Below are 57,671 nucleotides of genomic sequence, written 5' to 3'. Positions count from 1 at the left end.
CACACCCGCCATCAGCGGCACCGCGACCGGCGTCGGGGAGTTCCACTACCCGTACGTGCAGGACATCCGGGTCGGCGTCGCCGGACTCGCCGCGCCCCAGGTCAAGGTGGACGGCTGGACGGACTGGACGGTCAGCCCGCACTGGAGCGACGGCACCCGCACCCTGCGCGCCACCATCGGCCACGGCCTGCCGTTCGCGTACTTCCAGGCCACCGGCGGCAACGCGTCGATCGGGACCGCCGGCACCCCGGATGTCTGGTCCAACAGCGGCGCCACCATCGGCTTCCGGGTCAACGGCCACGACTACGTCGGGTACGCCCCGAGCGGCGCGAGCTGGACCGTCGCGTCCGGCCGGATCACGTCCACGCTGGCCGGTCGGGGCTACTTCTCCATCGCCCTCCTGCCGCCGACGTCGAGCGCGTCGGAGCGCGCCAGCCTGGCCGCGACCTACGGCCAGTACGCGCACGCCCACGTGACCGGCACCCAGGTGTCGTACTCGTACAACCCGGCGACAAGTGGGCTCACCACCACGTACGCGTTCACCACCACCGCCCGGGAGGGCACCGCCACGCAGACGGTGGTCAGCCTCTACCCGCACCAGTGGAAGTCGCTCAGCGGGTCCACCGCGATCACCCCGACCTACCCGTCGGCGCGCGGCCGGATGAAGGTGCTGACCGGCGTCAACCAGTTCCGCACCGCGATGAAATTCCAGGGCGTCCTGCCGGAGTTGCCGGCCGTCGGCGACGGCAGCGGAAGTGACCTGGCGACGCTCACCAGCCAGCTGGCGGCTGTTCGCGGCAACCCGATGGACCAACGCGGCAACGACACCTACTGGACCGGCAAGGGGCTCGGTCGGGCCGCCCGGATCGCCGAGATCGCCGACCAGGTGAACGACACCGCCACGCGGGACAGCGCGCTGAACGCGATCCGCAGCACGCTCACCGACTGGTTCACCGCGTCCAGCGGCAAGACCAGCCGGGTCTTCTACTACGACAACAACTGGGGCACCCTGATCGGCTACCCCGCGTCGTACGGCTCCGACCAGGAACTCAACGACCACCACTTCCACTACGGCTACTTCATCGCCGCCGCGGCGACCCTCGCGAAGTTCGACCCGGCGTGGGCCGCCACCAGCCGTTACGGCGGCATGGTGGACCTGCTGATCCGCGACGCCAACAACTACCGCCGCGACGACACCCGCTTCCCGTACCTGCGGGACTTCGACATCTACGCGGGCCACGACTGGGCGTCCGGGCACGGCTCGTTCGGCTCGGGCAACAACCAGGAGTCCTCGTCGGAGGGGATGAACTTCGCCAACGCCCTGATCCAGTGGGGGCAGACGACTGGCGACACCGCCGTCCGCGACGCCGGCGTCTTCCTCTACACCACCCAGGCCGCGGCGATCCAGGAGTACTGGTTCGACGTCAGCGACCAGAACTTCCCCGCCGCCTTCGGGCACTCCACCGTCGGCATGGTCTGGGGCAGCGGTGGCGCGTACGCCACCTGGTTCAGCGCCGAACCGGAGATGATCCAGGGCATCAACCTGCTGCCGGTCACCGGCGGACACCTGTACCTGGGCAACAACCCGGCGTACGTGCGGACCAACTACGCCGAACTGGTCCGCAACAACGGCGGGCAGCCGACGGTGTGGCAGGACATCCTCTGGCAGTTCCAGGCCCTCGGTGACCCCGACGCGGCGCTGGCGAACCTGCGCGCGAACCCCGGCTACACGCCGGAGGAGGGCGAGAGCCGAGCGCACACCTTCCACTGGATCCGCAACCTCGCGGCGCTGGGCACCGTCGACACGACGGTGACCGGCAACCATCCGCTGTCGGCGGTCTTCTCCCGCAACGGCGCCCGCACCTACGTGGCGTCGAACCCGACCGCCAACCCGATCACCGTGACGTTCTCCAACGGCACCACGCTGAGTGTGGGCGCCGGTAAGACGGCCACCACCGGGGCGAACACCTGGAGTGGCGGCAACGCGGCCGGCGGCGTACCCCCGACGACGCCGACGGATCCCCCACCGACGACCACTCCGCCGCCGACGACGACCGCGCCGCCGTCCACCGGCGGACCGACGCGGTACCTGCTGCCCGGCGGTGGGTTGGGCGCCGCCGGTAGCGCGGCCACGACGACCGTCGCGGCGGCCAACGGCAACCACGACGGTACGCCCACCAACGCGCAGGTCTTCACGGCGACGGGCCTCAACCTCGCCTACTCCGGTGGGCAGACGGCGTTCGACCTGTTCGTGGACGCGGGCACGGCGGTCGGCAACGGCGTGCAGGTGCGGGTCTCCTACGACCTCACCGGCAACGGCAGTTGGGACCGGGTGGAGACGTGGCGCTACTTCGCCACCGACCCCGTCTCGGGCTACGAGCACTACACCCAGGGTGCCGGCCTGGCGTCGGCCACCGGCACGCTGGGCGCGTTGAGCAACGGCAGGGTCCGGGTGGAGGTGTGGTCGGCGATCGGCAACAACCCCAGCACCATCGGCCTCGGCAACCAGTCGGTGCTGCGGCTGCCGTACTCCTGACCGACCCGCCGCGCACGACGGCCGGTGTGGAGGATGGTTCTCCACACCGGCCGTCGTGTGCGATCAGAGGGTCAGGAGGCGGTGCAGGTGGGCGTCATGCCGGTCCCGCTGCCCGTTCCCTGGAAGCCGAACTCGGCGACCTGGCCCGCGGTGAGCCGGCCGTTGTAGTCCACGTTGGCGAATCGCACCGTGCCGCTGGAGCCGCTGGCCGTCGCGCTCCAGGTGCTGGTGACGCTGGCACCACTGGGGAGCGTGACGCTGACGTTCCACCCGTTCGTGCCGGCAGAGCCGGCGGTCACCTTCACGTTGGCCACGAACCCGCCGTTCCACGAGTTCAGCGACACCGACGCGGAACACCCGCCCGTGGTCGGCGGCGGGGTGGTGGGCGGCGGGGTCGTCGGCGGCGGGGTGGTGGGGATGCCCGGGCCGGCGTTGAGGGCGTTCAGGACATTGGTGTACGCGGCCTTCTTGTTGCCGTTGCAGTCGAACAGCAGCGCGTTGTCCGAACCACGCCACGAGTCGCAGTCGCGCACACCCCACACCGTGATGCCGGTGCAACGGGACACGTTCATGCAGGCCCGGGTGACGGCGCCGAAGATGTTCGCCTGGTTGCCACCGGTCATCACGTCCAACTCGGTGATCTGCACGTCCACGCCGAGGTCGGCGAAGCGCTGCAGGTTGGCCTGGTAGTCAGACGCCAACGACGTGCCCAGGTGCGACTGGAAGCCCACACAGTCGATCGGCACACCACGGGACTTGAAGTCCCGCACCATGTTGTAGATCCCCGTCGACTTCGCGTTGATCCCGTCGGTGTTGTAGTCGTTGTAACACAACTTCGCACCCGGATCCGCCGCCCGCGCCGCCCGGAACGCCGCCTCGATCCAGTCATTACCCGTCCGCTGCAGGTTCGAGTCACGCCGCCCACCCGAACCACCGTCGGCGAACGCCTCGTTCACCACATCCCAGGCATAGATCTTCCCGCGGAAGTGCGTCGCCACCTGCGTGACATGGTTGATCATCGCGCTGCGCAACGCGCTGCCCGACATGCCCTGCGCCCAACCCGGTTCCTGCTGGTGCCACAGCAACGCGTGACCCCGCACGCTCATGCCGTTGGCCTGCGCGTGGCTGACCAGACGGTCACCGCCGCTGTAACTGAACCGACCCTGCTGCGGCTCGGTGGCGTCCCACTTCATCTCGTTCTCGGCCACGACACTGTTGAACTCACGGTTCAAGATCGTCGTGTACGTGCTGTTGGACAGCTTGCCCGTCGCGACGGCGGCACCGAAGTAGCGGCCCTTCTCGGCCGCCGAGGCCCCGAGGGTCGTGCCGGCACTGGCCCCGGTGGTCATTGCCATCGTCATGCCGGTGGCGAGAGCGCCGGCGACCGCGACGGTCACCGCCGCTCGCAGGACTCTTCTGTGATTCATGCGGATTCCTTGTCTGTGGTGGTTCAGCGATGGGGGCGCAGCACCCGAAGCTGCGCCCACGACGTCGGAGAGCCGCATCGGCGATGCCCGGCGACCGATGCCCTCGTACGACGGCGGTGGTGTCCCAGGGTCGGCGAGACCGTGACAGCGAGCCCGGTAGCCGTCACGGCACCACTGCTGGGAATCCTGGCGCGACGTCCGGCATGCCCTGGGCGGACGTCGCGTTCCGAGGTGCGGCCGGCCGACTCGCCCGGTGAGCCACAGCCGTGGCCGCCCTCATCCATCGACTGTGAGCGATAACATGTCGTTCGTCAAGTCGTAACGAGTCGCGTCGCCACCGGGCGCTTCCACCTGCGGTCACGGGTGGGTGCCGGAGCCGTGCGACCACGACTCCGGCACCGCGCGTCACTGGAACGAGGCGTCGTCGACGAGCAGGCTGTCGGTGCCCGCCGCCGTCTCGACGTAGAACGTGGCGCCGGTGAGCGTGCCGCTCCACGACGGGGTCGCCGTGCCGGTGAGCAGCGTCCAGCCGTTCGCGTTGACAGCTGTCGCCGGGGTCAGCTGGAGGTAACTGGTCGTACCGTTGGCGGTCAGCGCCAGTGTCGCCTTCGCGGACGGTGTGCCGCTCTGCGCGCGTACCCAGACGTTCGTGGTGTAGCTCTTGCCGTTGGTGAGCTTCGCTGTCACGTCCTGACTGGGGCCGTTCCACGCCGAGGTACGCCCGGTGATCGACAGGGAGCCGGCGCCACCCCGGACGACCGACGTGTTGCGGGAGATCGTTCCGCTGCCGTTCACACCCCACCCGGTCGTGCCGTTCTCCACGTCGCCGTTGGTGAGGACGTTCCCGCCGCCACCGGTGCTGCCGTTGAACTGCCACCAGTTGACGTTGAACAGGTTGCCGCTGCCACCGGCGAAGCGCAGGTACAGGTCACGGGTGCCGGTCGCGCCGCTGACCGCGCAGGTGGTGCTGGTCCAGGTCTGCCAACCACCGGTGCCACCGACGGTGCAGGTGCCCACCGTCGGGCCGCTGGCGCTGTCCAGGCGTACCTCGATCCGACCACCGCTGGTCGCCGACGCGACCCGGGCGGTGAACGAGGTCGCCCCCGCGCCGAACGCGACGCCCTTGACCTTGATGTAGTCGCCGTTCTCGATCCAGCCGACGTTCATCCCGCCCTCGCTGGACACCTCGGTCTCGATGCCCGAGCCCCACGCGATCGTCTCCGCCTCCTGCCGCACGTACGGATTCAGCGTCCCCACCTGCGGCGCGCCGGTGGTGGTCATATTGATCGTCGGGATCGTGCCGTTGGAGTTGTAGGTGAACTTCTCCACCGCCACCGACCGCGTGTAACCACTGCCGCCCGGCAGCGCCCCGTTGTGGTAGAAGAAGTACGACCCGCCCTGGAAATCGATCACCCCGGCGTGGTTGGTGAAGCTGGCGCCCTGCCGAGGCATGATCGTCCCGCGGTACGTCCACGGCCCGGTCGGACCGGTGGCGGTGGAGTACGCGATGAACTCCGAGCAGCACTCCGCCGCGAACACGTTGTAGTACAACCCGTTGCGCTTGAACACCCACGGGCCCTCCTCGTAGAGGGTCGGGCGGCTGGCGTTCCCGTTACGGGTGCCGAAGCCCGCCGTGGTGAGCGGGATCCGGGTCGCACTACCCGAGTACGAGATCATGTCGGCGTTCAACCGCACGTACCAGAGCCCCGGGTTGCCCCAGTAGAGGTACGCCTGCCCGTCGTCGTCGATGAAGACCGACGGGTCGATCTCGTTGTTGCCGACCAGGGGTCGGCCGAGCGCGTCGCGGAACGGACCGGTCGGGCTGTCGCCCACCGCCACGCCGATGACCATCTGCCCGTTCGAGCGCTGCCGCACCGGCACGTACCAGTAGAACTTGCCGTTGCGCGCGATGACCTGACCGGCCCACGCGTTGGCGTCCGCCCAGGAGAACGTGGCCAGGTTCAACGGCGAGCCGTGGTCGGTCCAGTTCACCATGTCGGCCGACGACCACACCCGCCATTCCTTCATGGTGAAGTACGTCGAGCCGTCCTCGTCGTGCCCGGTGTAGAGGTACACCCGGCCGTTGTGCACCAACGGTGCCGGATCGGCGGTGTAGATGTGTTGGACGATCGGATTGTCCGCCCGGGCGGCGCTGGCCGGAAGCAGGGCGAGGACGCAGACGAGGCTCGCCAGCCAGGCGGCGGCCCGCCTGACCCGGCTGCCGGCCCGGGTTGTGGTTCTCTCGTTCACCTTCACGATTGGCTCCCACAGAGAGTGCGCGGTGCGCGGGTTCTGGGTCGACGAGTCACCGCTGCCGGCTGCCGGTCGAGCGGGCGTCGCCGCGCATACCGAACAACACGGCCGACAGCCGTGTTAGCGCTAACAGCTCTTGCCTGACTCCCCCTCCCCCGATCTGACCTCGATTTTCTGGCGGTGCGAGATGACCGTCGTAACCACATCGCAGCATTGATGTATCGACGCTGACATCCACGATTTACGATGCACCGTACTGAGCGGCGAGCCGGGCGTCAACGGAGGGCGAGCACGTTCTCGTGACGCTGTGTCATGACCGTGCGATCAAGGAGACCGGCGCGTCGGGTCCGGAACCGTCCGCGATCCCCACCTCGACCGCGCCATCGGGACGCCGAGGCGCGACGCGACCGCACGGACACCCGCCGTGCCGCCGAACCGGCGATCCGGGGGGTTGCGGGCATGTTAACGACCAACTATGTTAGCGATCACATTGATGTGCCGCGATGACGTACCGGGTCGGGCACCGGGCGCCCACGGCTCCAACTTCCTGCGGCACGCGAGCCGACTGCTGCGCGTCGACACGCTCAGTGGCAGTTCGAGCGCCGCCGACCGGCAGGACGCCACCTTCCGGATCACCACCACGCAGCACACCCTTGGAGGTCCCCATGCCACCCCCGCCGCTCAGCCGCCGCCGCCTGCTGCAGGCCGCCGGAGCCACCGTGGCCCTCTCCGCAGCCGGTGCCGCCGTCGCTCCGCGTGGCGCGTCCGCGGCCGTCGTCCCACCGGTCCGACCCGACCTCGGAGTCTCGGCGTATCCGTTCGACCTCGGGCAGGTGCGGCTCAACTCCAGCCGCTGGATGGACAACCAGACGCGCACGCTCAACTACCTGCGGTTCGTCGACGTCGACCGGATGCTCTACAACTTCCGCGCCAACCACCGGCTGTCCACCAACGGCGCCGCCACCAACGGAGGCTGGGACGCGCCGAACTTCCCGTTCCGGACCCACATGCAGGGGCACTTCCTGACCGCGTGGTCGTACGCGTACGCGGTGCTCGGCGACACCACCTGCCGGGACAAGGCGAACTACATGGTGGCCGAGCTGGCCAAGTGCCAGGCCAACAACGGAGCCGCCGGCTTCGGCGCCGGATACCTGTCCGGTTTCCCGGAGTCCGACTTCACGGCGCTCGAAGCCCGCACGTTGTCCAACGGCAACGTGCCCTACTACTGCATCCACAAGACCCTCGCCGGGCTGCTCGACGTCTGGCGGTACACCGGCAACACGCAGGCCCGTACGGTGCTGCTGGCGCTCGCCGGCTGGGTCGACACCCGGACGAGTCGGCTGAGCTCCAGTCAGATGCAGTCCATGCTCGGCACCGAGTTCGGTGGGATGAACGACGTCCTCACCGACATCTACCAGCAGACCGGCGACTCCCGTTGGCTCACCACCGCCCAGCGGTTCGACCACGCCGCCGTCTTCAACCCGCTGGCCAACAACTCCGACCAGCTGTCCGGGCTGCACGCCAACACGCAGGTGCCGAAGTGGATCGGCGCGGCCCGGGAGTTCAAGGCCACCGGCACCACCCGCTACCGGGACATCGCCAGCAACGCGTGGAACATGACGGTCAACGCGCACACCTACGTCATCGGCGGCAACAGCCAGGCCGAGCACTTCCGGGCGCCCAACGCGATCGCCGGGTACCTCAGCAACGACACCTGCGAGCAGTGCAACACGTACAACATGCTCAAGCTGACCCGGGAGCTGTGGCTGCTCGACCCGAACCGGACCGACTACTTCGACTTCTACGAGCGGGCCCTGATCAACCACCTGATCGGTGGGCAGAACCCGGCCGACAGCCACGGCCACATCACCTACTTCACCCCATTGCGGCCGGGCGGGCGTCGCGGTGTGGGACCGGCGTGGGGCGGCGGCACCTGGAGCACCGACTACAACTCGTTCTGGTGCTGCCAGGGCACCGGCCTGGAGATCAACACCAGGTTGATGGAGTCGATCTACTTCTACAACGGGACCACACTGACCGTGAACCTGTTCACGCCGTCGGTCCTGAACTGGTCGCAGCGGGGCATCACGGTCACCCAGAGCACCACCTACCCGGTCGGCGACACCACCACCCTGACCCTGTCCGGGACGATGAGCGGCTCGTGGAGCATCCGGGTGCGGATCCCGGCCTGGACGACCGGCGCGACGATCGCCGTGAACGGCACGGCGCAGAACGTCGCCACCACACCGGGCAGCTACGCGACGGTCACCCGCACCTGGGCCGCCGGGGACACCGTCACCGTACGGCTGCCGATGCAGGTCGTCATGCGCGCCGCCAACGACAACAGCTCGGTGGCCGCCGTGACGTACGGACCGACGGTGCTGGCCGGCAACTACGGCAACACCACGTTGAGCGCCCTGCCGTCGCTCACCGTCTCCTCGATCACGCGCACCAGCACCAGCTCGCTCGCGTTCACGGCCAGCGCGAACGGGTCCACCGTGAACCTCGCACCCTTCCACGACGCCCACGGCTACAACTACACGGTCTACTGGAGCACCACCGGCGGCGGCAACACCGGCGGCAGCTACCGCCTGGTCAACGTCGGGACCGGGCTGGTCCTCGGCATCCAGAACATGTCCACCGCCGACGGTGGCCTGGCCGTGCAGTGGGGCGACAGCGGCACCGCGGACCACAACTGGGTGATGGTGACCGACGGCAACGCGGTCCGATTCCGCAATGTCAACAGCGGCAAGGTCCTCGGCGTGGAGAACATGTCCACCGCCGACAACGCTCGCGTCCTGCAGTGGGCGGACAACGGCACCGCCGACCACCGGTGGATCCTGGTGGACAACGGCGACGGCACCTACAAGATTCGCAACGTCAACAGCAACAAGCTGCTCGGCATCCTGAACGGGTCGACCGCCTGGGGCGCGCAGGCCGTCCAGGACTCCGACAACGGCAGCGCGGACAACCGGTGGAGGCTCGTCCGCAACGCCTGACATCCACCCCGCTCGACGTCTCACCGGCGCGGCCGATCCGGTCGGTCGCGCCGGTGACGCCGGGCAGGAGATCGATGACGGTCGTACAGTGGGACAGGTCCTGGCCCCAGTGAACGTGGCGGACGTGTCGGCTGCCGCCGCCTCTCCGCCCGGAAGGAGCACAGTGAACCGCCCCCTCCGCACCACGCTCGGCGGCGCGCTCGTCGTGGCCCTGCTGACCTCCGTCGCCGTCACCCCCGCGCAGGCGCACCCCGGCGGCCGACCGCCCACCGTCCTCGCCCTGCCCGACGGCTTCGCGCCAGAGGGCATCGCCACCGCCGGCCGGTACGCCTACTTCGGCTCCCGTGCGACCGGCGCCATCCAGCGCGTCGACCTGGTCACCGGCCGGAGCACCCCGATCGGCGCGGCCACCGGCACCCCGTCGCTGGGCCTGAAGATCGACACACGCGGCCGGCTGCTCGTCGCCGGCGGCACGGCCGGCGACGCCCGCGTGCTCGACACCCGCACCGGCGACGTGCTGGCCAGCTACCAGTTCGCCACCACGCCCACGTTCGTCAACGACGTGATCCTGAGCCGCGACGCCGCCTACTTCACCGACTCCAACCGCCCGGTGCTCTACCGGCTGCCGCTCGGTCGCGGCGGCGCGCTGCCCCCCGCCGACGGTTTCACCACCATCCCGCTGACCGGTGCGTACGAGCAGGTCGGCACCGGCGTGAACCTCAACGGCATCACCACCACACCGGACGGTCGGGCCCTGATCGTCGTCCAGTCGAACACCGGCACGCTGTACCGGGTCGACCCGCTGACCGGCGTGAGCACCACAGTGAACGTGCCGGGCCACACCTTCACCAACGGCGACGGTCTGCTGCTGCTCGGCCGCACCCTCTACGTCGTCCAGAACAGCCTCAACCAGATCGCGGTCGTCACGCTCAACCACTCCGGCACCGCCGGCACGCTCAGCGCCGTCATCACCGACCCGAACTTCGACGTGCCCACCACCGTCGCCGCGGCGTTGGGCCGGCTCTACCTGCCCAACGGCCGCTTCACCACACCACCGACCCCGACCACCCCGTACACCGTCGTCGCGGTCCGCACACGCTGACCAGACCTCCGGGGGTACGCGCGGCGCGCGTGCCCCCGGGGTGTCCGCGCCCGGGTCAGCCATCGTTCCGCCACGAGTACGATCACTGCCACCGTGGCGACGACCGTCGCCTGCCCCACCCGGAGTGCGCGTGGCCGATCGTCCATCCCGATTCACGCGTCGTGCCGCGGCCGTCTGCCTGCTGCTCGTCGCCGCCGGGCTGCCCGGCCGGCCGCCGGAGACAACCACCACGGACACCGCGCGACCCACCGTCCTGCGGATGCTCCAACTGAACCTCTGCAACAGCGGTCGGGCCGGCTGCTACACCGGTCGGTCGATGGCCGTCGCCGCCGAGGTGATCGACACCGAGGCACCCGACCTGGTCACCCTGAACGAGATCTGTCAGGGTGACGTCCCCGCCCTGCGGCGCGTGTTCGAGGCCGTCCACCCCGGTCGGAGCGTGGTGTCCGCGTTCCAACCCGCCGGGGACCGGCCCAGCGGGGCCGACACCCGGTGCCGCAACGGTCAGCCGTACGGCGTCGGGCTGCTGGCCCGCGTCAGGACACCGGACACCCCGGGCGGCGTGCACCGCGGGATCCACCCGACGCAGGACCTCGCCGACCCCGAGGAACGCGCCTGGCTCTGCGTGGACGTCGACCGCAGGCTGCTCGCCTGCACCACACACCTGGCCAACACCAGCTACCGGGTGGCGCTCGCCCAGTGTGGGCATCTGCTCGACACGGTCCTGCCCACCATCCGTGGGAACAGCGGATCCGTGCTCGCCGGCGACCTCAACCTCCGAGCCGGCGGTGACCCCGACGTGCGGTCCTGCACCCCGCCCGAGCACCAGCGGGTGGACGACGGCGCGCTCCAACACATCGTGGCGACGGCTGGCGTGACCATCTGTTGTCGCAGGTCGGTGCCCATGCGCGAAGCGACCGATCACCCCGGTCTGCTGGCCACCCTCGTCATCGACGACCGACCGCCGACCTGAGATCCGCCGACGTCGGCGTCAGCGGGGCGGCGTGTCCCGGCGGGACGGGAACGGGTTGCCCGGCTGACCGAGGGTGGAGCGGGCGCGCAGCCCGACCGGGTCCGGGGCGGGCGTCGGGGCCGCCGGCTCCGCGACCCGCCGTCCGGCCAGATACGCCGAGGCGGCCCGGTCGTCGTCGGTCGGGGCCGCGAGCAGCGCGTAGAGCAGCCCGACCACCCCGAAGATCACCGCCAGCATGATCGGCACCAGCAGGGTGCTCACACCGGCCCCGGTCACCTCGCGGTTCGCACCTTCGTGGCGGTGCACCGACAGGGCGCTCATCCCGGTGAAGTGCATCCCGTTCACGGCGATGCCCATCACCAATGCCGAGGCGAAGACCGCCGCGCCCTTGCGAACCGTCATCGCGAGCCACAGCGCGACGGTGGCCGCCACGACGGCGATGGCCACGGAGAGCGCGACCCGGAGGGTGTCGTACCCGAGAGTGCCGTTGAGCCGCATCGCCGCCATGCCGGTGTAGTGCATGGCCGCCACGCCCGCCCCGGTGAAGACGCCACCGGCGATCAGCCGCACGGCGTTCAACCGGCCGGTGCCGACGATGGCCAGACCGATACCGACAGCCACCACCGCGATGACCGTGCTGGCCACGGTCAGCGGCACGTCGTAGCGGATCCGGGTGTTGTCCACGGCGAACCCGAGCATCGCCATGAAGTGCATCGCCCAGATGGCGGTGCCGCCCAGCGCCCACGCCGACAGCAGACCCCACCACGCCCGCTGGCCGCTCGTCCGTGCCGTACGGATGCGCCCGGCGCAGACCAGACCGAGGACGGAACCGAGCACGGACAGCGCGTAGCTCAACGCGGGTGTGATCCACCCGTACTCAAAGTGATTGATGTCCCCCACCGCGGCCTTCTCCCCATTCGTTACCAGCGCGTCAACAAAGCGCTCGGGCAATGATCAGGGGTGCCGTGATCAGGCGCAATAGCACCCTCGGCCGTATTCGGGGGGTGGCGCGACAGTAACCGTCCGATGCGTCGGTTGGACGCCGCCGGTAACTGATCGTGACGGTCAGGCCGAGGTGTGGTACGCCAGGACGCCCCTGTTGATGGCCGCTATAGCCTGCCGCGCGGTGGAGCGCAACTCCGGCGACGCACCGCCGGAGTCGGCAAGTTGACCAAGAAGGTCGACCACCTGCCGCGCCCACCTGACGAAGTCACCGGCGGGCATCTCACCGTCGATCTCGTGGCCGCTGCCGAGCACCTTGGCCAGCACCTCGCCCCGGGCCCACCGGTAGACGGGCCAGGCGAAGCCCAGATCCGGCTCCCGGGTCGCGGCCAACCCCCGCGTCGCCTCGTCGGCCTCGATCTCCCCCCACAGCTTCAGCGTCTCGTCCACCGCGTCGGCCACCGGCCCACGGGGCAGCGACGCCCGCTCGTCGACGTCGCGGCGTGCCTCGAAGACCACCACCGACACCGCAGCGGCCAACTCGGCCGGCGACAGACCGTTCCACACGCCCCGCCGCAGACACTCGGCGACCAGCAGGTCGGCCTCGGTCCAGATCCGGCCGAGCATCCGCCCGGCGTCGGTGACCGCACCGTCGCGGGCCAGGTAACCACGGTCGGTCAACAGCGCCACGATCCGGTCGAAGGTCCGGGCGAGCGAACCCGTCCGCCCGGACACCCGCTCGCGCAACTCCTCGGTGTCGCGCTCCAGCCGGCGACGCCGCTCCGCCCAACGGGCGTGCTCCTCCCGTTCCGGGCAGGCGTGGCAGGGGTGGTGCCGCAACTCGGTGCGGAGCTGGGTCAGCCGGTGGTCCTCGCCGGTCACCTGGCGGGAACGGCCACCCCGTCGGCCGCTGTGCCGGTCCAGGCCGGTGCCGCTCACCTCGGCGGCGAGATCCCGTCGGGCGGCCGGCGAACGGTGGTTGAAGTGCTTGGGCACCCGGATTCGCGCCAGGACCTCGGCGGGGGTGGTGAAGTCGCCGGGGCTGACCCGCCCCGCCCAGCGGTCCTGGGTGAGCACCAGCGGCCGGGGCTCACCGAACCCGCCGGTCGCCGGGTCCAGCACGACGGCCAACCCGGCGCGCCGGCCCGACGGCACCCGGATCACGTCGCCGACGCGCAGCCGCTCCAACGACGCCACCGCGGCGGCCTTGCGCTGGGTCTGCCCCTGCCGGGCGATGGCCTTCTCCCGGTCGGCGATCGCCACCCGCAACGCGAAGTACTCGTCGAAGTCGCCGTGGTGGCAGGCGGCCTCCGCGCCGTACGCCTCGATCGTCTCGGTGTTGCGCTGCACCTGCCGCGCCAGGCCGACCACCGACCGGTCCGCCTGGAACTGGGCGAACGAGGACTCCAGCAGGGCCCGGGCCGGCTCCGCGCCGACGGTGCCGACCAGGTTCACCGCCATGTTGTACGAGGGTCGGAAGCTGGACCGCAGCGGGTAGGTGCGGGTCGACGCGAGCCCCGCCACGTGCCGGGGGTCGGTCTCCGGGGACCACACCACGACGGCGTGCCCCTCCACGTCGATGCCGCGACGGCCGGCGCGGCCGGTGAGCTGGGTGTACTCCCCCGGCGTCAGGTCGACGTGCGCCTCGCCGTTGTACTTCACGAGGCGTTCCAGCACCACGCAGCGAGCCGGCATGTTGATGCCCAGCGCCAAGGTCTCCGTGGCGAAGACCGCCTTGACCAGGCCCCGGACGAACAACTCCTCGACGATCTCCTTGAACACCGGCAGCATGCCGGCGTGGTGGGCGGCCAGCCCACGCTCCAGGCCGTCGAGCCACTCCCAGTAGCCCAGGACGGTCAGGTCCTCGCCCGGGATGGCGGTGACCCGGGACTCGACGACCCGGCGGATCTCGGCCCGCTCCTCCGGCGACGTCAACCGCAGCCCGGCGGCGAGGCACTGCTGCACCGCGGCGGCGCAACCGGCCCGGCTGAAGATGAACAGGATCGCCGGCAGCAGACCCTCCCGGTCCAGCCGGTCGACGATGTCCGGGCGCAACGGGCCCCGCCAGCGCGGGCCACGACGGCCGGCGCCCGGTCCCGCGCTGCGGCCCTCGCCCAGCTCCAGCCGCCGCGCGGTCTCCCGGGTGTAGCGCAGCAGCTCCGGGTGCACGTCGTGCTTGCGGGCGGCGTCGGCGTCGTGGAACAGGTCGAACATCCGCTTGCCGACCAGCATGTGCTGCCACAACGGCACCGGCCGGTGTTCGCTGACCACCACCGCCGTCTCGCCGCGTACGGTGACCAGCCAGTCGGCGAACTCCTCGGCGTTGGAGACGGTCGCCGACAGCGAGACCAGGGTGACCGAGGCGGGCAGGTGGATGATCACCTCTTCCCACACCCCACCACGGAACCGGTCGGCCAGGTAGTGCACCTCGTCCATCACCACGTACGCGAGGCCCTTGAGGGTGCTGGAGCCCGCGTAGAGCATGTTGCGCAGCACCTCGGTGGTCATCACCACCACCGGCGCGTCACCGTTGATCGCGTTGTCCCCGGTGAGCAGACCGACCTGCTCGGCGCCGTACCGGGCGACCAGGTCGTGGTACTTCTGATTGGACAGCGCCTTGATCGGCGTGGTGTAGAAGCACTTGCGCCGGGCCGCCGGGGTCGCCGCGTCCGCGTCCGCCGGATCGCCGGGCCGGCCGCGCAACGCCAGGTGGACGGCGAACTCACCGACGACGGTCTTTCCGGCGCCGGTGGGGGCGCAGACCAGCACTCCGCTGCCCCGCTCCAGCGACTGGCACGCCTCCCGCTGGAAGTCGTCGAGGTCGAACCCCAGGTCGAGGGCGAACTCGTCCAGCGCTGGAAACTGTGAGGCCTGCGCGGCCCGGCGACGGGCCTCCGCGTACCGCTCGGCGGGACTCGACATGGGACCAAGATTAGTGCGTGCCGGGACACGACACCCCACAAGGCCGTCCGGAGGTGCCGTCGGGGGCGGTCGGTAGGGTGCACGGCGTGCCGGACCATGCCGAACCGCCCCAGACTCGTCCCCCGGGCACCGCCGAGGCCGCCGCCCCCCGGGCGTCCCGACGGCCCGTGAAGGCGGTGCTCTTCGACTTCCACGGCACCCTGGCCCAGGTGGAGGAACCCCGGCGGTGGGTCCTGGAGGCCGCCAGCGCGTGCGGGGTCACCCTGGACCAGGTCCGCGCCACCTCGCTGGCCGACCGGCTGCTGACGGCCGGGCGTGCCGGCGGGCCGCTGCCGGCGCGGGTCCCACCCCGGCTGGCCGAGTTGTGGGCCGACCGGGACCTCTACCAACACGCCCACCGGGGCGCGTACACCGGGCTGGCCGAGACCGTCGACGCCGGCATCGAAGGCTTCGCCGACGCGCTCTACGAGCGGCTGCTGACCGCCGACGGCTGGCTGCCGTACGCGGACACCGCACCCACGCTGACCGCGTTGCGCGACGCCGGGGTGCCGGTCGCCGTGGTCAGCAACATCGGCTTCGACCTGCGGCCGCACTTCGACACGTGGGGGTTGACCGACCTGGTCGGCGCCTTCGTGCTCTCCTACGAGGTGGGGCGCTGCAAGCCCGACCCGGCGATCTTCTGGCGTGCCTGCGGAATGCTCGGCGTCGACCCGGAGCAGACGCTGATGGTCGGCGACACGCCCGCGGACGCGGGAGCGGTGGCCGCCGGCTGTTCGGTGCTGGTGCTACCGGCCGCCGAGCCGGGTCGCGAGAACGGGCTGGGCGCGGTGCTCGACCTCGCCCTGCCCGCCTGACCCACGGTTTCCGTGCCGTCAGCCGGGAATGTGGATCACCGGTAGCTCGCCGTCGCCGTACCGGTCTTCCCCGGTGAGGATCGAGGCGTCGTGTTCGAGGACGGCCAGCGCCGTGGTGGCCAGATCGGCGCGGCCCGTCACCGTGCGCCAGAAGCTGAGTTCGTGCCAGGAGTGCCCCTCTGTCGAGAGCACCGCACAGGCGTCCAGGTCCAGCAGCCGGTGCAGGGTCGCTCGTTCCTTCGGGTCGCTGACGATCGCCAGGGCCTCCGCGGCGGTCACGGCGGTGACGCCGAACCTGTTGCGGTCCTGGATGACCTCGTGCAGCGGCTCCCCGACGTGCACCGACCCCGCCAGGTACGCCAGCAGCGCCGACCGGTCCAGCACGAGCCGCACCGGGCGGTCGTCCTCGGGGCTCACGCGGCCGGTTGTTCGAGCGTCCCGGCGGCGGCGTCCAGCGCGTGTTGGCGGACCCGCTCGCGAAGGGCGCTGCGGCGCTCCGGCGACCAGTCGGCCTCCACGGCGGCCCGGCGGGCGCGCGCCTCGGCCACGCCCTGCTCGGTGATCGGGATGCCCTGGTGGGCCAGCTCCGCGTCCAGGGCGTCCAGCCGCATCCGGTCACGGACGGCCTGGGTGATGTAGGCGCTGGCGTTGGACTCCCGCTCCAGGCGCTCGGCCACGTCAGGTGGCACGGAGATCGACAACTTCCGCATCGCGCTAGTCATACCAGGGACCGTACGCCGGTAGCACCACGTTGGCGACCAGGTACGGCCGTGGCGGCGACGAACGTCCCTCTCCACGAGCCGAACGACAGAGGTCGCGTTCGAGCAGGTGGACACCGCCGCGAGGTAGCCGGAGCCGAACGCCTACCGTCGTGCCCGTGACCGAGATCCTGCTGCCCGCGCCACCGCCGACCGACACGCCACCAGCCCGACGCGGTGGCGTCGTCGCCGTGGGGCTGGTGCTCGGCGGGGCGCTGTCGGTGCAGTTCGGCTCCGCCGTGGCGGCATTGCTCTTCCCGCGTACCGGCGTGGCCGGCGCGGTCACCTTGCGGCTGACGATCTCGGCGGTGCTGCTGCTCGTGGTGTGCCGACCCCGACTGCGCGGACACGACCGGTCGGCCTGGCTGGCGGTGGGCGCGTTCGGGCTGGCGCTGGCCGGTATGAACTCGCTCTTCTACCAGGCCATCGAACGCATCCCGCTGGGCCCGGCGGTGACGCTGGAGGTCCTCGGCCCCCTCGCACTGTCGGTGTTCAGCGCCCGACGACTCGCCAGTTGGGCGTGGGCGGGCCTGGCCCTGGCCGGGGTGGCGCTGCTCGGGCAGGGTGGCTTCGACCGGCTCAACCCGGCCGGGGTGGCCTTCGCGTTCGGCGCCGGCGCCATGTGGGCCGCGTACATCGTGCTCAGCGCCCGGGTCGGCGGCCGCTTCCCGGGCGCGGACGGGCTGGCCCTGTCGCTGACCCTCGCCGCGCTGATCACGCTGCCACTGGGCATCGTCGACGGCGGCGCGGCGCTGCTCGACCCGCCGGTGCTGGCGCTCGGTGCCGCCCTCGCGGTGCTCGCCTCCGGGCTGCCCTACACCCTGGAACTGCTGGCGCTACGGCGGATGCCCACCGCCACCTTCGCGGTGCTGATGAGCCTCGGCCCGGCCGTCGCCACCCTCGCCGGCTGGCTGGTGCTGCGGCAGGAGCTGACAGTGCTGGAGTGCGTCGCCATCGCGCTGGTCATCGCCGCCAGCATCGGAGCGGTACGGGTCAACGCAGCAGCCGCACGGCGCCCGGGACGGCGCTGATCGTCACCGGCAGACCCAGGGACCGTTCCCCGTCGGCGTACGTGGTGATGCCCTCGGCGGCCAACTCCACGGTGCGGGCGCGGTAGCTGTGCACGAGCGGGTGGCTGACGTGGGTGCCCTGGTAGATGCGCGGCTTGACCCGGATCAGGGTCCGTCGGTCGACAGGACCCGCCACCACCACGTCGAGCAACCCGTCGGTCGGGTCCGCGTCGGGGCAGATCCGCATCCCGCCGCCGTACGTGGGGCAGTTCCCCACCGCCACCAGCACCGCGTCCATCTCGTGCGGCACCCCGTCGAGGCGCATCGTGTAGCGGCGCGGGCGCAGCCGGGCCAGCTCGACGACGATCGCCAGGTCGTACCGGCGCGGGCCGCGTGGCCAGCGCATCCGGTTGGCGCGCTCGTTGACGATCGCGTCGAAGCCGGCGGCGAGAACCGCCCCGTACCAGCGCTCGGTGCCGTCCACCCCGGTCATCCGGGCCAGGTCGACGGTGTGGCGGCGGCCGTCGCGCAGCGCTGACGCGATCACGTCCGCCGCCGCGACCGGATCGGCCGGGAAACCGGTGTCCAGCGCGAAGTCGTTGCCGGTGCCGGCGGGGATCGGCCCGAAGGGCACGTCGGTGCCGGCGACCGCCTGCAGGGCCTGGTGCACGGTGCCGTCCCCACCGATCGCCACCAGCGCTCCCGCGCCGTCCGCGACCGCCGCTCGGCACGCCGCCTCCGCCTCGCCCGGCCCGGACGCCGGCACCAACCGGACCGGCCGACCGGCAGCGGCCAGGCCGTCCAGCAGCCGGGGCAGCAGGGCCCGGTAGCGGCCCCGGCCGGCGGTCGGGTTCGTGAGTACGGCCACCGGGCCACCGGGGAGCGGGGCGCGGTCGACCGGGCCCGGCAGGTGATCGTCTGCGGTCACGGGCAGCACCGTACCGGTCGGACACCCGCCGTTCACCAGGGGCGGGCGCCGTCACCACCAGTCCTCCCGCGCACGCTCGGCGTGACGCGGCGACGCCGCCCCCGAAAGACGGGGACGGCGTCGGCTGACCGGTCGGCGCGCGGCCGTCAGGTCATGTCGTCGTAGCGACGCTCGATCGGTGCCGGCTTGACGATCGGCTCGGGAACGCCGATCGGCTCCGCCGCGTCGACCCGCTGCCCGGCCACGACCGGGTCCGCGTCGAACTCCAACGGCGACACCTCGTCGTCGTCGATGCCGGCGTAGATCTCCTTGCCCCGACCCTTCCGCCTGTCGTTGATGAACGCGACCCCGACCGCACCGAAGTAGAGCGCGGACAGGCAGATCGCCAACGCGGTCATCCCGAACGGGTCCGGGGTGGGGGTGACCACGGCGGAGAAGGCGAAGAACACGAAGATGGCCACCCGCCACCAGCTGAGCAGTCGCTTCGCGCTGGCGATGCCGACGAAGTTGAGCATCAGCACGATCAGCGGGAACTCGAACGCCACACCGAACAACAGGATCAGGTTGGTGACGAAGGAGATGTACCTGGTGACTTCCAGCGTGGTGGAGATGTCATCGCCGGACACGTTCATCAGGAACTCGAGGCCCTTGGCGGTGACGAAGAACGCCAGCACCGCACCGGCGGCGAAGAGCGGCGCCGCCAGGGCCGTGAAGGCGTACGCGTACCGCCGCTCGTGCCGGTGCAGACCAGGCGCGATGAACGCCCAGAGCTGGTAGAGCCAGACCGGCGCCGCGATGATCAGGCCCACCCACAGGCCGATCTTCAGGTTCAGCAGGAACAGGTCCGCAGGACCGAGCTGAACGAACAGGCACTTGCCGGTTTCCGGGTCGACCGACCCCGGCAGGTCGCAGTACGGCTTCGACAGCAGCAACCGGACCCGCTCGGCCAGCCAGATGCCGAAGCCGAAGCCGATCATGATCGCCAGCGACGCACGGAACAGACGGTTGCGCAGCTCGCGGACATGCTCGATGAGCGTCATCGAGCCGTCGGCGGCCCGCTCGAACGTGCTCGGGCCGCGCTTGCGCAGGGCGAAGGCCACGACAGTGGTGCCCTTCGGTCAGTTGTCGCGGACGCGGTGCACCGGGTCGGCGACCGGCTGCTGCGGCGGCGCCTGCTGGTACGGCGGCTGCTGCGGCTGCCCGGCGTACGGCGCCTGCTGCCCGGCGTGCGGCGGCAGCGGCTGGTAGCCGGCCTGCGCGTCGGCCTTCTCGGCGAGGTCGCGGTCGTCGTCCTGCAGGCTCTTGGTCTCGGCCTTGATGATCCGCAGCGACCGACCCAGCGAACGGGCCGCGTCGGGGAGCCGCTTCGCACCGAAGAGCAGGATCAGCACAACCACGAGAACAGCGATGTGCCACGGCTTGAGGGCACCCATGAGAAGCTCCAGTCGGTCTGTGTCCGAGGGGGTGGTACGCAGCCCATCGTACGTGCGGATCGGCTGCCCGCCACCCGCCGGGTGGTGGTGGTTTGGCCGGGAGGGTGAAGTCTTGACCAACCCGGGATGATCCGTCAACAGCCGCCGGACGAGGGGTCGGTCAGCCGCGCTTGGCCTTGATCACCGCGAGCCGTCGGGACGCGGTGTCGAGCTGACGCTGGACTCCCTCGGCCCGCTGCTGCAGCGTCTCGGCGGTGTCGCGCAGCGCCTCGGCCTCGGCGGCCCGCCGCTGCAACGCCACAGCCGCACGACGCAGCTGGGGCAACCGGCCCAGCACCGGGCGCACGGCCAGCGCGAGCGCCACGAGAGGGAGCAGCACCAGCGCGAGCACGATCCAGATCAGCACGGCGGTCAGCCTACTGGGTGTGCCCGGCCACCGCCCGGTCACCCGACGGCGCGTCGTCCCGGTCGACCTCTGGTCGCCGGGGCGCCGTGGCGGGCGCGGGAACGGCGTACGCGTCCAGGGCCGCGGCGGCCGTCGCCCGGACCTGTTCGGCCAGCTCGACCGGGGCGACCACGGTGACCTCCGGGCCGAGACCCAGCACGAACCGGCGAGCCCACAGCAGGTCGGTGACCCGCAGGGAGACCAGCCACTGGTCGCCGTCGCCGGCCTCCACCCGCTCGCACGGATAATATTCGGTGATCCACCGCTCGCCGCGACCGATGCGCAGCGTGATCAGCGGCAGGTCGGGCGACGGGCGGAACACCCCTTCGGTGAGATCGTGCGGCACGGCCTGCGGCGGCACCGTGGCCGGCTCGTCCAGCTCGGTGATGGCGTCGATCCGGTCGGCGCGGAACAGCCGGACCGCCTCCGCGCGCCGACACCACGCCTCCACGTACGCCCGACCACCGACCATCAGCACCCGCAGCGGGTCGATGACGCGGTCGGTGGTCTCGTCCCGGGCGGCGGTGTAGTAGGTGATCCGCAGCGCCTTCCCGCCCTCCACGGCGGCACGAAGCGCCTCGACCCGCCGGGTGTCCCCGGGCAGCCGGACCGCCACCGGCGCGCCCACCAGGTCCCCCGCGTCCTCGATCTTCGCCAGGGCCCGTTCGACGGCCTCCCGATTGGCGACGCCGGGCGTCTCGGCGAGCATCCGCAACGCCACCACCAACGCGAGGGCCTCGTCCGGGGTGAGCCGCAGCGGCCGGTCGATGCCGGCGTCGTAGGTGATCGTCACCCGGTCACCGTCGAACGCCATGTCGATGAGGTCACCGGGGCCGTAGCCGGGCAACCCACACACCCAGAGCAGCTCCAGGTCCTCCCGGAGCTGCCGCTCGGTCACACCGAGGTCGCCCGCCGCCTCGGCGATCTCGATGCCCGGCCGGGCCAGCAGGTAGGGCACCAGGTTGAGCAGTCGGGCCAACCGGTCCGCCGAGGCGCGGGAGCCGCCCCGGGCGGTCGGGCGGGTCATCGGGCACCTCCGCTCACGGCCAGCTCGTCGTGTCGGACGGCGATCTCCTTGAGTCGTTGGATGACGGCCTCGCGGACCTCCGGCGGGTCGAGCACCCGCACGTCCGGGCCGTAACCGACGAGGTGGCCGGCCAGCCCGTCCGGATCCGCGTACGGCAAGACCAACCGGTCGCCGTCCGGGCCGGTGGTCACCTCCACCGCCCAGCGGCGCAGCCCGGCGGCCCGACCGGACGCGGCCAGGACGGTGGCCCGGCCGGTGCGCTCCACCGGACCCGACCAACGGGCCACGTGGCTGATCAGGTCGACGTTGGCCGGCGGCTCGTACGCGCCGGGCGCGCCGGTCACCCGGACCGCGCCGACGACCCGGGACAGCCGGAAGCAGCGGGTCGCCTCCCGGTCCTGGTCGTGGCCGACCACGTACCACCGGCCGCGCCAGCAGACCACGCCCCACGGTTGCAACCGCCGACGGGTCGGCGCGTCCCGGTCGGGCACCCGGTAGTCGAACCCGACCTCGCGGCGATCCCGTGCGGCGGCGGTCAACGGCGCGAACGCCGGGTCGACGGTCACCATCGGCTCCAGGCCGAGGGTGGCCTGCGGGTCCACGTCCACCCCGGCGGCGCGCAGCTTGGCCAGCCCGGACGACGCCGCGGCGGCCAACCCGGCGTGCTGCCACAGCCGTGCGGCGATGCCCACGGCGGCAGCCTCGTCGGGCTCCAGGAGGATGTCGGGCAGCGCGTACTCGCGGTGGGCGATCCGGTAACCGGGCTCGGCGTCGAAGGCGCTCGCCGTGCCGGTCTCCAGCGGCACACCCAGTTCGCGCAGCTCGGCCTTGTCCCGTTCGAACTTGCGCTGGAACGCTTCGTGGTCGCGCGCGTCGTCCGGATCATGCTCGTAACCGGGCACGGTCGCGGCGATCTGCGCGGCGGTCAGGAACCGTCGCGTGGACAGGAGGCAGATCACCAGGTTGACCAGGCGTTCGGTGCGGGTCCGCGACACGCGGTAGACGCTAGCAGCCGACGCGCCAACGACGTGCACCCGCGCGGGCGTGCCGCACACTTGTTCGGATCGGCGCTCCCCCGGCGCGTCGCCGTCTCCGGTCATAGGGTGAGCCTCATGTCGCAGGCGGAGGCACGGCCCGAGAGCGAGAGCGTCGGCACGGTGATCGTCGCGGGCGCCGCCAACCTCGCCATCGCGATCGCCAAGCTGATCGCCGGGGTGATCTCCGGCTCGGCCGCGATGCTCTCCGAGGCCGCGCACTCGGTCGCCGACACCACCACCGAGGTGCTGCTCTACCAGGCGCTGCGCCGCGGCTCCCGGCCGGCGGACCAGCGGCACCCCTTCGGGTACGGCAAGGAGAGCTACGTCTGGGCGTTCTTCGCGGCGATGTTCACCTTCGTCGCCGGCGCCGGTTTCGCCGTCACCCACGGCGTCACCACGATCCTGGTGCACGAACACAGCGGCGACTACCTCATCTCGTACATCGTGCTCGGGGTGTCGTTCGTCATCGAGTCGATCTCCCTGACCCGTGCCGTGCGCCAGGTTCGCCGTGAGTCCCGACGCTGGCAGACCACGCCCCGACGGTTCCTGCGACTGACCGCCGACACCACCGTCAAGGCCGTCTTCCTGGAGGACAGCGCGGCCCTGATCGGTCTGCTGCTGGCCGGGCTCGGCGTCGGCCTGTCGCACGCCACCGGCGACGAGGTGTGGGACGGCATCGCGTCGATCCTGATCGGGCTGCTGCTGCTGGCGGTCGCCGGGATCCTCGCCGCCAACAACCTGTCGCTGCTGGTCGGCCGGGCGGTTCCGGAGCGACTGCGCCAGGAGATCGAGCAGGAACTGGCCGGGCTTCCCGAGGTCGAGCGCATCGACACCCTGCTGACCATGCAGCTCGGCCCGGACGACATCCTGGTCGCCGCGAAGGTCGACTTCCGCGACGAGGCGACCGGCGCGGAGATCGAGGCCACCGCCGACGAGGCCGAGCGGCGGCTCACCGGCCGGTACCGGGAGATCCGCTTCGTCTTCCTCGATCCCACCCGTTCGCTGCCGGGGGCCTCCGGCACCGCCCGGCACACCCAGGCCACGCCGAGCCCGGACGCCGGCGGCGACCCCGAACCGACCTGATCCGCGCCACCAGCGCACCCGGACGCGGGCCGTCGGGCCCGCGCGGCTAGCGTGCCCGTCATGGTGCGATGGCGTACGGGGACGGTGGCGACGCTGCGACGGCAGTGGACCGGGGCGGTGGAACTCGACGTCGACCTGCCCGACGGCACACGCATGCGGGCGCTGGCCTACCCCGAGCTGGTCGGCACGCCCGAGCCCGGCGACCGGGTGCTGCTCAACGCCGGCGCGCTGCTGATGGGGCTGGGCACCGGCGGGTACGCCCTGGTGGTGGCCCTGCCGGACCGGCTGCCGCCAGACCCCGCGTCGGTCGGCGACACCCGGGATGCCGGGCACCTGGTGAAGGCCCGTTACACGCCGCTTCAACCGATCCTGCTGGGCGTGGACGAGGAGGCGTCACCGCACCGCGACGTGCTGGCCGACGCGGACGACCTGGGCGGCCTGCCGGTGGTCACCGCCGACCTGCACTCGGCGCTACCGGCGATCCTGGCCGGCATCCGGGCCGACGCCCCGCAGGCGCGGGTGGCGTACCTGCTCACCGACGGTGGGGCGCTGCCCGCTTGGTTCTCCCGCACCCTCGCCGGACTGCGCGAGGAACTGGCCGGCACGATCACGGTCGGGCAGTCCTTCGGCGGCGACCTGGAAGCCACCACACTGCACGGCGGTCTGCTCGCCGCCCGGCACGTGCTGGGCGCCGACGTGGCCATCGTGGCCCAGGGGCCCGGCAACCTGGGCACCGGCACCCGGTGGGGCTTCTCCGGCGTCGCGGTCGGTGAGGCGGTCAACGCGATCGCCACGCTGGGCGGCCGGGCGGTCGGGTCGTTGCGCATCTCCGACGCCGATCCCCGACCTCGGCACCGGGGTGTGTCGCACCACAGCCTGACCGCGTACGGCCGGGTGGCGCTCGCCCCGGCGGACCTGGTGGTGCCCGAGGACCTGGATCCGGCACTCGCCGCCGAGGTGGACGCGTCGCTGGCGCCCCTGATGACCCGGCACCGGATCGTGCGGGTGCCCACCGCGGGTCTGGACGCCGCGTTGCGGTCCAGCGCCGTGCCGCTGTCCACGATGGGTCGCGGTCTCGACGCCGACAACGCGTACTTCCTGGCAGCGGCCGCCGCCGGCCGCCACGCGGTAACCCAGCTCCCCTGACCCACACCGAGTTGATCAAGAGGTTCGCGTCGGAAACCGGGCTCGGCTCGACGCAAACCTCTTGATCGACTCGGCGCGCACGTCCCGGTTAGGCCAGGAAGATCAGGGCTAGCCAGCCGCCCACGATAAGGGCCAGGGCCAGGGCCAGCACCCACGTCGGCACGGTGTACTCACCGCGCCGGTTACGGTCGATCTCGGCGCGGATCTTCTCCCGCCGGCGTTCGACCCAGCTCTGCCGCTCGCCGCGTTCGGAGCGGTCGGAAGGTCCAGAAGTCGTCATGGCGCGCTCAGCTTAACCGCACGGTGCGCCGGGGCGACCGGCCCCGTCGGCTCACGCCGCCGCCGGGGCCGGCGCACCGGTCACATGCTGGCGATCAGCCGCTCCACCCGCTCGTCGTACGCCCGGAACGGGTCCTTGCAGAGCACCGTGCGTTGCGCCTGGTCGTTGAGCTTCAGGTGCACCCAGTCGACGGTGAAGTCGCGGCGCTTCTCCTGCGCGTGCCGGATGAACTCGCCGCGCAGCCGGGCCCGCGTGGTCTGCGGCGGGGTCTCCTTCGCCTCGAAGATCTCCGGGTCGGTGGCCACCCGATCGACCTCGCCGCGGCGCTCCAACAACCCGTAGAGGCCACGCCCGCGACGCACGTCGTGGTACGCCAGATCCATCTGCGCCACCCGGGGGTGCGACAACGGCAGGTCGTGCTTGCGCTGGTAGCGCTCGATCAGCCGCAGCTTGCTGACCCAGTCGATCTCCCGGGAGACCGGTTCGAGGTCACCGGTCTCCACCGCGTTGAGCACCCGACCCCACAGCTCGACGACCCGCTTGGCGGCCTGGTCACCACCCCGGCGCTCGACGAACTCGGTGGCCTTGGCCAGGTATTCCTGCTGGATGTCCAGGGCGCTGACCTCCTTGCCGTTGGCCAGTCGCACCTTGCGCCGGCCGGTGATGTCGTGCGACACCTCCCGGATCGCCCGGATCGGGTTCTCCAGGGACAGGTCGCGCATCACCACCCCGGCTTCGATCATCCGCAGCACGATGTCGGCGGTGCCGACCTTGAGCAGCGTGGTGACCTCGTTCATGTTGGAGTCACCGACGATCACGTGCAGCCGCCGGTAGCGCTCGGCGTCGGCATGCGGCTCGTCGCGGGTGTTGATGATCGGTCGGCTGCGGGTGGTCGCCGAGGAGACACCCTCCCAGATGTGCTCGGCCCGCTGCGACAGGCAGTAGACCGCGCCGCGCGGGGTCTGTAGGACCTTGCCGGCCCCACAGATCAACTGCCTGGTGACCAGGAACGGGATGAGCACGTCGGCGAGCCGGCCGAACTCGCCGTGTCGGGAGACCAGGTAGTTCTCGTGGCAGCCGTACGAGTTGCCGGCCGAGTCGGTGTTGTTCTTGAACAGGTAGATCTCACCCGCGATGCCCTCGTCGTGCAGTCGCTTCTCCGCGTCGACGAGCAGGCCCTCCAGGATCCGCTCGCCGGCCCGGTCGTGGGCGACCAGGTCGGTCACCGAGTCGCACTCCGGTGTCGCGTACTCCGGGTGCGACCCGACGTCCAGGTAGAGACGGGCCCCGTTACGCAGGAAGACGTTGCTCGACCGACCCCAGGAAACCACGCGCCGGAACAGATAGCGCGCGACCTCGTCCGGGGACAGCCGCCGCTGCCCGCGATAGGTGCAGGTGACGCCGTACTCGGTCTCGAGGCCGAAGATTCGCCGCTCCATGGTGTGACATTAGCCGCCCGGAGGCCCGGTTCGTCACTGTCACACCACAGGTCGTGCTTCGGGCGCGGTCACATACCGGTTGAGTGCGACATTCCGTCCGGTCCGAGGCTCGCCACGAACCGCTGGCAGTTGTCGTACTCCGGCAGCAGACCTTGCTCGCGGGCCTGGGCGAGGGTCGGCGCCGCCTCGTCGCGCGCGGACAGCAGCGGCACGTCGGCGGGCCACTCGATGCCCAACTCCTCGTCCAGCGGGTGCACCGCGTGCTCACCGGTCGGGTTGTACGTGGCCGAGCAGAGGTAGCTCAGCGTCGCGTCGTCGGTCAACGCGCAGAAGCCGTGCCCGAGCCCCTCGCTGAGGTAGACCGCCCGGCGGTCGGTGTCGTCCAGTCGGACGCCCTCCCAACGGCCGAAGGTCGGCGAACCGACCCGCAGGTCCACGATCACGTCGAGGACCGCTCCGCGCACGCAGGTGACGTACTTCGCCTGCCCGGGCGGGACGTCGGCGAAGTGGATGCCGCGCACCACGCCTCGCGCCGAGACCGACATGTTGGCCTGGGCCAACAGCAGGGGGTGCCCGACCGCCTCGGCGAGCTTGTCGAAGCGGTACCACTCCATGAACATGCCCCGCGGGTCGCCGTGCTGCTGGGGACTGATCTCCCAGGCGCCCCCGATGCTCAGCTCCCGGATCTTCACCACGCGCCCCCGTGCTGGCCGTTCGGCTCGGCCAGCAGGCCGAGCAGGTAGTCACCGTAGCCACTCTTGGTCAACGGCGTGGCGAGCGCCCGCAGCTGGTCGTCGTCGATGAGGCCGGCCCGCCAGGCCACCTCCTCGACGCAGCCGATCTTCAGCCCCTGCCGCTCCTCGACGACCCGGACGAACTCGGCCGCCTGCATCATCGAGGTGAACGTGCCGGTGTCCAGCCAGGCGGTCCCGCGGTCCAGGACGGTCACCGACAGCTCGCCGGTCTCCCGGTACACCTCGTTGACCGCCGTGATCTCCAGCTCGCCGCGGGCGCTCGGGGTCAGCTTGCGGGCGATGTCCACGACCCGGTTGTCGTAGAAGTACAGGCCGGGAACCGCGTAGCGGGACTTCGGCCGGGCCGGCTTCTCCTCGATCGAGAGCACCCGACCGGTGTCGTCGAAGTCGACCACGCCGTACTCCTGCGGGTTGGCCACCTGGTAGGCGAAGACCCGCCCGCCGACCGGGTCGCCGTGCGCGGCGAGCTGCCGGCCCAGGCCGACACCGTGGAAGATGTTGTCGCCGAGGACCAGCGCCACCGATTCGGTGCCGATGAAGTCGGCACCGAGGATGAACGCCTGCGCGATGCCCTCCGGGCGCTCCTGGGCGGCGTACTCCAGTCGCAGCCCGAACTGGCTGCCGTCGCCGAGCAGCCGGCGGAACTGGTCCTGGTCGTCCGGAGTCGTGATCACCAGGATCTCCCGGACCCCGGACATCACCAGGGTGGAGAGCGGGTAATAGACCATCGGCTTGTCGAAGACCGGCATCAGCTGCTTCGAGACCGCCCGGGTGATCGGCCAGAGCCGGGAGCCGGTGCCGCCGGCAAGTAGGATTCCACGCACCGGGAGAGCCTAGCGGCACAAACGCCGAACGCGCGGGGGGGTCAGGCCCCACCCGGAGCACGTGACTTCGCGTAGACTCCCCGACCCGTGAGGATCCTCGTCACCGGCGGAGCCGGATTCATCGGGTCGGAGTACGTTCGCCTGTTGCTGGGCAAGCCCCTCGGCAGTGCCGACGGCGTGCCGCCACTGGAGCCGACGGTCGTGACCGTGCTCGACAAACTGACCTACTCGGGCAACCTGGCCAACCTCGACCCCGTCCGCGACGACCCGCGGCTGCGGTTCGTGCAGGGCGACATCTGCGACCCCACCGTGGTCGACGAGGTCGTCGCCGACCACGACGTGATCGTGCACTTCGCCGCCGAATCACACGTCGACCGCTCCATCGCCGGCGCCGCGCCGTTCGTCACCACCAACGTGCTGGGCACCCAGACGCTGCTCGACGCCGCCCTGCGCCACCACACCAGCCGGTTCGTGCACGTCTCCACCGACGAGGTCTACGGCTCCATCGACGAGGGCTCCTGGACCGAAACCTGGCCGCTGGCCCCGAACTCGCCGTACTCGGCGTCGAAGGCCGGCTCCGACCTGCTCGCCCTGGCCTACCACCGCACCCACGGCATGGACGTCGTCGTCACCCGCTGCTCCAACAACTACGGCCCGTACCAGTACCCCGAGAAGGTCATCCCGCTGTTCGTCAGCAACCTCCTCGACGGCGCCACCGTCCCCCTCTACGGCGACGGCGGCAACATCCGCGACTGGCTACACGTCCACGACCACTGCCGCGGCATCGCCCTGGTCCAGCAGAAAGGCCGCCCCGGCGAGGTCTACAACATCGGCGGCGGCACCGAACTGACCAACAAGGAACTCACCGGCCGACTCCTGGACGCCTGCGGCGCCGGCTGGGACCGCGTCGTCCCCGTCACCGACCGCAAGGGCCACGACCGCCGCTACTCCCTCGACATCACCAAGATCCACGAGGAACTCGGCTACACCCCCAGCATCACCCTCGACCAGGGTCTCGCCGACACCGTCGCCTGGTACCGCGACAACCGCGCCTGGTGGGAGCCGTTGAAGGCGGCCCCGACCGCATGAGCCGCGTTCTCGTCACGGGTGCCGGCGGCATGCTCGGGCAGGACCTGGTCGCCGTCCTGGCGGCCCGGCCCGACCTCAAGGTGACCGCCGCCACCCGCGCCGACCTCGACATCACCGACCCCACCGCCGCCCGCCACGCGGTGACCGGCCACGACGTCGTGATCAACGCGGCGGCCTGGACCAACGTCGACGGCGCCGAGACCAACGAGGCCGCGGCGACCGCCGTCAACGGCGGGGGCGTGGCCAACCTGGCCGCGGCGTGCGCCGCCGACGGGATTCGGCTGATCCAGGTCTCCACCGACTACGTCCTCGCGGGCAACGCGGACACCCCCTACCCGGAGGACGCCCCCACCGCGCCGGTCAACGCCTACGGACGCGGCAAGCTGGTCGGCGAGGAGGCCGTCGCGCGACTGCTGCCCGACACCGGGTACGTCGTGCGCACCGCCTGGCTCTACGGCGCGCACGGCCCGAACTTCGTGGCCACCATGCTCCGGCTCGCCACCCAGCACGAACACCTCGACGTGGTCGACGACCAACACGGCCAGCCCACCTGGTCGTACACGCTCGCCGAGCGCTTGGTCGCGCTCGCCGACGCGGCACTGGCCGGACAGGCGACGCCGGGCGTCTACCACGGCACCTGCGCCGGGCAGACGACGTGGTACGGGCTGGCCCGCGCCGCGTTCGCGCTGGCCGGGCTGGATCCGGACCGGATCCGACCCACCACGAGTGACCGGTATCCGCGTCCCGCCACCCGGCCTGCGTACAGTGTGCTAGGGCACAGCCGCTGGGCGGCCGCGGGTCTGCCGCCGCTTCCCGACTGGCACAGCGCCCTGGTTGACGCGTTCCACTCCCCCGCTCCACCCGCCCCGTGGAAGGTCGCATGAAGCTCACCCTCGTCACCGGCCTGACCGGCCTGCTGCTCCTCGGCACCATCGTCGAGCTGCTGCGCCGCCGTCAGCTACGCGAGAAGTACGGCATGCTCTGGCTCGCCGTTCTGGTTGTCGTGATCCCGCTGTCCCTGTTCCCCCGGCTGCTCGACAACGTCGCTGAGCTCCTCGGCGTCGCCTCCGGTGTCAGCCTGGTGCTCTTCCTTGGCATCGTCTTCCTGCTGCTCGTGTGCGTGCACCTGAGCTGGGAGGTCAGCGCCCTCGAAGAAGAGACCCGCACCCTGGCCGAAGACTTCGCCCTGCTCCGCGCACAGATCGACGCGGACCGGGCCGCCCGAGACGAACTGGTGTCCAACGATGGTTAACGGCAAGCGCACCTTGATCATCATCCCGGCGCTCAACGAGTCGGGCTCCATCGCCGACGTCGTCGGCGAGGTCCGCGGGGAGCTGCCCGGCGTCGACGTCCTCGTCGTCGACGACGGCTCCACCGACCGCACCGCGGCCGTCGCCGTGGCCGCCGGCGCCCGCGTCGCCAAACTGCCGTACAACCTCGGCGTCGGCGGCGCCATGCGCCTCGGTTACCGCTACGCCCGCGACAACGACTACGACGTCGCCATCCAGATCGACGCCGATGGTCAGCACGACCCGCGGTACGTCCCGAAGCTCGTCGACCTGCTCGACGACAACGACCTGGTCATCGGCGCCCGGTTCGCCGGCGAGGGCGACTACAACGTCCGCGGCCCCCGCCGCTGGGCGATGGTCATGCTCTCCGCCGTGCTGTCCAAGGTCGCCCGCACCAAACTCACCGACACCACCTCCGGCTTCCGGGCCGCCAACCGGCGGGTCATCGAGATGTTCGCCGGCTGGTACCCGGCCGAGTACCTCGGCGACACGGTGGAGACCCTGGTGCACACCGCCCGACGCGGATACCGCATCAAGCAGGTGCCCGTCGCCATGCGCAAGCGGATGGCCGGTACGCCCAGCCACTCCCCCGCCCGGGCGATGATCTACCTCGGTCGCGCATTCGCCGTCCTCACGCTGGCGCTCATTCGCCGGTGATCAGTCGCCTGCTACGCCTGATCCCGCCCGGCACCATCGCTGTTGGTGCCGGGCTGGGTCTTCTTGGCCTCGCCTCCTACGTCCACCTCGCCGTCGCCGGCCACAGTCTCAGCGGGGCCGACTACAACCGCCTGTCGGTGCTCTGGTCGATCGTGTTCACCCTCGGCATCGGCATCTTCATGCCGATCGAGCAGGAGGTCGCCCGAGTCGTCGCCGCCCGGCACAGCCAAGGGCTCCCCCCCGGGCCGGTGCTCGCCCGGGGCGTCACCGTCGCCGCCGCGATGCTCGCCGTGCTGGTGCTGGCCGTCACCGCCGGCCGCCAACTCCTCGCCGACCATCTCTTCCACGGCGACGGCACCATGGTCACCGTGCTCGTCGGCGCGCTCGCCGCGATGGCCGTCGCCTACACCACCCGCGGCGTCCTCTCCGGCCTGCAGCTCTTTCCCTGGTACGGCACCCAGCTCGGCATCGACGGCGGGCTGCGCATCGTCATGGTCGCCCTACTCGGGCTCGCCGGCGTGACCTCCCCCATCTGGTACGGCGTCGTGCTCGTCGTCGCCCCGCTGGCCAGCGTCCTGCTCACCCTGCCGCCAGTGCTGCGCGCCATCGGCGGCGGCCCACCGGTCGCCTGGGCCACCCTCCTGCGCGGCCTCGGGCTGCTCACCGCATCCAGCCTGCTCTCCCAGGTCGTGGTGAACGTCGGCGTGATCAACCTGCAGTTGCTCGCCCCCTCCGACACCGCGGCCGCCGGAGCGTTGCTCTCCGCTCTCGTGCTGGTCCGCATCCCGCTGTTCGTCTTCGGTTCGATGCAGGCCTCACTGCTGCCCGGCCTGGCCACCACCGCCACCACCGGCGACCAGGCCGGCTTCTACAGCCTGCTGCGCCGGGCGGTGGGCATCGTCACCGCGCTCGGCCTCACCGGGGCCGTCGGTGCCGTGCTGCTCGGGCCGTGGCTGGTCGGCGTGCTCTTCGACGCCCCCGGCGTCCTCGGCCACGGCGACTTCGCCTGGCTGGCCGCCGCCACGCTCGCCTACCTCTGGGCGATGGTGCTCGGCCAGGCCCTACTCGCCCTCGACCGGCACCGCGCCCAGGCCCTCGCCTGGACCGTCGGCGTCGCCGCCCTGATCATCGTGACGCTGCTCCCGGCCCCGGTGATCCTCCGGGTCGAGCTGGCCTACACCATCGGCTCCGTCATCGTGGCCGCCACCATGGCAGTGCTGCTACGCGGCGGCATTCGCCGACCCCCCGCCCGACCCTTCACCGACGCCGCCACCCCCGCCGTATCCGGAGGCATCCGATGACCCGCCCACAGGTGACCGCGGTCATGCTCGCCTACGGCGCCGAGCCGTACCTGGTCGACGCCGCTCAAGCCATCCTGGCCAGCACCGACATCGACATCGACCTGGTCGTCGTCGACAACGGTTGCACCGGCGATGGCATCGACATCGTCAAGGGCTTCCCGCAGGTGCGGGTCGTCCGCCCCGAACAGAACACCGGCTACTCCGGCGGCTGCCGGGTCGGCGCCGCCGAGGCCACCGGTGACTGGCTCGCCTTCGTCAACTCCGATGCCATCGTCGCCCCGGACGCCCTCGCCAAGACCGTAGCCGTCGCCGCCGAACCGGGCGTCGGCGCCGCGATGGCCTCCATCCGGCTCGCCGACACACCCGAGCTGATCAACACCTCCGGCAACCCGCTGCACTTCACCGGGCTGTCCTGGGCGGGCGGCAACGGCGAACCCGCCACCGCCCACGCCGTACGCACCAGCGTGCCCTCGCTCAGCGGCTGCTGCTTCGTGATCAGCCGCCAGCGGTGGCAGGAGCTCGACGGCTTCGCCGCCGAATACTTCGCCTACCACGAGGACACCGAACTCAGCCTGCGGCTCTGGCAACGCGGCCTGCGGCTGGAGTACGTCCCGGACGCCGTGGTGCGCCACCACTACGAGTTCTCCCGCAACGACCTGAAGCTCTACCTGGTGGAACGCAACCGGCTGGTCACCCTGCTCACCGCGTACCAGACCAGGACGCTGGTGGTGCTCGCACCGATGCTGCTGCTCACCGAGGCCGCCATGCTCGCCGCCGCGCTGGCCGGCGGCTGGACCAAGCAGAAGACCCGCGGCTGGGGTTGGCTGTGGCGCAACCGATCCTGGGTCGGTGCCCGCCGCCGTCAACTCCAGACCGAACGCACCGTGCCCGACGGAGTGATCGCCGAGCTGATGACCGCCCGGGTCGCCCCTTCCAACGTCGACTCGCCCCCCGGCATGGGCGTCTTCAACGCGGTCGCCGCCGGCTACTGGGCCCTCGCCCGACCGTTGCTTCAGCGCCGCTGACGCGACCGGCGCAGGGACAGCGCCGCCGACGTGGACAGACGACACAAAGCGCCGGGACCGCCTCGCGGTCCCGGCGCTTTGTCGTGACACACAATCAGCTGTCGGCCTGCCCCGGACGATCCTCCAGATCGGCCGAACCCGCCGAACTGGTCGGTTTACCCGCCTCGGCGGTCGGCACAGTCGGCGTGTCCCGCTCGTCGGTCGCCGCCGGCGCCTCCTTGCCGTCCAACAGCGCGGTCAGCGCGGCCCCGGTGATCCGCCGGAACGTCCGACCGACCCGCTGACGGTCCAGCACCGCCACCTCAAGCTGGTTCGCCGCGATCGTCCGCGCCGCACCACCCTCGCCGCCGGCGCTGCCGAGCGCCTGCACCGCGACCTTCACCGCCTCACCGAGGGACATGTCCGCCCGGTGGTTGGCCTTCAGCACACCGGTGATGGCCTCGGCCTGGCCGCCCATCGCCATCCGCCCCGGCTCGTCGTTGACGGAGCCGTCGTACGTGAGCCGGTACAACTCGTCGTCGTCGGCCGTGGCCCCGACCTCGGCCACGCAGATCTCCACCTCGAACGGCTTCGACTGCTCGGTGAAGATCGCGCCCAGGGTCTGCGCGAAGGCGTTGGCCAACGCCCTCCCGGTCACGTCCCGGCGGTCGTAGCTCAACCCGTTCAGGTCGGCCATCCGCACACCGGCCCGACGCAGGTTCTCGAACTCGTTGTAACGGCCGACAGCGGCGAAGCCGATCCGGTCGTAGATCTCACTGACCTTGTGCAGGGCGCTGGAGAGGTTCTCCGCGACGAAGAGCACCCCGCCGGAGTAGCTCAGGACCACCGCGCTGCGCCCCCGGGCGATGCCCTTTCGGGCCAGCTCGGAACGGTCGCGCATGATCTGTTCGGGCGAGGCGTAGAACTGCATTGCCACGGCGGCGGTTCTCCTTACGGCGCTGTGCTGACGACTGCTGGCTGGTGGGGGTGGACGGGGCTCAACCGCCCGGGTTCTCCATCCGACCGGAGACCACGCTCTCGGCGATCGCCGCCGTCTCGGCGTCGGTGAGCCGGTAGGTGCCCTCGGCGGTCGCGGTCATCACCACCGGGTAGATCCGCCTGGTCAGGTCCGGACCGCCCGTCGCGGTGTCGTCGTCGGCCGCGTCGTAGAGCGCCTCGACCGCGAGCCGGGTCGCGTCGGCGACGGAAATCCCGGCCCGGAACCGCTTCTTCAACGCGGACTTGGCGAACAGCGACCCGGAGCCGATCGCGTCGTAGCCGGTCTCCTCGTACGGGCCACCGGTGACGTCGAAGCTGAAGATCCGACCGGCCCGCGCCGGGTCGGCGGCGGCCAGGTCGAAGCCGGCGAAGAGCGGCACCACGGCGAGCCCCTGCATGGCCGCGCCCAGGTTGCCCCGGATCATCGAGGCCAACCGATTGGCCTTACCGTCCAGCGAGAGCATCGCGCCCTCGATCTTCTCGTAGTGCTCCAGCTCGACCTGGAACAGCCGCATCAGCTCGATCCCGATGCCTGCGGTGCCCGCGATGCCGACCAGGGAGTACGCGTCGGCCGGATGCACCTTCTCGATGTCGCGCTGGGCGATCAGGTTGCCCATGGTCGCCCGCCGGTCGCCGGCCATCACCACACCCTCGGCGGCCGTGATGGCCACGATGGTGGTCGCGTGCGGCGCCAGGTCGGCGGCCATGCCCGGCGGCAGCGCTCGCCGACCGGGCAGCATCTCGGGGGCCACCCGACTCAGGAACGTCGTGAAGGAGGACGTCCCCGCGTTGGTGAACACATCTGGTAGACGCCCGGATGGATCAAAGCCCGCTGCCACGTGGTTCCTCTCAGGTACGTGATCGCCCTGGCCAGCCTCGTGGGACTGTCACGGAACTGGCCAAGACCACCGTTGCAGTTGAAGCAGAGTATCCCGCGCACCCATCCGGTGCGATGATCGTGGTCCAGATGTTGTGGGTCCGCGCCCCCACAGATCGCGCAGACCCCGCCCTGCTCGGCCAGGAGCTCCTGAAACTCCTTCTCCCCCACGCCGTACCGCCGCCGCAAGTGGTATTCGCGAGTCCCGCCGTGCAGGCGAAGCTTGCTCTCCTTGCCCTTCGCGTTGTGACAAGGTTTGCAGTATCGGCCGTAGCCTCCACGGCCGGAGCGATTCCGTGGAAAGTCATCGAGGGGTTTCGTGACATCGCAGTCCGGGCACCGCCGATGGCCTTCCGGGGCGGCGGGCAGCTGCCGCACGTCCCTGCCCTGCTGCTCCTTCACGCGCTTGGCGTAGCTCGCCTTGGATCGAACATTGAAGCAGGGCTTGCAGTAGCTGCCCCGACCGTCCGGTCGCTTACTGCTAACGCAGAATTGATCAAGGGGCAGCCACTCACCGCAGTCGCGGCAGCGTCGGTGGCCATCCCGGTCACCCAAGGGCATGTCCGTTTTACCCAGCTATGCCCTACTCACCCCCTTTCTGCACATAGCCCCTCACGAACTCTTCTGCATTCTCTTCGAGGACGGAGTCGATCTCGTCGAGGAGGTCGTCGACGTCCTCGGTGATCTCGGCGTGCCGCTCGGCCACCTCGGGGTTGGCCTCGGTGGTGACGTCCTCGATTTCCTCGCCCTGACGGGACTTGCCGGACTGCGACTGCCCGCCGCTGTCATGAGTGGCCACAGCTGCCTCCTCCACGATCGTCTGCGATGAACTTACCTCGCGCGGGCGACGAAAAGCCCGCCGCGCGCCGGCTTACGGCACACGGCGGGCGGCAAATCTCGAATCAGCCCCCGGTCAACGTCTCCAGCAGGTCCTTGGCGCTGGCGCACCGGTCGAACAGCGCACCCACGTGTGCCCGCGTGCCCCGCTCCGGCTCCATCATCGGCACCCGGACCAACGACTCCCGGCCCACGTCGAAGATCACCGAGTCCCAGCTCGCGGCGACCACCTCGGAGGCGTACTGGGCCAGGCAGCGGCCGCGGAAGTAGGCCCGGGTGTCCTCCGGGGGCTCGGTCATCGCGGTGCGGGTCTCGTCGTCGGTGAGTAGCGTCTTCATCGCCCCCCGGCTGACCAGGCGGTGGTAGAGGCCCTTCTCCGGTCGGACGTCGGAATATTGCAGGTCGACCAGTTGGAGCTTGTGCGAGCCCCAACCGAGCTTCTCCCGCTCCCGGTAGCCCTCCAGCAGCCGCAGCTTGGCCACCCAGTCCAACTCGTCGGCGCAGAGCATGGGGTCGCGACCCAGCCGGTCCAGGACGCTCTCCCAGCGGTCGAGCACGTCGACGGTCTGCTCGTCAGCGTCGGTGCCGTACCGGTCGTCGACAAAGGACCGGACCCGCTCCAGATAGGCCCACTGGAGGTCGAGGGCGGTCAGCCGACGGCCGTCGCGCAGGCGCATGCGGTGCGTCAGGGTCGGGTCGTGGCTGACCGCGCGTAGCTCGCTGACCGGGTCGGCGATGCCGAGGTCAGCCCCGAGCGCCTTCTCCTCGATCATGGTGAGGATCAGCGCGGTGGTGCCGACCTTGAGGTAGGTGGAGATCTCGGAGAGGTTGGCGTCGCCGATGATGACGTGCAGCCGACGGTATTTGTCGGCGTCGGCGTGCGGCTCGTCGCGGGTGTTGATGATCGGACGCTTGAGGGTGGTCTCCAAGCCGACCTCGACCTCGAAGAAGTCGGCGCGCTGGGAGATCTGGAACCCGCTCTGGCCGCCGTCCTGACCGATGCCGACGCGCCCGGCGCCGCAGACGATCTGCCGGGTGACGAAGAAGGGCGTCAGGTACGCCACGATGTCGGCGAACGGCGTCTGGCGGCGCATCAGGTAGTTCTCGTGGGCACCGTAGCTGGCGCCCTTGTTGTCGGTGTTGTTCTTGTAGAGGTGGATCGGCTGACTGCCGGGGATGGTGGCGGCGCGGCGGGACGCCTCGGCCATCACCCGCTCGCCGGCCTTGTCCCACCGCACCACGTCTCGGGGTGTGGTGACCTCGGGGGTGGAATATTCGGGGTGCGCGTGGTCGACGTAGAGCCGGGCGCCGTTGGTGAGTATCACGTTGGCCAGGCCGAGGTCCTCGTCGGCGAGCGCCTCGGCGGGGTCGTAGGCGGCACCCGAGTAGGTGAAGCCTCTCGCGTCGCGCAGCGGCGACTCTTCCTCGTAGTCCCACCGGGCCCGCCCGCCCCGGTTGAGTTCGGGGCGCGCCCCATAGGCGTTGACCACCTGCGATGAGGTGACCATCGGGTTGGCTCCGGCCTGACCGGGCACGGAGATGCCGTATTCGACCTCGGTGCCCATGATCCGACGTACCGTCATGCGACCACTCGCTTCGCTCGCCCACGGAGCCGGCGTGCCCGCCGCTCACACCATCGAGACTAGTCTGCGCGATGGCGCACCGCGCGACCCTGTGGGTCGGCGCGGCGCGGCTGGGGCGTGCGTCAAAGTCCTCGATCGAGCCGAGGCGGAGTCCGGGCGGCGGTCCGGCGACGCGGAGATGGGCGTGGATACCACACCGTATCCACGCCCATCTCCGACGCCGCAGGCCGTCGCCAGGCCCGCCGCAGGCCGGTCAGGGGCCTTGGCAGACGTCCTAGGGCTTGAGCGGCACCACGGTGAGGCCGTCGCGCAGGGCCGGGTCGGCGGTGAGCGCGCCGTCGATGGCCTTCTGGGCGGCCGGGTCGGCGACGATGAGGCGTAGCGGGCGGGGTACGCGGCGCAGGATCTCGGCGGTCCGGGCGGGCTCGTCGTAGATCCGGAAGTAGATGCCGGGTTCGGTCTGGCCGCTGGTCCCCTGCATGGCGGACAGGAAGATCGACTCCCGGTAGCCCTGCAGGCCCTGCTTGTCGAGGACCAGGGTGACGGTGCCGGGGATCGCCGGGTAGTTCCGGTAGGCGATGTTGGTGACCGACGCGGTGCGGGAGACCGCCCGCACGTCCCGGCCGGCCCAGTCCTTGGCCCAGGTGCCGTTGCCGCCGTTGCGGTGGAAGTAGCCGCCGGTCCAGCCGATCAGGCCGGTGCCGGCCAGCAGCGCGAGCGTGACGAGGGCCGCGGTGCCGACGGCGGGGATGGCGCCGACGACGGGGCGGCGGCGCGGTTCACTGTCGGTGCTCGGGTCGGCTGGCACCGGGAGCAGACGGGCGAGCGCGGCCGCGCCGATGGTGAGCACGACGAGGACCAGGTGGGCGGTCTTGCCGAAGTAGTAGGCGGGCTGGGTGCCGTTGGCGATGTTGACGGCGGCCATGCTGGCGGAGAAGAACAGCGCGACGGCCAGGGCCACGAGGTAGCGCCGCCAGGTGGTGTCGGCGAGGTTGGTCCGGACCAGAACGGCGGCGAGCACGAGCGCGCCGAGCCCGAGCATGGTGTTGTAGGTCTCGACCGGTGGTGTGCCGCCGGGGGCGGCGAGCGCCTCGCTCTGGCCGGCGACGAGGACGCCGATCACGGCGACCAGCGGGGCCAGGGCGGCGGTGAGGACGGCGACGATGGCGACGGTGCCGGCGCGGGTACGCAGTCGGCGCCGGTCGGCGATCAGCCAGCAGAGCACCATGGCGCCGGTCGGGAAGAGGAAGAGGTAGTAGCTGAAGCCGATGCCGATCAGCAGCGCCCCGACGAGGATCAGTTGTTCGCGGAGCCGATGCAGGGGGCGGACGACGAGGGCGACGAGGACCACGGCCAGGCTGAGCCCGAACGCCTCGCTGGGGTAGCCGGCGACCAGCAGCCGGGGCAGTTCGGCGCCGAGGACGAGCGCTGTCACAGCGATGATGAGGACAAGTCGGCGCAGCGGGTGCAGGGGGCCGGCGACGTGCTGGGCGGCCCAGACCAGCGTGAGCACCAGCAGCCCGAAGGTGGCGAGGCACCAGAGCACGTAGTGGTCCATGAGTCGCGCCCCGGTGGGTGGATCGCCGGCGCTGCGCAGGAAGCCGTCGAGCAGCGCGCTGGTGAAGTGCCAGCCCTGCGGGTAGTGCACGAGGCCGGAGAAGATCTGCTCGCGGGCGGCGTCGGGGTCGACGAAGAGGTATCCGCCGAGGCGGCCGATCACGTCGAACAGTGCCGGGTGGCGGCCGTTGTCCTCGCCGACCATCGCGAGGCTGAGTCGTTGACCGAAGGTGTCGGCCCGCAGGTAGGGGGTGGCGAGGTAGCCGGCGGCGAGGGCCGCGGCGGCGAGGGAGACCAGGTCGGACCAGCCGGGGCGGGGCAGTCGGGGGGCGCGCCGGGACAGCACGGCGGCCACCGTCAGCACGGTGAACGCCAGGCCGGTGACCGGGACCGGGTGCAGGCCCCAGGGCCAGACGCTGAAGAGAAGGCCGACGGCGCAGGTGAGGCCGCCGAGCAGCGCCAGGGCGAGCATGATCCGGTCGAGCAGGGCCCGACCGGAGCGCAGCAGACTGGCGGTTGCGAGCAGGACGATCGGGGGCAGCAGCCACGCGGCGTGGACGGCGGTCGCGGCGACGGGGACGAGCCAGCTGGCGAGCACCGCACCGAGGATCAGGCCGATGCCGGGGCGTCGGGCGGGCGGCGTGGTGGTTACCGGTTCCGGATCTTCCGTGCGGCCTTGCACTGCTGGTAGTTGCGCGGTGATGTCGGCACGCACGGTTGTCCTCGTTCGGTAGATCGGCGAAGTCGCCGCAGTCTAGCCGTAAGGGGTGTCGGCGAGGGCGCCGCCAGTCGGGTGGTGGCGGACACGGACAGCGGCGGCACCGGACGGGATCCGGTGCCGCCGCTGGACGGTCAGAGGTACTGGCCGGTGTTGCTGGCGGTCTCGATGGACCGACCGGCCTCGGTGCCCTTGCCACCGGAGACGAGCGTGCGGATGTAGACGATCCGCTCGCCCTTCTTGCCGGAGATGCGGGCCCAGTCGTCGGGGTTGGTGGTGTTGGGAAGGTCCTCGTTCTCGCGGAACTCGTCGACGCAGGCGTCGAGCAGGTGCTGCAGTCGCAGCCCCTTGCGACCGGAGGTGAGGAACTCCTTGATGGCCATCTTCTTGCTCCGGTCGACGATGTTCTGGATCATCGCGCCGGAGTTGAAGTCCTTGAAGTAGAGGACTTCCTTGTCACCGTTGGCGTAGGTGACCTCGAGGAAGCGGTTCTCCTCGGTTTCGGAGTACATCCGCAGCACCACGGCGTCGATCATGGCCGCGACGGTGGCCTGGGGGTCGGCCCCGTGCTCGGTCAGGTCGTCCGGGTGCAGAGGCAGCCCGGAGAGGATGTACTTCGAGAAGATGTCCTTGGCCGCTTCGGCGTCCGGTCGCTCGATCTTGATCTTCACGTCGAGCCGACCGGGGCGCAGGATCGCCGGGTCGATCATGTCTTCCCGGTTGGAGGCGCCGATGACGATGACGTTCTCCAGCCCCTCCACGCCGTCGATCTCGCTGAGCAGCTGCGGGACGATGGTGTTCTCCACGTCGGAGGAGACACCGGAGCCGCGGGTCCGGAAGATCGAGTCCATCTCGTCGAAGAACACGATCACCGGCGTGCCCTCGCCGGCCTTCTCCCGTGCCCGCTGGAAGATCAGCCGGATGTGCCGCTCGGTCTCGCCGACGTACTTGTTGAGCAGCTCGGGGCCCTTGATGTTGAGGAAGAAGCTGGTGTGCTTCTCCTTGCCCTGCCGCTCGGCGATCTTCTTGGCCAGCGAGTTGGCCACCGCCTTGGCGATGAGCGTCTTGCCACAGCCGGGCGGGCCGTACAGCAGGATGCCCTTGGGCGGGCGGAGCTGGTGCTCACGGAACAGGTCCGCGTGCAGGAAGGGCAACTCCACCGCGTCGCGGATCTGCTCGATCTGCGACTGGAGGCCACCGATGTCGCCGTAGTCGACGTCGGGCACTTCCTCCAGGACCAGCTCCTCGACCTCGCTCTTCGGGATCCGCTCGTACGCGTACGCCGAGCGGGGCTCGATCATGAGCGAGTCGCCGGCTCGGATCGCCGAGCCGATGAGTGTCTCGGCGAGGTGCACGATGCGTTCCTCGTCGGAGTGGGAGACCACCAGCGCCCGGTCACCCGGCCCGCCGTTTGGCCCCTCCAGGATCTCCTTGAGCATCACGACCTCACCGACCCGCTCATAGCCGAACGCGTCGACGATGTTGAGCGCGTCGTTGAGCAGGACCTCCTGGCCACGGCGCAGGTCGCCCACCTCGAGTGAGGGCGAAACCGCGACCCGTAGCTTGCGGCCGCCGGTGAAGACGTCCACCGTGCCGTCGTCGTGCTTGGCGAGGAAGACGCCGTAACCACTCGGCGGTTGCGCGAGGCGGTCGATCTCCTCCTTGAGCGTGACGATCTGCGTGCGAGCCTCCTTGAGGGTGCTCACCAGCCGGTCGTTGTTCTCGGTCAGCCGCGCCAACTGTGCCTGGGTGGCCGCCAGCCGCTCTTCGAGCTGCCGGACGTGTCGGGGGCTTTCGGTCAACTTACGCCGCACCAGAGCGAGTTCCTCCTGAAGGAACGCGACCTGCGTGGAGAGATCGTGGGCTTCCTTCTCCCACCGTGCGGCGCGCGAGTCCGCGTCGTCGCTGCGTGCTGCCACGTCCCACCTCCCCGGGGGGCTTGAACGTTCTGCCCTAACACTAGCCGCTATGAGGCCGATTCGGTCCCACGCAACACCCTCGTCACCGAACCTTGATCGCCAAGGGTGGCCTGACGGGCCGTTACCGGCGTTCGGGTACCGTCGGGGCGTAGGACGGGAGAACATGGGGGGTGCACCGGTGGCCGAGGTCGCGACCGATCAGCTGCAGGTCTGGGTGGACCAGGATCTCTGCACAGGCGACGGTCTCTGCGTGCAGTACGCGCCGGAGGTCTTCGAGTTCGACGTCGACGGCCTGGCATACGTCAAGCGCGCCGACGGTGAACTGCTGTTGGCGCCGGGCAGCCGGGTCGACGTGCCCGCCCACCTGCGGCTCGAAGTGATCGACTCCGCGAAGGAGTGCCCGGGCGACTGCATCCACGTGGTGCGCGGCGACGGTGTCGAGGTCGCCGGCCCGGACGCCGAGGACGACTGACCGACCGCACCGGCCGGGCCGCGCGAACCCGGCCGGCCCCCGAAAGGGGTACGCCTCAGAGCATCGGACGGCCGACCACCGAGGCGACCAGCCGCGCGAATTCCTCCAACCGGGCGATCTGCCCGGCACCGCCGTCGTCGAGGGTCTTGCCGAAACGCAGCGCGTCGTGTCGTGGCGTGCCGGCCATCTCCTCGCTCGGCGGCGCCTCGTCGAGTGAGGTCAGCAGCAGGTAGACGTCGATGCTGTCGACCCGGATCTCGCCGCTGTCCGACCGGTTGAGCCGCCGTCGACAGCCGACCTCGGTGATGGTGGAGACCGGCACCACCCGCAGCGACGACGTCATCGAGCCCGGCGGACCCTCCTCCGGCGGCACGTCCTCGCCGTGCCAGAGGATCAGGCGGCTGCCGTCACAGACGACGACCTCCTGCCACACGCCGTTGACCTCGTTGACGAAGCGTTCCAGCGTGAAGCCGAGCACCGACGCGCCACGCAGCACACCGCCGAGCGCCTCCAGGGCGACGTCCGGGTCGCGCAGGTAGGCGCGCGCCGCGGACTCGAGGTCCTGGTAGGGCGACCAGTCGGGAAAGACCGCGGGGAGGTCACCGCCGCCGTAGCCCGGTCGGCTCATGCCGACGCCTCCCCCTGCTCGCCGCTGCCGACGCCCAGCTTTCTGGTCACGGCCTGTCCATCTCCCCCGAACCGTCGGGAAGCGCGCCGGCCGCCTGGGCGGCCGCGGCCTGCCGGGCCGCCTCCGCCGCGCGCAGATCCTGGCGGCGCTGGGCGTACGCCTCTGTGCCCTTGCTGGGCTTGCGGCGGCGCGGAGGCGCCGTCACTCCCGGGGCCAGCTTGCGCGCGGACACCAGGAACGCGGTGTGCGCGATCATCCGGTGGTCCGGACGGACGGCGAGGCCCTCGGCGTGCCAGTCGCGCACCAGCGACTCCCAGGCCCGCGGCTCGGTCCAGCCGCCGCGCTCGCGCAACGCCTCGACCAGCTCGGAGAGCTGCGGTGTGGTGGCGACGTAGCCGATGAACACCCCGCCGGGCACCAGCGCCCGCTCCACCATGTCGAGGGTCTCCCAGGGGGTCAGCATGTCCAGGATGATCCGGTCGAACCCGGTCTCCTGGCACTGCGCGACGTCACCGACGTGCAGGTGCCACGACGGGTGCGGTCCGTTGAAGAAGGCCTCGACGTTGCGCTTGGCGATCTGGGCGAAGTCGTCGCGCACCTCGAACGAGTGCAGTTCGCCCTCGGTGCCGACGGCGCGCAGCAGGGAGCAGCTCAGCGCGCCGGAGCCGGCGCCGGCTTCGAGGACCTTCGCGCCGGGGAAGATGTCGCCCATCGCGACGATCTGGGCCGAGTCCTTCGGGTAGATGACCTGGGCGCCACGCGGCATGGACAGCACGTAGTCGGACAGGAGCGGCCGCAGGGCCAAGAACGCGGTGCCGCCACCGGAGGTGGTCACCACGCTGCCGTCGGGGAGCCCGATCAGTGTGTCGTGCGCCAGGATGCCGCGGTGGGTGTGGAACTCCTTGCCCGGCTCCAGCGTCACGGTGTGCATCCGCCCCTTGGGGTCGGTCAACTGGACCCGGTCGCCGGGCCGGAAGGGCCCTCGGTGCACGGGTGTCAGCGCCGGGGTGGCCGGGACGGTGGAGGGAGTTGCGGTCACTGTGTCATCTTCCGGTTGGGTTCGAGGAGCTGCGCGAGGTCCGCGATGTGCAGAATGCCGACGACATCTTCGCCTGACGTCACCACGTACTGTGCGCCCGGGTGGGTCTGTACGGCCTCCATCACCCGCTCGCCGTCCCAGCCGACCGACAGGGTGGGGATCGAGCCCAGCGACCGGGCGACGGTGTCCACCGCCAACCAGGGCCGACGCTCGACCGGCACCGCCTCCGCGGCGACCGGGTCGACCAGCGCCGCCGGCCGACCCGCCGAGTCGGTGACCAGCAGCGCGGAGCCCGGCTGACCGCTCTCGGCGCGTCGGCGCTGCGCCTCGGCCAGCGGCGTGCCGGTGGCCACCGGCCAGACCGGACGGGCCAACCGGGACAGGTCGATCAGCGGGAACCGGCGGCTGACCCGGGCTGCGCGGATCGACTGCCCGGCGCCGCGCCAGAGGGTGACGGCGACCAGCAGCATCAGCGGCAACGCCAGGGGCGCGAGGTAGTCGGCGACGGTGAGCACCAGGACCAGGATCGTGGTGCCGACGGCCACCACCCGCCCCGCCCAGCCGGCGACCTCGGTGCCGAGGTGCCGGTCGCGGCTCAGCCACCACACGGCGGCGCGCAGCGCCCGACCGCCGTCGAGCGGCAGGCCGGGCAGGCTGTTGAACAGCGCGACGATGACGTTGCTGACGGCGAGCTGGAAGGCGAGCTGGTGGACCACGGTCCCCGGCTCCAGGGCGAGGGTGGCGGCGACCGCGAGCACGCCGAGCACCGCGGAGACCGCCGGGCCGGCCAGTGACACCAGCAGGTCGACGCGGGGTGACGGGGCGTCCCGGTCCATCTCGGTGTAGCCGCCGAGCAGTTCCAGGGTGATCCCGCGCACACCGATGCCGTAGCGACGGGCGGTGAGGGCGTGCCCCAGCTCGTGCAGCAGCACCGAGCCGAGCAGGGACACCACGAAGCCGAAGCCGATCAGATAGCCGCTGATCTGCGGCAGGTCCAGCTGACGGGCGGCGAACTCGGCGTACAGCACAGCGATGATCACCGCGAGCAGGACCATGGAGCCGTTGAGGTGCAGCGGCACCCCGAACACCCGGCCGACGTTGAGGCCGAGCCGGCGGTCGGGTCGGCGCGGTGGCCGGGTTCGTCGCTCCATCGGCACGATGCTACGGACCGTCGCTGTGCGGGGCGGGCGGCGGTAGGTGCGGTGTCATACCGGTGCCCTAACCTTTGCGGACATGACGGCGGAACCGGTCACCACCACCCAGCCCTCCTCCCCGGCGCAGGCGCCGCCGACGGTGCGGGCCTCGCTGTCGCCGTCGCGGGCGGCGGATTTCAAGACCTGCCCGTTGCTCTACCGGTTCCGCAGCATCGACCGGCTGCCCGAGCGCACCACCATGGAGCAGGCCCGGGGCACGTTGGTGCACGCGGTGCTGGAGCGGCTGTTCGACCTGCCCGCGCAGGGGCGCACGCCGGCCGCGGCCGGCGATCTGGTGGCCCCTCAGTGGGATCGGCTGGTCACCGAGCAGCCGGAGCTGGCCGAGCTGTTCGAGGGGGCGGAGCCGACCGACCCGGCGGAGTTCCTCCGCTCGGCCGCCGGGCTGCTGGAGGGTTACTTCGCGGTGGAGGACCCGACCCGGCTGGAGCCGGCCGAGCGGGAGAGCCTGATCTCGGCGGTGGTCGACGAGGAGCTGCTCATCCGGGGCTACCTGGACCGGCTCGACGTCGCGCCGGACGGGGCACTGCGGGTGGTCGACTACAAGACCGGCGGCGCGCCACGGGAGGCGTTCGAGGCCCGGGCGCTGTTCCAGCTGAAGTTCTACGCCCTCGTGCTGTGGCGCACGCGGGGGGTGGTGCCCCGGGTGCTGCGGCTGCTCTACCTGCGCGACGCCGAGGTGCTGGACTACACGCCGGACGCCGACGAACTGGTCCGCTTCGAGCGCACCGTCGTCGCCCTGTGGCGGGCGATCGAGCAGGCGACCGCCCGGCAGGATTTCCGACCCCGGCCGAGTCGACTCTGCGACTGGTGCAGTCACCAGGCCCTGTGTCCCACCTTCGGCGGCACTCCGCCGCCGTTCCCGGTCGCGGCGGCGACCGCCGACCCGCTGCGCGACTCCCGGTCCGCTCCGGTGGCGCCCGGCGCCGACGAGTGACGTCCCGCTCCGCGGCGCGCTGACGGCCGCCCCGGGCCGCCGCGCGGGCCGCCGCCGCCGCGGACCGCCGCCGGCTCGCGGGCCAGTCGTCGCCGCGCGGGCCGCCCCCGCCGCCGCGCGGGCCGGTCGACGGTGGGTGGGCGTCCTCCCATCGGCGTGGTGGTCCCCGACACGACGCCGCCCTCCCCCGCGCCGACCCGACATCGGCGGTGCCGCTGCGATCGGGACAACGCGACGGGCCGCGGCCTACGGTGATTCGCGACGCACCGGCCGGTGTACGCGAGGATGACCGGTGCGGCAGCACGACGTCGGCGGGACAGGAGACGTGATGACCGATCGGGTGGCCCCGGCGCGGCCGGTGCGCATCCTGCTCGCCGACGACCAGCCGCTGCTGCGTACCGGGTTCCGGATGGTGCTGGGCGCCGAGGGCGACCTGGACGTGGTGGCGGAGGCCGGGGACGGCGTGGAGGCGGTGGAGTTGTCGCGCCGGCTGCTACCCGACGTGGTCCTGATGGACATCCGGATGCCGCGGATGGACGGGGTGGCCGCGACCCGGGCGATCGTCGACGCCCGCCTGCCGGTGCGGGTGCTGGTGTTGACCACCTTCGACCTGGACGAGTACGTGGTGGGCGCGTTGCGCGCGGGCGCCAGCGGGTTCCTGGCCAAGGACGTGCCCGCCGAAGAGTTGATCTCGGCGATCCGCACCATCGCGGGCGGCGACGCGGTGGTGGCGCCCCGGATCCTACGGCGGCTGCTGGACCGGTTCGCCGCACTGCTGCCCGACCCGGCGGCGACGCCCGCGGCAGCCCTCGACGCGCTCACCGACCGGGAACGTGAGGTGCTGGTGCAGGTCGCGCGAGGGCTGTCCAACGCCGAGATCGCCGGGGTGCTGTCGGTCAGCGAGACCACCATCAAGACCCACGTCGGGCACGTGCTGACCAAGCTGCGCCTGCGCGACCGGGTGCAGGCGGTGGTGCTGGCGTACGAGTCGGGTCTGGTCCGCCCCCGGGCGTAGCTCCGCGGGCCGGGGTACCTCACCCGGCGTACACGAAGATCCCTCCATGGGGGGACGGCCGGCGTTGCCGCGGTCACCTACCGTGACCGGAGACGGTCTCGCGAGGTTGACCCTCCTGTGACGTGAGGGGGCAGGGTCGGAAACACGCACGACCGACCATCTGGTCAGGGGCAACCCTGATGCGGCATCGGGGTGCACCCGCATTGGGAAATCCGCGCCGGGTCAACCCGTGGGCGGACGGTACGGGCGTGAGCAGCGCCGATGATGGAACAGTCGCGCCGGACCATCGGGGGGCGGCGTGAATTCGGACAGACGGAAGAGGTAGATGACGTGACCGCGACGGTAGGCCAGCAGGCGCAGGCCGCGGCCCGGGCGAACGACGTGTGGAAGGTGTACGGCAGCGGCGAGGCGCAGGTCATCGCGCTGCGGGGGGTCAGCGCGGAGTTCGAACGCGGCCAGTTCACCGCGATCATGGGGCCGTCGGGTTCCGGCAAGTCGACGCTGATGCACTGCCTGGCGGGCCTGGACGCGGTGACCCGGGGCACGGTGTCGATCGGCGAGACGACGGTCACCGGGCTCGGCGACGCGGGGCTGACGAAGCTGCGCCGCGACAAGGTGGGTTTCATCTTCCAGCAGTTCAACCTGCTGCCCACCCTGACCGCGAAGGAGAACATCCTGCTGCCGCTGTCGATCGCCGGGCGTAAGCCGGACCAGGCCTGGTACGACACGGTGATCGAGACGGTCGGGCTGCGGGACCGGTTGGACCACCGGCCGGCGCAGCTCTCCGGCGGGCAGCAGCAGCGGGTGGCGTGCGCGCGTGCGCTGGTCTCCCGCCCCGAGGTGATCTTCGCGGACGAGCCGACCGGCAACCTGGACTCGCGCTCCGGCGCGGAGGTGCTCAACTTCCTGCGCAACTCCGTCCGCGAGCACGGTCAGACGATCGTGATGGTCACCCACGACCCGACCGCCGCCGCGTACGCCGACCGGGTGGTCTTCCTCGCCGACGGTGAGATCGTCTCGGAGCTGATCGAGCCGACCGCCGAGACGGTGCTGGACACCATGAAGAAGCTGGACACGCCGGCCGAGGTGGGCAACTGATGTTCCGCGCGACACTGAAGAGTCTGCTGGCCCGCAAGGTCCGGTTGATCCTGTCCGGGCTGGCGGTGGTGCTCGGGGTCATGTTCGTCTCCGGCGCCTTCGTCCTCACCGACACGTTGGGCCGCTCGTTCGACTCGGTCTTCGCCGACGGCTTCTCCGAGATCGACGTGAACGTCGCGGCGAAGCCGAAGGTCGAGCTGAGCGAGTTGGAGGGCGAGCAGACCGCCGCGCCACTGCCGGCCGCCGTGGTGGACCGGGTGAAGCAGGTTCCGGGGGCCGCCTCGGCGACGGGCGTCGTCAACGCCGACGGCGCCCGGGTGATCGGCAGCAACGGCAAGGTGGTCACCTCGTTCGGTCCGCCGCAGTTGGGCGAGAACTGGACCGGGGAGAGTGACCTGCTGCGGCTGCGCGAGGGGCGCGCGCCGCAGGCCGAGGACGAGATCGTCATCAACAAGGCGCTGGCCACCACGGCGAAGGTGCAGGTCGGCCAGAAGGTCGGCGTGCTCACCGCGTTCGAGTCGAAGAAGCGGGACTTCACACTGGTCGGCATTGCCGGTTACAGCGGTGACCGGGACTCGATCGGCGGGGTGAACGAGGTCTTCTTCACCACGCCGGTGGCGCAGCGGCTGATGCTGGGCGAGCCGGACGTGTTCAGCAGCATCACCGTGACCGCCGCCGACGGGGTCTCCGACGAGAAGCTGCGCGACGACGTGGCCCGCACCCTCGGCGCGGACTTCGAGGTGAAGACGGGCGAGCAGGTCGCCTCGGACGCCGCGGCGAGCCTGAAGGAGGGCCTGTCCTTCTTCAACAAGATCCTGCTCGGCTTCGCGGCGGTGGCCCTGCTGGTGGGCACCTTCCTGATCCTCAACACGTTCTCGATCATCGTGGCCCAGCGCACCCGCGAGTTGGCGCTGATGCGCGCCATCGGCGCCAGCGGCCGGCAGATCATCGGGTCGGTGGTGCTGGAGGCCATCGCGGTCGGGTTGATCGCCTCGCTGCTCGGCCTGGCCGCCGGCATCGGCGTGGGCGCGTTGCTGGCGTACCTGTTCGGCAGTCTCGCCGGTGGGCTCACCCTCGCCGGGATCGGCGTGCCGGCGGCGGCGGTGATCGGGGCGTTCTCTGTCGGCCTGGTCATCACGGTGGTGGCGGCGCTGTTGCCGGCGCTGCGGGCGGCGCGGATCCCGCCGATCGCGGCGATGCAGGACGTGGCCACCCCGGACCGGCCGTTGACCAAGGTCACCGTGGCCGGGTCGCTGGTCACCGCCATCGGCGCGGTGCTGCTGTTCCTCGGGCTCAGCGGCAACGCCGGTGGTCAGACGCTGACCACCATCCTCGGTGGGGTGCTGTTCGCGTTCATCGGCGTGGCGCTGCTGACCCCGCTGATCAGCCGGCCGGTGGTGAGCCTGCTCGGCGGGATCTTCTCCTGGTCGTTGCCGGGGAAGCTGGGCCGGCTCAACTCGGGGCGCAACCCGCGCCGCACCGCGATCACCGCGGCGGCGCTGATGGTCGGCATCGCATTGGTAACCGGTATCACGGTGATCCTCGACTCGGCCAAGGGCAGCATCAGCGCCCTGGCCCAGGACAGCGTCAAGGCCGAGCTGGTGATCGCCGGGGCGCAGGGCGGGCCGCGCCCGCCGAGCTTCGACCCGGCGGTGTTGGACCAGGCCAAGACCCTGCCCGGTGTGCAGATGGTCGACGGCGAGTACGGCGACATGAGTCAGATCGACGGCAAGACCACCTGGGTCGGGGCGAGCAGCGACATCGCGTCGCTGCGGCAGATCTTCAGCGCCAAGCCCGTCGCCGGTGACATCGACCGGCTCGGGCCGACGCAGATGCTGGCCAGTTCGGACACCGCCGACTCGCGGGGCTGGTCGGTGGGCTCGACGGTGAACGTGCAGTTGACCCGCGGCGAGACGCGGACGTACACGATCAGCGGCATCTACGAGTCCGGGCAGCTGTTGAACCCGGTGATGCTGCCGGTGACGGCGGCAAGGGACTTCGCGATCCCGCAGCCCTTCCAGGGGTTCATCCAGTTGGCCCCGGGCACGCGGGTGAACGACGTGCTGCCGCAGGTGGAGACGCTCCTGGCGGACAGCCCTGAGGTGTCGGTGGCCGACCGGGACGCGTTCATCAAGCAGCAGACCGGTCAGCTCGACGGGCTGCTCACGATGATCCAGATCCTGTTGGCGCTGGCCATCGTGATCGCCGTGCTGGGCATCATCAACACCCTGGCGCTGTCGATCCTGGAACGGACCCGCGAGTTGGGGCTGTTGCGCGCCATCGGTCTACGCCGGTCGCAGACCATGGCCATGATCACCGTCGAGGCGGTGGTGATCTCGGTGTTCGGCGCGTTGCTGGGCGTGGCGGTCGGCACCGGCCTCGGCGCCGCGGTGGTCGAGGCGCTCAAGGACGAGGGCATCACCGACCTGATCCTGCCCTGGGGGCAGATGGGTGTCTTCCTCGGTCTCGCCGCGATCATCGGTGTGGTGGCCGCGGTGGTCCCGGCCATCCGGGCGGCACGGATCAACGTCCTGGGCGCCATCGCCCACGACTGACGCCGCACAGAAGGAGAGGGGCCCCACCGAGCGGCGGGGCCCCTCTCCTTCGCGTCCGTCAGGCTGCCGCCCGGTCGGCGAGCAGCGCCGCGAGCAGGTCCAGGTCCACGCCGGTGAGGCTCTCCACCTGGTGTACGCCGACAGCGCTGGCGAGCGCCACCTCCGCCGGTACGGCCAGAACCGCCGCGCCCGAGGCGAGTGCGCTGGCCACGCCGGTCGGTGAGTCCTCGATCGCCACACACCGCTCGATCGGCACACCCAGTCGCCGGGCCGCGGTCAGGTACGGCTCGGGGTGCGGCTTGGCCGCGACCACCTCGTCGCCGGCGACCACGGTGTCGAAGGTGTCCCGGCCGAGGGTGTCCAGGGCGATCTCGACGAGCGCCCGGGGGCTGGAGGTGACCAGCGCGGTGGGGATTCGCGCCGCGCGGACCGCGCGCAGCAGCTCGAACGCGCCGGGCCGCCACGGCAGACCGGTGCGGAACAGCTCCAGGATCCGGGCGTTGATCCACGCCGCGCTGATCTCCGGATCCCGTTCGGGTTGCCCCAGGTCGTCGTGCAGGATGCGCATCGACTCGGCCATGGCAGTGCCGATGATCGACTGGCGGGCCTCGACGGAGAGGTCCCCGCCGTACTCCCGGGCGAGTTCCTGCAAGGCGATGTCCCACAGCTTTTCGCTGTCGACCAACGTGCCGTCCATGTCGAAGAGCACGGCGGCGGGGTGATGGCTGTTCAGCGGATCCTCCAGGGTCGTGGCCGACACGGGCGATCCTGCCAGGGCCTGCCACCGCCCACGGCCGCGATGGCCACCGACGTGACCCGGGCAACCCGCTCAGCCCAGGTCGCAGGCCTCCAGCGACCGCTCGTACCCGCGGAAGAACGATTCGGTGCGCTGCTCGGCGGTGCCGTGCGAGCCTTCGGCGAACCACGGCTGGTCGGGGTCGTCGCCGACCGCCGCCAACCCCTCCCGGAACTCGTCCAGGTCGCCGTCGGCCAGGGTCAGGGCACCGGAGCGCACCGAGTCGCCGAGGTACGCCCCGGCCATGCAGTCGGCCTGCAACTCCTGCTGGATGGTGAAGCTGTAGTTGATGCCGAGCCGCACCTGGATGGCGTGCGCGTACTCGTGCCCGAGCAGGTAGAACACGAACGCGTCACCGACCTGGCGGAACGCCGCCACCGACCAGCGGACGTCGTACGCGATGAAGTCGCCCCGCGAGCAGTAGACCGCGTTGTTGCGGGGCAGCGGCTCACCGCCGCAGGACACCTCGCCCTCCCGCTGGTAGGGGGTGATCCGCCGGACCGGTTGGAACCGCTGACCGGACGCCTTGAACTGGGCTGCCCAGTAGCGTTCGGCGATCGCCTGGGCGTCGGCGACGTCCTGCTCGAACTCCGCGACGCTCGTGGTGCTGTCGGCCCGCGTGGTGCCCGGCCCGGGCGAGGCCGCCGACGGGTCTGCCCCGGGGCGCTCGGCCTCCGGCTCGGCCAACCCGCCGCCCGCGCAGGCAAGCGACACCAGGGCGGCGGCCAGCAGGGCCGCCACGGTGCCTCGGGCGCCGCGTCCTGACCGTGCCCCCACTGTGCCTCCCCAGACATCGCTTCTCTCGCCGAGCAGTACCCCGACCACACGACCGTCACGCCCGTCACCGGTTTCACGTGCGCGCCGGCCGGACGGTTCACCCTTCGGCCGGACCTCAGCCGCTGGACTCCCGACCGCGCTGCCACGTGTCGCCCTGGTCGCCGTGCCGCTCGGCCTCGTACCGCTGCTGCCGGGCGCGGGCGTCCCGCCCGGCCGCAGGGTCGCCGTCGATCGCCGACCGCCCTCGCCGCAGCACGACCCCGATCGCCGCGACCGCCACGAGGACGAAGATTCCTACCACCACCCACACCGTCGTCATGCCGCCAACCTAACGCCCGCCCACCACCCCTCCCCCTTCCGCTGATCATGAGGTTGTGGTGAAGCCGCTCGGCGTGTCGCGGCGACAACTTCATGATCGACCGATCAGGTGGGGTGGGTGTGTCCGGGGTGGGCGTGCTGCTTCGACGTTCCCTTCGGAGGCGTCGGAGGGCGCCCACGGACAGAAGGAGCAGCGACGTGAAGTACATGATTTTGCTCTACGGCTCACAGCAGGACTACGACGTGCTGTCCGGGCGGGCGACCGACCGTCCCGCCATGTCGGCCGAGCAGGTCGCGGCGATGCACAAGCACATGGAGACCTTCCACCAGGCGCTGGCCGAGTCCGGGGAACTGGTCGACGCCCAGGGCCTGAGCGAGCCGGTGCACGCCCGCCGGGTGCAGGTACGCGAGGGCGCGCCGGTGGTCACCGACGGCCCGTACCCGGAGACGCAGGAGGTCCTGGCCGGTTACACGATCGTGGAGTGCGCGAGCTTCGACCGGGCGACCGAGATCGCCGCCGGCCTGGTCGATCCGGACACCCCGGGCGGTTACGTGGACGTGCGGCCGGTGCTGGACGGCATCGAGGACCTGGGCGGCTGACGGGTGCCCGAGACACGGGTCGAGGACCTGCTGCGCGAGTTCGCGCCGCGGGTCCTCGGCGCGCTGGTCCGCCGCTACGGGCACTTCGACACCGCCGAGGACGCGGTGCAGGAGGCGCTGATCGCCGCGGCCGAGGCCTGGCCGCGCGACGGCGTACCGGAGAACCCCCGCGGCTGGTTGATCACCGTCGCGTCCCGCCGGCTGACCGACCTGCTGCGCCGGGAGCAGGCCCGGATGCGCCGTGAGGACACCGTGGCGCGGTGGGTGCTCCCGGAGCAGTGGCGCGCTCCGGCGGCCGATCGACCGCCGGCGGACGAGGACGACACGCTCATCCTGCTCTTCCTGTGTTGCCATCCGGCACTGTCGCCGGCGTCGCAGATCGCGCTCACGTTGCGCGCGGTGGGCGGGTTGACCACCGCCGAGGTGGCCCGCGCGTTCCTGGTGCCGGAGGCGACGATGACCCGGCGGATCAGCCGGGGCAAACAACGGATCCGCGAGAGCGGGCTGCGGTTCGCGCCGCCCACCGACGAGGAGCGGGCCGACCGGCTCGCCGCGGTGCTGCACGTGCTCTACCTGGTCTTCACCGAGGGGTACGCGCGCACCACCGGCCCGGGGCTGCTGCGCGCCGACCTGACCGCCGAGGCGATCCGGCTGACCCGCCTGGTGCACCGGCTGCTGCCGGAGGATCCCGAGGTCACCGGCCTGCTGGCGTTGATGCTGCTCACCGATGCCCGCGCTCCGGCGCGCATCGGCCCGCACGGCGAGTTGGTGCCGATGGCCGAGCAGGACCGTTCCCGGTGGCGGGCCGACCAGATCGCCGAGGGGACCGAGCTGATCACCAGGGCGCTGCCGCGCGGGGCGGTCGGGGCGTACCAGGTGCAGGCCGCCATCGCCGCTGTGCACGACGAGGCAGCCGGTGCGCAGGACACCGACTGGGCGCAGATCACCGCCCTGTACGAGGTGCTGCTGGGCATGTCGGACAACCCGGTGGTGGCGCTCAACCACGCAGTGGCGGTGGCGATGAGTCGCGGCCCGTCGGACGGGTTGACGCGGCTGGCCGAGCTGGCCGGCGACGCGCGGTTGGCCGGCGACCCCCGACTCCCGGCCGCTCGCGCCCACCTGTTGGAGATGGTCGGTGAGCGGGTCGCGGCACGGGAGGCGTACCGGACGGCGGCGGCCCGGTCGACGAACCTGGCGCAGCAGCGCTACCTGTACGCCCGCGCGGAGCGTCTCGGCGACCCGCCGCCCGCCGGCTGACCCGGCGGGCGGTGCGGGTCACGGGCTGGCGGCCAGGAAGACGAAGGCGGCCAACAGCACCAGGTGCACACCGCCTTGCAGCACGTTGGCCCGGCCGGGCACGACGGTCAGCACGCCGGTCACCGCGGTCAGCGCGAGCAGGACGAGCTGGGTGCCGCCGAGGCCGAGTAGCAGCGGGCCTTCCAGCCAGATCGAGGCGATCGCGATGACGGGAATGGTCAGGCCGATGCTGGCCATCGCCGAGCCGAGGGCCAGGTTCAGGCTTATCTGCACCCGGTCGCGGCGGGCGGCGCGGGCGGCGGCCAGGGTTTCCGGCAGCAGCACCAGCAGGGCGATGATCACACCGACGAACGCGTGTGGCAGGTTCGCCGCCGCGACGCCGGCCTCGATGGTCGGTGAGACGGTCTTGGCGTCGCCGACCACGGCGATCAGTGCCACCAGCAGCAGGACGAGGCTGGCCAGCGCCGCGCGGTTGGTGGGCGGCTTGGCGTGCTCCTCCGTCTCGATGACCTGGCCCCGGCTGTCGACCGGGAGGAAGTAGTCGCGGTGCCGGCCGGTCTGCACCAGCACGAACAACCCGTACAGCGCCAGCGACGCGACGGCGGCGAAGGTGAGCTGGGCGGGGCTGAACTCCGGGCCCGGGCGGGCCGTGGTGAAGGTCGGGAGGACGAGGCTCAGGGCGGCCAGGGTGATCACGGTCGCGAGGGCCCCACCGGTGCCCTCGGGGTTGAACACCGCGACCCGGCGACGCAGGGCACCGAGCAGCAGGGACAGGCCGAGTATCCCGTTACAGGTGATCATGACGGCGGCGAAGACGGTGTCCCGGGCGAGCGACTGGGTCTTCTCCGGCCCGCTGATCATCAGCGTGACGATGAGGGCGACCTCGATCACGGTGACCGCGACGGCGAGCACCAGTGACCCGTACGGCTCCCCCACCCGGTGGGCGACCACCTCCGCGTGGTGCACGGCCGCGAGGACGGCGCCACCGAGCAGCAGCGCGACCACCACGATGACCGGCCCGGGCGGGCTCCGCCCCCAGGTGACGATCAACACGAGGACGGCGAGCACGGGTACGGCAAAGGTCCAGTCGGTCATGCGGGAGCGAAGGAAGGCGGCCATGCCGTAAAGAGTGCCAGGTCAAGTGATCATGTGACCACCATCGACGCAGCGACATCCCGAACCCGTAACTCATGGGTTACGCTTTACCGGTGAACGAGGTGACCGTCGCGATCGCGGACCCGGTGCGGCGGCACATCCTGACCATGCTGCGCGACGAGCCCCTGTCAGCCGGCGACATCGCCCAGCGGTTCACGATCAGTCGACCCGCCATCAGCCGCCACCTGCGGGTGCTGCGCGAGAGCGGGCTGGTCCGCGACGAGCTGATCGGTCGCCAACGCATCTACCGCCTGGACCCGGGCCCGCTCGCGCCGCTGGTCGGCTGGCTCGCCGGCCTGGCCGGCACCGACCGGTGGGAACGGCACCTCGACGCGTTGGAGACCGAGGTCTACCGCACCCGCCGAGAGCGCCGCAGCCGCGGCCCGGCGGGACACCGAAGGGAGCAAACGGCATGACCCGCACACCCGCCGGACGCCTGTTCCGCACCGCCACCGGTCACGACCTCGTCCTGACCCGCACGTTCCGCGCACCGGCGGCGGACGTCTGGGCCAGCCTGACCGAGCCGGAGCGCACGGCTCGCTGGTTCGGCCCCTGGGAGGGCGACGCGGCCCCCGGGCGCACCATCCGGGTCCAGATGGCGTACGAGGAGCAGCAGCCCTGGTGCGACGTCCGGATCGACGCCTGCGAAGCCCAGCGCCATCTCGCCGTTTCGATGATCGACAGCTACGGCACCTGGCTGGTGGAGCTGACGCTGACCGAGGCCGACGGCAGCACCGAGCTGCGGTTCGTGCAGCACCTCACGAGCGTGGAGGGCATCGCCGAGACGGGCGCCGGCTGGGAGTACTACCTGGACATGCTCGTCGCCTCCCGCGACGGCTCCTCCCGCCCCGACTTCGACGACTACCACCCGGCGATGCAGCCGTACTACCAGGACCTCGTCGCCGCCGAACGTGCCTAGAACTCCTGGCGCAGCCTGGCGAACTCGGCCGTCAAGGCCGGCAACGGGAAGTGCGCGTTCAGGCCACTCGGGTTCGGCAGCACCCACACCCGGGCCGGCCCCAGCCGCTGCGACTGCGGCCCCAGGCCGGCCCGGGGCTGGGCGAAGGCGATCCGGTACGCGGTCACTCCGAGGACGGCCACCCACTCCGGCCGGTACCGCTCGGCCTTCACCGCCAACCCGGTGACCCCGGCCACCAGCTCCGCCGACGTCAGCTCGTCGGCGCGGGCGGTGGCCCGGTTGCTCAGGCTGGTGATGCCCAGTCCGTGGCGCAGCAGCTCGTCGTGCTCCCACGGGTGCAGTTGCCGGTCGGTGAAGCCGGCACCGTGCAGGGCCGGCCAGAACCTGCTGCCCCTGCGCGCGAAGGGCAGGCCCACGGCGGCGGAGTAGAGGCCCGGGTTGAAGCCGCAGAACAGCACCCGCAGGCCAGGCCCGATCACGTCCGGCAGGCCCCGACCGGCGGCCGCCGCCACCTCCTGCGGTGTCGGCCGCCGAAACGGCTCCGACTGCTGCGCGCCCACCTGACCGATCCTGCCCTACGACCGGTCACCGGAACTGACGTGCGCCCCGGATCATGACTTGGCACCCTCGACGCATGCAGGCAACCGACCACCTCGCCGACAGCCGCTACGCGCGGATGCGCTGGAACACTCCCCTGTCCGAGGAGCACGCCGCGCTGCTGCTACGGCGACTCGACGTACGCCCCGGCGCTCGGGTGCTCGACCTGGGCTGCGGCTGGGGTGAGCTGCTGCTGCGGGCGGTCGCCGCCGGTGGCGTGTCAGGCGCGCTCGCCACCCGGGGCGTCGGCGTCGACACCGATGATGCCGCGCTCGCCCGGGGGCGGAGGTCGGC

At 71.2% G+C, this 57,671-nt stretch carries 55 protein-coding genes (2 of these 55 only partly in view); 24 read left to right on the top strand and 31 right to left on the bottom strand.

All coding sequences use genetic code 11. The annotated features are described in order from the left end of the window. On the top strand, window positions 1-2,536 hold the 3' portion of the coding sequence (locus tag O3438_RS05005; RefSeq protein ID WP_269678803.1) for a glycosyl hydrolase. The gene continues 350 nt to the left of window position 1, outside the view; 2,536 of the gene's 2,886 nt are visible here — the last part of the coding sequence; its start codon lies beyond the left edge, outside the window; it ends in the stop codon at window positions 2,534-2,536. A gap of 71 nt (window positions 2,537-2,607) precedes the next feature. Here the strand turns inward: O3438_RS05005 and O3438_RS05000 are convergent, their stop codons facing one another. After that, window positions 2,608-3,963: an endo-1,4-beta-xylanase gene (locus tag O3438_RS05000; RefSeq protein ID WP_442929559.1), complete on the bottom strand. Its 1,356-nt coding sequence runs from the start codon at window positions 3,961-3,963 to the stop codon at window positions 2,608-2,610. Between the two features lie 405 nt (window positions 3,964-4,368). Continuing rightward, the gene (locus tag O3438_RS04995; RefSeq protein WP_269683568.1) at window positions 4,369-6,156 is read right to left on the bottom strand and encodes a family 43 glycosylhydrolase; all 1,788 of its coding nucleotides are present in this window, start codon (window positions 6,154-6,156) and stop codon (window positions 4,369-4,371) included. A gap of 725 nt (window positions 6,157-6,881) precedes the next feature. On the opposite strand from O3438_RS04995, the gene O3438_RS04990 reads away from it, so the two are divergent. The 3 genes from O3438_RS04990 (at window position 6,882) to O3438_RS04980 (ending at window position 11,290) form a co-directional block, all read left to right on the top strand. After that, window positions 6,882-9,215 (top strand): beta-L-arabinofuranosidase domain-containing protein, encoded by a 2,334-nt coding sequence (locus tag O3438_RS04990; RefSeq protein WP_269678802.1) that lies wholly within the window; start codon window positions 6,882-6,884, stop codon window positions 9,213-9,215. Window positions 9,216-9,378: 163 nt separating this feature from the next. Further along, window positions 9,379-10,317, top strand: coding sequence for an SMP-30/gluconolactonase/LRE family protein (locus O3438_RS04985; protein ID WP_269678801.1), 939 nt, complete (start codon window positions 9,379-9,381; stop codon window positions 10,315-10,317). A gap of 130 nt (window positions 10,318-10,447) precedes the next feature. Further along, on the top strand, window positions 10,448-11,290 hold the full coding sequence (locus tag O3438_RS04980; protein ID WP_269678800.1) for an endonuclease/exonuclease/phosphatase family protein: 843 nt from the start codon (window positions 10,448-10,450) through the stop codon (window positions 11,288-11,290). Between the two features lie 18 nt (window positions 11,291-11,308). Here O3438_RS04980 and O3438_RS04975 read toward each other — a convergent pair whose 3' ends face one another. Then, window positions 11,309-12,190, bottom strand: a complete 882-nt coding sequence (locus tag O3438_RS04975) for an MHYT domain-containing protein (protein WP_269678799.1) — start codon at window positions 12,188-12,190, stop codon at window positions 11,309-11,311. Window positions 12,191-12,355: 165 nt separating this feature from the next. After that, entirely contained in the window at window positions 12,356-15,154 is a 2,799-nt protein-coding gene (locus tag O3438_RS04970; RefSeq protein ID WP_269678798.1) for a DEAD/DEAH box helicase, read from the bottom strand. 86 nt (window positions 15,155-15,240) lie between these two features. On the opposite strand from O3438_RS04970, the gene O3438_RS04965 reads away from it, so the two are divergent. Further along, window positions 15,241-16,008, top strand: coding sequence for an HAD family hydrolase (locus O3438_RS04965; RefSeq protein WP_269678797.1), 768 nt, complete (start codon window positions 15,241-15,243; stop codon window positions 16,006-16,008). 18 nt (window positions 16,009-16,026) lie between these two features. Here the strand turns inward: O3438_RS04965 and O3438_RS04960 are convergent, their stop codons facing one another. Both O3438_RS04960 and O3438_RS04955 read right to left on the bottom strand, forming a co-directional pair. After that, window positions 16,027-16,425, bottom strand: coding sequence for a hypothetical protein (locus O3438_RS04960; protein ID WP_269678796.1), 399 nt, complete (start codon window positions 16,423-16,425; stop codon window positions 16,027-16,029). After that, on the bottom strand, window positions 16,422-16,730 hold the full coding sequence (locus tag O3438_RS04955) for a hypothetical protein (RefSeq protein WP_145781983.1): 309 nt from the start codon (window positions 16,728-16,730) through the stop codon (window positions 16,422-16,424). Before O3438_RS04955 ends, O3438_RS04960 begins: the two co-directional genes overlap by 4 nt. A 149-nt stretch (window positions 16,731-16,879) precedes the next feature. On the opposite strand from O3438_RS04955, the gene O3438_RS04950 reads away from it, so the two are divergent. Then, entirely contained in the window at window positions 16,880-17,797 is a 918-nt protein-coding gene (locus O3438_RS04950) for an EamA family transporter (protein ID WP_269678795.1), read from the top strand. On the opposite strand, the gene O3438_RS04945 is transcribed toward O3438_RS04950, so the two are convergent. The 6 genes from O3438_RS04945 to O3438_RS04920 all read right to left on the bottom strand — a co-directional run bounded on the left by O3438_RS04945 (window position 17,760) and on the right by O3438_RS04920 (window position 22,604). Further along, window positions 17,760-18,704 carry a diacylglycerol kinase gene (locus tag O3438_RS04945; protein WP_269678794.1) on the bottom strand — a complete coding sequence of 315 codons (945 nt, stop codon included), beginning with the start codon at window positions 18,702-18,704 and terminating at the stop codon, window positions 17,760-17,762. The two genes, O3438_RS04950 and O3438_RS04945, sit on opposite strands and share 38 nt — an antisense overlap. Before the next feature lie 146 nt (window positions 18,705-18,850). After that, a complete protein-coding gene (gene tatC / locus O3438_RS04940) occupies window positions 18,851-19,804 on the bottom strand; it encodes a twin-arginine translocase subunit TatC (RefSeq protein ID WP_269678793.1) in 954 nt (317 codons plus the stop codon). Between the two features lie 18 nt (window positions 19,805-19,822). Further along, entirely contained in the window at window positions 19,823-20,137 is a 315-nt protein-coding gene (gene tatA / locus O3438_RS04935; protein ID WP_145781988.1) for a Sec-independent protein translocase subunit TatA, read from the bottom strand. 160 nt (window positions 20,138-20,297) lie between these two features. Continuing rightward, window positions 20,298-20,543 (bottom strand): hypothetical protein, encoded by a 246-nt coding sequence (locus O3438_RS04930; protein WP_269678792.1) that lies wholly within the window; start codon window positions 20,541-20,543, stop codon window positions 20,298-20,300. A 10-nt stretch (window positions 20,544-20,553) separates the two neighbouring features. Further along, window positions 20,554-21,609 carry a helix-turn-helix transcriptional regulator gene (locus O3438_RS04925; RefSeq protein WP_269678791.1) on the bottom strand — a complete coding sequence of 352 codons (1,056 nt, stop codon included), beginning with the start codon at window positions 21,607-21,609 and terminating at the stop codon, window positions 20,554-20,556. Continuing rightward, window positions 21,606-22,604: a helix-turn-helix transcriptional regulator gene (locus O3438_RS04920; protein WP_269678790.1), complete on the bottom strand. Its 999-nt coding sequence runs from the start codon at window positions 22,602-22,604 to the stop codon at window positions 21,606-21,608. Before O3438_RS04920 ends, O3438_RS04925 begins: the two co-directional genes overlap by 4 nt. Before the next feature lie 117 nt (window positions 22,605-22,721). Between O3438_RS04920 and O3438_RS04915 the strand changes: the two genes are divergently transcribed. Both O3438_RS04915 and O3438_RS04910 read left to right on the top strand, forming a co-directional pair. Next, complete coding sequence (locus tag O3438_RS04915; protein ID WP_269678789.1) at window positions 22,722-23,729, top strand: cation diffusion facilitator family transporter; 1,008 nt, start codon at window positions 22,722-22,724, stop codon at window positions 23,727-23,729. A gap of 60 nt (window positions 23,730-23,789) precedes the next feature. Next, window positions 23,790-24,875 carry a DUF3866 family protein gene (locus tag O3438_RS04910; RefSeq protein WP_269678788.1) on the top strand — a complete coding sequence of 362 codons (1,086 nt, stop codon included), beginning with the start codon at window positions 23,790-23,792 and terminating at the stop codon, window positions 24,873-24,875. Between the two features lie 88 nt (window positions 24,876-24,963). On the opposite strand, the gene O3438_RS04905 is transcribed toward O3438_RS04910, so the two are convergent. From O3438_RS04905 to rfbA, 4 genes are all read right to left on the bottom strand, one after another. Next, window positions 24,964-25,155, bottom strand: a complete 192-nt coding sequence (locus tag O3438_RS04905) for a hypothetical protein (protein ID WP_269678787.1) — start codon at window positions 25,153-25,155, stop codon at window positions 24,964-24,966. Window positions 25,156-25,235: 80 nt separating this feature from the next. After that, a complete protein-coding gene (pafA, locus tag O3438_RS04900; RefSeq protein ID WP_088989658.1) occupies window positions 25,236-26,594 on the bottom strand; it encodes a Pup--protein ligase in 1,359 nt (452 codons plus the stop codon). A gap of 68 nt (window positions 26,595-26,662) precedes the next feature. Further along, window positions 26,663-27,286, bottom strand: a complete 624-nt coding sequence (gene rfbC, locus O3438_RS04895; RefSeq protein WP_269678786.1) for a dTDP-4-dehydrorhamnose 3,5-epimerase — start codon at window positions 27,284-27,286, stop codon at window positions 26,663-26,665. Continuing rightward, entirely contained in the window at window positions 27,283-28,173 is an 891-nt protein-coding gene (gene rfbA / locus O3438_RS04890; protein WP_269678785.1) for a glucose-1-phosphate thymidylyltransferase RfbA, read from the bottom strand. Before rfbA ends, rfbC begins: the two co-directional genes overlap by 4 nt. Window positions 28,174-28,260: 87 nt before the next feature. Between rfbA and rfbB the strand changes: the two genes are divergently transcribed. From rfbB to O3438_RS04860, 6 genes are read left to right on the top strand one after another with little or no spacing between them, the layout of a single operon-like run. Next, on the top strand, window positions 28,261-29,262 hold the full coding sequence (gene rfbB / locus O3438_RS04885) for a dTDP-glucose 4,6-dehydratase (protein ID WP_269678784.1): 1,002 nt from the start codon (window positions 28,261-28,263) through the stop codon (window positions 29,260-29,262). Beyond that, window positions 29,259-30,146, top strand: coding sequence for a dTDP-4-dehydrorhamnose reductase (gene rfbD / locus O3438_RS04880; protein ID WP_269678783.1), 888 nt, complete (start codon window positions 29,259-29,261; stop codon window positions 30,144-30,146). The genes rfbB and rfbD overlap by 4 nt, the downstream gene beginning before the upstream one ends. Continuing rightward, complete coding sequence (locus tag O3438_RS04875; protein ID WP_091408675.1) at window positions 30,143-30,514, top strand: DUF2304 domain-containing protein; 372 nt, start codon at window positions 30,143-30,145, stop codon at window positions 30,512-30,514. Before rfbD ends, O3438_RS04875 begins: the two co-directional genes overlap by 4 nt. After that, the gene (locus O3438_RS04870; RefSeq protein WP_269678782.1) at window positions 30,507-31,208 is read left to right on the top strand and encodes a glycosyltransferase family 2 protein; all 702 of its coding nucleotides are present in this window, start codon (window positions 30,507-30,509) and stop codon (window positions 31,206-31,208) included. The genes O3438_RS04875 and O3438_RS04870 overlap by 8 nt, the downstream gene beginning before the upstream one ends. Then, window positions 31,205-32,509: a lipopolysaccharide biosynthesis protein gene (locus tag O3438_RS04865; protein ID WP_269678781.1), complete on the top strand. Its 1,305-nt coding sequence runs from the start codon at window positions 31,205-31,207 to the stop codon at window positions 32,507-32,509. The genes O3438_RS04870 and O3438_RS04865 overlap by 4 nt, the downstream gene beginning before the upstream one ends. After that, a complete protein-coding gene (locus O3438_RS04860) occupies window positions 32,506-33,534 on the top strand; it encodes a glycosyltransferase family 2 protein (RefSeq protein ID WP_269678780.1) in 1,029 nt (342 codons plus the stop codon). The genes O3438_RS04865 and O3438_RS04860 overlap by 4 nt, the downstream gene beginning before the upstream one ends. A 94-nt stretch (window positions 33,535-33,628) precedes the next feature. Here the strand turns inward: O3438_RS04860 and prcA are convergent, their stop codons facing one another. The 7 genes from prcA to arc all read right to left on the bottom strand — a co-directional run bounded on the left by prcA (window position 33,629) and on the right by arc (window position 42,003). Continuing rightward, on the bottom strand, window positions 33,629-34,450 hold the full coding sequence (prcA, locus tag O3438_RS04855; RefSeq protein WP_269678779.1) for a proteasome subunit alpha: 822 nt from the start codon (window positions 34,448-34,450) through the stop codon (window positions 33,629-33,631). Window positions 34,451-34,511: 61 nt separating this feature from the next. Continuing rightward, entirely contained in the window at window positions 34,512-35,351 is an 840-nt protein-coding gene (prcB, locus tag O3438_RS04850) for a proteasome subunit beta (protein WP_269678778.1), read from the bottom strand. Beyond that, the gene (locus O3438_RS04845; RefSeq protein ID WP_269678777.1) at window positions 35,270-35,950 is read right to left on the bottom strand and encodes an endonuclease VII domain-containing protein; all 681 of its coding nucleotides are present in this window, start codon (window positions 35,948-35,950) and stop codon (window positions 35,270-35,272) included. The genes prcB and O3438_RS04845 overlap by 82 nt, the downstream gene beginning before the upstream one ends. 22 nt (window positions 35,951-35,972) lie before the next feature. Continuing rightward, window positions 35,973-36,188, bottom strand: coding sequence for a ubiquitin-like protein Pup (locus O3438_RS04840; protein WP_088948111.1), 216 nt, complete (start codon window positions 36,186-36,188; stop codon window positions 35,973-35,975). A 103-nt stretch (window positions 36,189-36,291) separates the two neighbouring features. After that, window positions 36,292-37,809: a depupylase/deamidase Dop gene (dop, locus tag O3438_RS04835; protein ID WP_442929558.1), complete on the bottom strand. Its 1,518-nt coding sequence runs from the start codon at window positions 37,807-37,809 to the stop codon at window positions 36,292-36,294. A gap of 274 nt (window positions 37,810-38,083) precedes the next feature. Further along, entirely contained in the window at window positions 38,084-40,081 is a 1,998-nt protein-coding gene (locus O3438_RS04830) for a hypothetical protein (protein ID WP_269678776.1), read from the bottom strand. A gap of 137 nt (window positions 40,082-40,218) precedes the next feature. Next, on the bottom strand, window positions 40,219-42,003 hold the full coding sequence (gene arc / locus O3438_RS04825; RefSeq protein ID WP_269678775.1) for a proteasome ATPase: 1,785 nt from the start codon (window positions 42,001-42,003) through the stop codon (window positions 40,219-40,221). 178 nt (window positions 42,004-42,181) lie between these two features. Here arc and O3438_RS04820 point away from each other — a divergent pair, with 178 nt between their 5' ends. Further along, window positions 42,182-42,475: a ferredoxin gene (locus tag O3438_RS04820; RefSeq protein WP_269678774.1), complete on the top strand. Its 294-nt coding sequence runs from the start codon at window positions 42,182-42,184 to the stop codon at window positions 42,473-42,475. A gap of 55 nt (window positions 42,476-42,530) precedes the next feature. On the opposite strand, the gene O3438_RS04815 is transcribed toward O3438_RS04820, so the two are convergent. From O3438_RS04815 to O3438_RS04805, 3 genes are read right to left on the bottom strand one after another with little or no spacing between them, the layout of a single operon-like run. Then, window positions 42,531-43,103 (bottom strand): hypothetical protein, encoded by a 573-nt coding sequence (locus O3438_RS04815; protein ID WP_088989673.1) that lies wholly within the window; start codon window positions 43,101-43,103, stop codon window positions 42,531-42,533. Between the two features lie 46 nt (window positions 43,104-43,149). After that, window positions 43,150-44,142, bottom strand: a complete 993-nt coding sequence (locus tag O3438_RS04810) for a tRNA (adenine-N1)-methyltransferase (protein ID WP_269678773.1) — start codon at window positions 44,140-44,142, stop codon at window positions 43,150-43,152. Further along, window positions 44,139-45,293: a site-2 protease family protein gene (locus O3438_RS04805; RefSeq protein ID WP_269678772.1), complete on the bottom strand. Its 1,155-nt coding sequence runs from the start codon at window positions 45,291-45,293 to the stop codon at window positions 44,139-44,141. The genes O3438_RS04810 and O3438_RS04805 overlap by 4 nt, the downstream gene beginning before the upstream one ends. A gap of 82 nt (window positions 45,294-45,375) precedes the next feature. Here O3438_RS04805 and O3438_RS04800 point away from each other — a divergent pair, with 82 nt between their 5' ends. The 4 genes from O3438_RS04800 (at window position 45,376) to O3438_RS04785 (ending at window position 50,958) form a co-directional block, all read left to right on the top strand. Then, the gene (locus O3438_RS04800; RefSeq protein WP_088989676.1) at window positions 45,376-46,290 is read left to right on the top strand and encodes a RecB family exonuclease; all 915 of its coding nucleotides are present in this window, start codon (window positions 45,376-45,378) and stop codon (window positions 46,288-46,290) included. Window positions 46,291-46,618: 328 nt separating this feature from the next. Next, a complete protein-coding gene (locus O3438_RS04795; RefSeq protein ID WP_269678771.1) occupies window positions 46,619-47,305 on the top strand; it encodes a response regulator in 687 nt (228 codons plus the stop codon). Window positions 47,306-47,635: 330 nt separating this feature from the next. Further along, window positions 47,636-48,403, top strand: a complete 768-nt coding sequence (locus O3438_RS04790) for an ABC transporter ATP-binding protein (protein ID WP_269678770.1) — start codon at window positions 47,636-47,638, stop codon at window positions 48,401-48,403. After that, the gene (locus O3438_RS04785) at window positions 48,403-50,958 is read left to right on the top strand and encodes an ABC transporter permease (protein ID WP_269678769.1); all 2,556 of its coding nucleotides are present in this window, start codon (window positions 48,403-48,405) and stop codon (window positions 50,956-50,958) included. Before O3438_RS04790 ends, O3438_RS04785 begins: the two co-directional genes overlap by 1 nt. Window positions 50,959-51,016: 58 nt before the next feature. Here O3438_RS04785 and O3438_RS04780 read toward each other — a convergent pair whose 3' ends face one another. The 3 genes from O3438_RS04780 to O3438_RS04770 form a co-directional block, all read right to left on the bottom strand. Then, window positions 51,017-51,667 (bottom strand): HAD family hydrolase, encoded by a 651-nt coding sequence (locus O3438_RS04780; protein ID WP_269683566.1) that lies wholly within the window; start codon window positions 51,665-51,667, stop codon window positions 51,017-51,019. Between the two features lie 120 nt (window positions 51,668-51,787). Further along, entirely contained in the window at window positions 51,788-52,531 is a 744-nt protein-coding gene (locus O3438_RS04775; RefSeq protein ID WP_269678768.1) for a neutral zinc metallopeptidase, read from the bottom strand. Between the two features lie 115 nt (window positions 52,532-52,646). After that, window positions 52,647-52,850, bottom strand: coding sequence for a hypothetical protein (locus O3438_RS04770; RefSeq protein WP_269678767.1), 204 nt, complete (start codon window positions 52,848-52,850; stop codon window positions 52,647-52,649). A gap of 206 nt (window positions 52,851-53,056) precedes the next feature. On the opposite strand from O3438_RS04770, the gene O3438_RS04765 reads away from it, so the two are divergent. Together O3438_RS04765 and O3438_RS04760 are read left to right on the top strand one after the other, a co-directional pair. After that, a complete protein-coding gene (locus tag O3438_RS04765; RefSeq protein WP_269683565.1) occupies window positions 53,057-53,449 on the top strand; it encodes a YciI family protein in 393 nt (130 codons plus the stop codon). Between the two features lie 3 nt (window positions 53,450-53,452). Then, window positions 53,453-54,706 carry an RNA polymerase sigma factor gene (locus O3438_RS04760; protein ID WP_269678766.1) on the top strand — a complete coding sequence of 418 codons (1,254 nt, stop codon included), beginning with the start codon at window positions 53,453-53,455 and terminating at the stop codon, window positions 54,704-54,706. 18 nt (window positions 54,707-54,724) lie between these two features. Here the strand turns inward: O3438_RS04760 and O3438_RS04755 are convergent, their stop codons facing one another. Continuing rightward, window positions 54,725-55,825 carry a calcium:proton antiporter gene (locus O3438_RS04755; RefSeq protein ID WP_269678765.1) on the bottom strand — a complete coding sequence of 367 codons (1,101 nt, stop codon included), beginning with the start codon at window positions 55,823-55,825 and terminating at the stop codon, window positions 54,725-54,727. 89 nt (window positions 55,826-55,914) lie between these two features. On the opposite strand from O3438_RS04755, the gene O3438_RS04750 reads away from it, so the two are divergent. Together O3438_RS04750 and O3438_RS04745 are read left to right on the top strand one after the other, a co-directional pair. Further along, window positions 55,915-56,277: a metalloregulator ArsR/SmtB family transcription factor gene (locus O3438_RS04750; protein ID WP_269678764.1), complete on the top strand. Its 363-nt coding sequence runs from the start codon at window positions 55,915-55,917 to the stop codon at window positions 56,275-56,277. Next, window positions 56,274-56,780 carry an SRPBCC family protein gene (locus tag O3438_RS04745; RefSeq protein ID WP_269678763.1) on the top strand — a complete coding sequence of 169 codons (507 nt, stop codon included), beginning with the start codon at window positions 56,274-56,276 and terminating at the stop codon, window positions 56,778-56,780. The genes O3438_RS04750 and O3438_RS04745 overlap by 4 nt, the downstream gene beginning before the upstream one ends. Here O3438_RS04745 and mug read toward each other — a convergent pair. Beyond that, the gene (mug, locus tag O3438_RS04740; RefSeq protein WP_269678762.1) at window positions 56,777-57,340 is read right to left on the bottom strand and encodes a G/U mismatch-specific DNA glycosylase; all 564 of its coding nucleotides are present in this window, start codon (window positions 57,338-57,340) and stop codon (window positions 56,777-56,779) included. The genes O3438_RS04745 and mug overlap by 4 nt on opposite strands. 74 nt (window positions 57,341-57,414) lie before the next feature. On the opposite strand from mug, the gene O3438_RS04735 reads away from it, so the two are divergent. Further along, on the top strand, window positions 57,415-57,671 hold the beginning of the coding sequence (locus O3438_RS04735) for an SAM-dependent methyltransferase (RefSeq protein WP_269678761.1). Its footprint extends 487 nt past the window's final position; 257 of the gene's 744 nt are visible here — the first part of the coding sequence; it begins with the start codon at window positions 57,415-57,417; its stop codon lies off the right edge, out of view.

Origin of the sequence: Micromonospora sp. WMMC250 (assembly GCF_027460215.1) — a bacterium.
GTDB lineage: Bacteria > Actinomycetota > Actinomycetes > Mycobacteriales > Micromonosporaceae > Micromonospora > Micromonospora taraxaci.
Note: the sequence above shows the minus strand (reverse complement) of the source record. Positions and strands in the feature narration are given on the sequence as shown.

Bases quoted from the DNA above. Each gene is read 5' to 3' on its own strand.
- O3438_RS04795 (WP_269678771.1), top strand. From the start codon at position 46,619: ATGACCGATCGGGTGGCCCCGGCGCGGCCGGTGCGCATCCTGCTCGCC.
- O3438_RS04905 (WP_269678787.1), bottom strand. From the start codon at position 25,155: ATGACGACTTCTGGACCTTCCGACCGCTCCGAACGCGGCGAGCGGCAG.
- O3438_RS04745 (WP_269678763.1), top strand. From the start codon at position 56,274: ATGACCCGCACACCCGCCGGACGCCTGTTCCGCACCGCCACCGGTCAC.
- O3438_RS04875 (WP_091408675.1), top strand. From the start codon at position 30,143: ATGAAGCTCACCCTCGTCACCGGCCTGACCGGCCTGCTGCTCCTCGGC.
- O3438_RS04915 (WP_269678789.1), top strand. From the start codon at position 22,722: ATGTCGCAGGCGGAGGCACGGCCCGAGAGCGAGAGCGTCGGCACGGTG.
- pafA (WP_088989658.1), bottom strand. From the start codon at position 26,594: ATGGAGCGGCGAATCTTCGGCCTCGAGACCGAGTACGGCGTCACCTGC.
- O3438_RS04990 (WP_269678802.1), top strand. From the start codon at position 6,882: ATGCCACCCCCGCCGCTCAGCCGCCGCCGCCTGCTGCAGGCCGCCGGA.
- O3438_RS04870 (WP_269678782.1), top strand. From the start codon at position 30,507: ATGGTTAACGGCAAGCGCACCTTGATCATCATCCCGGCGCTCAACGAG.
- dop (WP_442929558.1), bottom strand. From the start codon at position 37,809: ATGACGGTACGTCGGATCATGGGCACCGAGGTCGAATACGGCATCTCC.
- O3438_RS04860 (WP_269678780.1), top strand. From the start codon at position 32,506: ATGACCCGCCCACAGGTGACCGCGGTCATGCTCGCCTACGGCGCCGAG.
- O3438_RS04955 (WP_145781983.1), bottom strand. From the start codon at position 16,730: ATGACTAGCGCGATGCGGAAGTTGTCGATCTCCGTGCCACCTGACGTG.
- O3438_RS04800 (WP_088989676.1), top strand. From the start codon at position 45,376: ATGACGGCGGAACCGGTCACCACCACCCAGCCCTCCTCCCCGGCGCAG.
- O3438_RS04805 (WP_269678772.1), bottom strand. From the start codon at position 45,293: ATGGAGCGACGAACCCGGCCACCGCGCCGACCCGACCGCCGGCTCGGC.
- O3438_RS05000 (WP_442929559.1), bottom strand. From the start codon at position 3,963: ATGAATCACAGAAGAGTCCTGCGAGCGGCGGTGACCGTCGCGGTCGCC.
- O3438_RS04910 (WP_269678788.1), top strand. From the start codon at position 23,790: ATGGTGCGATGGCGTACGGGGACGGTGGCGACGCTGCGACGGCAGTGG.
- O3438_RS04970 (WP_269678798.1), bottom strand. From the start codon at position 15,154: ATGTCGAGTCCCGCCGAGCGGTACGCGGAGGCCCGTCGCCGGGCCGCG.
- tatA (WP_145781988.1), bottom strand. From the start codon at position 20,137: ATGGGTGCCCTCAAGCCGTGGCACATCGCTGTTCTCGTGGTTGTGCTG.
- O3438_RS04925 (WP_269678791.1), bottom strand. From the start codon at position 21,609: ATGACCCGCCCGACCGCCCGGGGCGGCTCCCGCGCCTCGGCGGACCGG.
- O3438_RS04785 (WP_269678769.1), top strand. From the start codon at position 48,403: ATGTTCCGCGCGACACTGAAGAGTCTGCTGGCCCGCAAGGTCCGGTTG.
- O3438_RS04770 (WP_269678767.1), bottom strand. From the start codon at position 52,850: ATGACGACGGTGTGGGTGGTGGTAGGAATCTTCGTCCTCGTGGCGGTC.
- O3438_RS04755 (WP_269678765.1), bottom strand. From the start codon at position 55,825: ATGGCCGCCTTCCTTCGCTCCCGCATGACCGACTGGACCTTTGCCGTA.
- O3438_RS04765 (WP_269683565.1), top strand. From the start codon at position 53,057: ATGATTTTGCTCTACGGCTCACAGCAGGACTACGACGTGCTGTCCGGG.
- rfbD (WP_269678783.1), top strand. From the start codon at position 29,259: ATGAGCCGCGTTCTCGTCACGGGTGCCGGCGGCATGCTCGGGCAGGAC.
- O3438_RS04845 (WP_269678777.1), bottom strand. From the start codon at position 35,950: ATGCCCTTGGGTGACCGGGATGGCCACCGACGCTGCCGCGACTGCGGT.
- O3438_RS04815 (WP_088989673.1), bottom strand. From the start codon at position 43,103: ATGAGCCGACCGGGCTACGGCGGCGGTGACCTCCCCGCGGTCTTTCCC.